We start from the raw sequence: 57,671 nt of genomic DNA on the forward strand, positions 1-57,671 counted from the left end.
GAAGCAGCGGCCGGACGCGATGCCGACCAGCGGCACCAGCCCGGACAGCTTCGCGAACAGGTGGAACGCCATGCAGTCCAACCCGCTGACCCCGCCGTGGTCGGTGTCGCCGGGCCGCCCGCCGCCGCCCTCGGCGAACAGCACCACGGGCAGCCGCCGCTGCTCGGCCAGCTCGAACATCCGGTCCTTCTTGGCGTGGTTGCGCAGGCCCTGCGTGCCCGCCATGACCGTGTAGTCGTAGGAGAGCGCGACGACCTGGCCGCCGTTCACCCGCCCGACGCCCGCGACCAGCCCGTCCGCGGGCGTGCGCTCGACCAGCTCGTCCAACGACCGGCGGCGGCGTTGCGCGGCGATGGCCAGCCCGCCGTACTCGACGAACTCCTCGCACAGGTCGGCGATGTTCTCCCGGACCGTGCGGCGGTTGGCCGCGTGCCGCTTCGCCTCCGCCTCGGGCCGCGTGAAGTCGTGCCGCGCCATCGTCTCGGCGAGGTCGGGCCGCACGTCGTCCAGGTCGACCTCGACGGCCTTCTCCTCGACGGCCAGGTCCACGCCCTCGGCGAGCAACGCGCCTTCCGCGACCGTGTCGCCGACCTCGACCAGCACGCGCGCGTCACCGATCGGCACGACGTGCTGCATCTTCATCGCTTCCACGACGACCGAGCCGGACTCGATCGCGACGACCGTTCCCTGCACGGGAGCGCGCGCTCCGGTGTCCTCACGGGGCAGCGAGTCGACGAGGCCCGTGTGTGCTTTGAGGACGTCCGGGTGGTCCAGGAGCCCGCGCAGGAAACCGATGTTCGTCCGCGCGCCGTCCACGGTGAACTCGTCCAGCGCACGGCGGGCGCGGCGCAGCGCGGTCTCCAGGTCGTCGGCGTGCACCACGACCTTCGCCAGCAGCGGGTCGAAGCCCAGGCCCGCCCGGTAGCCGACGGAGGCGTGCGTGTCGACCCGCACACCCGGTCCCGTTGGCGGGACGAACGCCGACAGCCGTCCCGTGGACGTCAGGCTCACGCGCAGTTGCAGCGCGCTGCCACGTGGCGTGTGCGCCAGGTCCGGCTCGACCTCGGCCGCCAGCAGCAGCTGCGCCCGCACCAGGTCCAGCCCGGTGACCTGCTCGGTGACGGTGTGCTCGACCTGGAGCCTCGGGTTGGCCTCCAGGAACGCGAACCGGCCGTCCGGCGCGACCAGGAACTCCACCGTGCCCAGCCCGGTGTACCGGACGGCGCGCGCGATCGTCGCCGCCGCGTCGTGCAGCGCGGAGCGCAGGTCGGGGGACAGGTCGGGCGCGGGGGCGACCTCGACCAGCTTCTGGTGCCTGACCTGCAACGAGCAGTCCCGGTCGCCGAGCACCGTGGTGCCGACCAGCTGCACCTCGACGTGCCGGGCCGGTTCGAGCAGCTCCTCCACGAACACGGCGCCGTCGCCGAACGCGGCCAGCGCCTCGGCCCGGCACCGCTCGACGGCGGCGGCGAGGTCGGCCAGGCGGCGCACCACCCGCACGCCCTTGCCGCCGCCACCGGCCACGGCCTTCACGACCACCGCGCCGTGCGCGCGGAAGAAGTCCTCGAACCCGTCCTCGGCGCCCGCGAGCACCGGCACGCCCACCTCGGCGGCCAGGGCGCGGGCCCGGCTCTTGTCGCCGAGCAGCTCCAGCACTTCCGGCGGCGGTCCGACGAACGTCAGCCCGGCCTCGGCGCAGCGGCGGGCGAAGCGGGCGTTCTCGGCCAGGAACCCGTAGCCGGGGTGCACCAGGTCGCACCCGTCGGCGGCGGCGAGCACGGCGTCCACGTCCAGGTAGGAGCCTTGCAAGCGGACGGCGCGGTCGGCGAACCGGCCGTGCGCGTCGTCGGAGTCGGTGACCAGGGCGACGGTCCGCCAGCCGAGGTCGGCGGCGGCGCGCAGCACCCGGACGGCGATCTCTCCCCGGTTGGCGACGAGCAGCGTGGGCACTTCAACCTCCTGAGCGACCGCTTAGTATGTGACCGCGGTCGCATAGTGGCACCCGCGCTTAGCGTTCGTCCAGAGGGAACCGATGCATCTCTCAAGGCGTCCTTGGAGCAACGCGAGCTCAAGGGCGTGACCCACAGCAGGCCAGGAGGCACCCACCGTGGTTTTCAAGAGGATGTTGCGCGCGTTCGGAGTCGGCGGTCCCTCGGTGGACACGGTGCTGGCCAACCCGAACGCCCGGCCGGGCGAGCTGCTGACCGGCGAGGTGCGGATCGCGGGCGGTGACCACCCGGCCGACATCGACCAGGTGAAGCTCTCGCTCGTGACCCGGGTCGAGGTGGAGAGCGGCGACAACGAGCACAACCGCGACGTCGAGTTCGCGCGGGTCGTGGTCGGTCAGCGGATCGCCGTCGCGCCCGGGCAGAACCTGGCCCTGCCGTTCCAGTTCCCGGTGCCGCTGGAGACGCCGCTGACCGTCGTGCACGGGCAGCACCTGCACGGCATGACGATGGGCCTGCGCACGGAGCTGGAGGTGCGCGGCGCCCTCGACCCCGGCGACCTCGACCCGGTGGCCATTCACCCGATCCGGTCACAGGAGCACGTGCTGAACGCGTTCGGCGCGCTCGGGTTCCGCTTCCAGCGCGCGGACAACGAGTCGGGGCGCATCCACGGCGTGCCGCAGCAGCTGCCGTTCTACCAGGAGATCGAGTTCCTGCCGCCGGGGCAGTTCCTGGCCAAGATCAGCCAGCTGGAGCTGACCTTCGTGGCCGACCCGCACCGGCTGTTCGTGGTGCTGGAGGCGGACCGCCGCGGTGGTCTGTTCCGGGCCGGCGGTGACTCGTTCGGGCACTTCGCCATGTCCCACGATGAGGTGATCCGCACGGACTGGGCGGCGTTGCTGCACCAGTGGATGGACCAGGTCTCCGGCAGGCGATCTTCCCACGGTTTCGGCCACTAGCGCGGCCCTCGCGGACGCCGTCGCGGCACGTGGGCGCGTTGGTCCGTTCGCCGCTGGCGCTGCGGCCGGCGTGCCCGGTGGGGATGATGGGCGGTGAGGCCCTCGGCGAGGTCGGGGACTTCTTCGAAGGCGACTAACCCGCAGGAGGCATCGTGGGCATCGGCGGTGTGATCAGCGCTCTGATCGTGGGTCTCATCATCGGTTTGCTGGGCAAGCTCGTCGCGCCGGGCAAGCAGGCCATCCCCATCTGGCTGACGATCATCGTCGGCATCGTGGCGGCGTTCCTGGGCACGTTCATCGCCCGGGCGCTGGGCGTGGAGGACACGCCCGGGATCGACTGGATCGAGGTCATCGTGCAGGTGATCCTCGCCGCCATCGGCGTCAGCCTCGTCGCCGGGTTCTACGGCAAGAAATCCGTCCGTTAGACCAAGTACCTCGAACAGGGCCCGCCGGGGTTTCGGCGGGCCCTGTTCGTCATGTCAGGCACGCCCTTAGCCCATTCGAGTGGCGTAGGTAACGGAGTGTGGTCGACCTCCGAAGGTGTCCATACATGTGGTGACACCTGATCGGAGTCGGTCGTGGCAGATGTGGTCGGCGTGCACGGCGTGGGGTGGCAGTTCGAGAGCCGCGACAAGATGATCGACCTCTGGCGAGGCCACATAGCGGCCGGGCTGCACAACGTACGCAGCTCGAAACACGCCACGTTCGTTTTCGAGCCCGCTTTCTACGGTCACCTCTACAACGCGGTCACCCGGCACAAGGGCGCCGAGCCCCGAGCCGACCTCGACGGGTTCGAGGAGTCCTTCCTCCGTGAGCTGGCGGGTGAGCCGCCGACCGGCGGCAAGACCTACTTGCCGGGCGGGGTGCAGTGGGCGTTGCGGGCGTTGGAGTCGACGGACTTCTTCGCCGGTCTCGGCCACTACGCGATCCTCAAGTTCGTCAAGCAAGTCGGTCGGTACTTCGCCGACGTCGAGTTGCGCGCGGGCGTCCAAGCTGAGGTGCTCAGCGCGCTGAAGACGGGCCCGTCGGTGGTGGTGGCGCACTCCCTGGGCAGCGTCGTGGCCTACGAGATCCTGCGGGACGAGCCGGGGTTGCGGGTCGACACCCTGATCACGGTGGGGTCGCCCCTGGGGCTGCGCGTCGTCCGCGAACGGCTCGGCATCGCGGCGGACGCCGCGGAGAACTGGCCACCCGGTGTCCGGCGGTGGGTCAACGTCGCGGCCACGGAGGACGCCGTGGCAGTGGTCAAGGAACTCAAGCCGTTCTACGGAGCGGAGATCGCCGACGAAGAGGTCCGCAACTCGCGGATCAAAGCCCACCTCGCGGTGCGGTACCTCGCCACCGCGCGCACCAGCGAGGCGATCGCGGATGCCATCGCCTGAGCGGATCTTCTTCCTGGCGGGCGTCGGCACTTACCAGGACAGCACCCACGACCTCCCGCTGGTGCCCGAGGAGCTCAGGGACATGCGAGTCTTGCTGTCGTCCCTCGGTTTCCAGGACGGCGCACCGCAGCTGGCGGACCGGGCGGAGATCGATCCGTTCGAGCTCAAAGACGTCCTGCACGACTGGGTCGACGCGCGTGCGGCGGAACAAGAGCAGGCCGGCGGCGAGCGCGTGGAGCCGCCACTGGTGTTCGTCTACGTCTCCGGCCACGGCTACTGGCCCGAGAACTCGAGGAACCAGTGGTACCTCACCGGTCGGGAGTTCGACCCGAAGAGACGCAACGGTCTGCTGGAACCGGTCGAGCTCATCCTGCCGCTCATCCGCCGCCCGGGTGTCGTCGCCGAGGTCATGCTCGTGCTCGACTCGTGCATGTCCGAAGCCGGGTCCACGGGCACCATGGACGCGCTCTTGAACCAGTGGGCGAGTCTCGCGGAAGACCTGAGCCTGTGGATCCTCTCGTCGTCGTACAGAAACCAGATGGCCGAGGAGATGACGTTCGTGCGCGCGTTCCGCGCCGCGTTGTCGGGCGGGCCGCGCGACAGGGAGAACCTCCCGGTCCTGGAGCTGTGCGAGCGCATCAACGGGTTCCTGCCGCCGGCCCAGCGGGCCGCCCCGCTGCGCACGACGAGGGCGAGCGAGGGAAAGGTGTTGCCCAACCCGGCTCACATGACGAAACACCCACCGGACTGGTTACCGGGCGAGTGGCAGGAGTGGAGCGCGGTGGCGCGCGGTGTGCCCGCCGCGGACCGCGCCGGGTGGTACTTCACCGGGCGCGGTGACGTCCTGGTGGACCTCGTCGCGGCGCTCGACCCCGCCGAGGTGCGCCCGGTGCCCCAGCTGGTTGTCGGTGGGATGGGCTCCGGCAAGTCGGCGCTGCTGGGCCGGCTCGTGCTGGCGGGAATGCCGGGTAGCGAGATGCCGCCCATCGCCCGTCGCGGCCACCTGCCCGCGCCCGGCGCCGTGCGCGCCGCGATGCGGATCCGGCAGTCGTGGTCGGTCGACGACATCGCTACCCGCCTTGCCGACCAACTCGGTGTCCGAGCGGGCACGCCTGCGGAGCTCGTGGCGGCGATCGCCGAGCAACGCGGCGTGGTCGGCATCGTGCTGGACGACGTCGACCGGTGCGAGCGGCCCGACGAGTTGGCCGAGACGCTCATCGTGCCGCTGGCCACGACCGGCGTACGCCTCGTCATGAGTGCCCGTACGCCGTTGGACATCGGTGGAGCCCGTGTGGTGGACCTTGACTCGGCGCACCCGGCCGGTGTCCGGGAGCTGACGGACTACCTGGTGCTCAGGGCCACTAGGACGGAGGACGCACCGCTCGCCGGGCGGGAGGACCTGGTCCGGAGCGTGACTCATTGGGTCGCGCCGATGTGCGCCTCGAACTTCGGCATAGCCGCGCTGATCGCGAACGACCTGACCGGCGCGCACACCCACAAGCGGTGGCTGACCGAGACCGGCGCGGACTGGCAGAAGCGCGTCGGCGAGTTGGTCTTCGGGTTGTTCCGCCAAGCGGTGGGTGACGTGGTCCCGGAAACCGCGAACCTGTTCGCACCGCTGCGGCTGGACGGCGGCGCGTGGTTGCCCGAGTCGTTGTGGATCGACCTGGCTGCCGCGTCCGGGGTGCACCGGCACACCGCGGCGGAGATCGGGGCGGTAGCCGACGCCGCCGGGTCGCTGCTCGAGCGGAAGGTCGTCGAAGACGAGCCGTGGTGGCGCCTGCGCGTCCCGCCACCCAGGCTGGACTGGCCGGTCCAGGGGGTGACGGACCTGCTCTTGGCCGTCGTGCCGAAGGAGGCGGGCCGGTACCGGTGGCCGTCCGCGCACCCGGAGCTGCTGCGCCTGCTGGTGCTGTGGTCCTCGCTCAAGGCGGACCTCTTGGAGTCCCTGCTGGCGGACCAGGAACTGCTGGTCAACGTGCGCCCGGTGCCGATCGCAGGTCAGGTAGGCAACCAGGGCAAGGACATCAAAGCGCTGCTGGAGGCGTGGCACTCGGTGCACGCCGCCGGCATGGCGACCGAGGAGAGGCGCCTGCTGCTCGCCCTCCTGGTCGGCTGGCGCGAGCTGGAGATCGACGGGGTGGAGGTGGGCCGGCCGTTCGTTCGCGTGGACTGGGCGATGCCGTCCGACCGGGACCGCGGCGCGATCGTCCACCTCGCCGTGCACCGCCGCACTGCGGTCACCGGTCACGACGACGGCACCGCCACCCTGTGGTCGTTACCGCCGGGCGGCGGCGCTCTGGGAGTCGTGGTCGACGAAGGCGACTACCTGGTCAGCGCTCTGGCGGTGGCACCGGGTGAGCACCCCTCGGCTGTGGTGGCGAGGAGGAACCGGCGGATCACCGTCCTCGCCGCCGGGATGGGGCCTGCCGTGGAACTGCTCGCGGTGGAGGGCCGTCCCGTCGAGTCGATGGCTTTCGTCGACGAGGCCACGCTCGTCTTCACGCACGCGTCGGGCCTGTCCTGCCTCGACACCGGAAGCGGGACGACACGGCGGTTGTGGGCGCCCACCACGCTGAAGTTGGACCGCGTCACCGTCGCCACACCCGAGCGGCCAGTGCTGGTGGTCGGCACCAGGAGCGGAGACGTGCTCGTGCGCGACCACTTTCGCCAGACGGTGACCGGTGTGCTCTACCGCGGTGACGAGGCGGTCACCCACCTGTCCACGTCGCCCGGCGGCGACACCGTCTCGGTGGTGGGCGCGGGCGGCACGCTCACCGTGCACAGGGTCACCACGCACGAGCAGGTGGCGCGGCTAGGGATCACCCACCCGGCTCGGGTCGCGGTCAGCGACCGCTGGCTGGTCGTCGCCGGAGGCGGCAGGCGACCGAGCCTGGCGGTGCACGACATCGAGCACGGGGCAGTGCGAGTGCTGGAACTGGTGCTGCCCACCGAACTCACCGGGGTCGCCTTCCTCGACGACGACACGGTGCTGTTGGCCGCGGCCGACGGCTTGGCCCAGCTGACCCTCGACCGTGATCTTGGAGGAACCGATGAAGGCTGACAAGCGCTGCGCCGAGCGGAACGCACTGGTGCTGGCACTGGCAGCGCTGCGCCGGGCGATCGCGGCGGACGATGACGACCTGGTGGCGGTGGCGACCTCCCGATTGGTGCGGTGGTCGGCCGAGCAGTCCACCGACGGTCTGGTGCCACCGAACTGGCTGGCAGACATGCCGGACGGCGGACGGTTGAGCGAGGCACTCCTTGACGCGGCGACCAGACCGGCCAGCCCGGTCGACGGGGCCTCGCTGTCGGCGGTCGAGGAGCTCGCCGAACGCATCGAGCTGATCTTCGCGGAGTGGCGCGCCGACTCCTCGGTCACCGGGACGTGCCTGCCGGTGGGTGTCACCGAGCGTGGTTCGGGCCACTTGGTGTCGCTGGGCGTCGACTTGGCGGTCACCGACGTGGCGCATGCGGAGACCCAGGGGTTCGGGCCGAGGACGGTCGCCGCGGTCGAGGCAGCGCGCGCCGAGGTGGAGGACCTGCTGGATCTGCTGGGGCGCAGCGGCGCGGTCGGCGTCGAGCTGGCGCTCACGGGAGACCACCTCGACGCGGACCTCGACGACGACGAGCTCGCGCTGCCCGTCGCACTGGGCGCGCTGGCGCACTTCGTGCCGTGGAGTGGGTCCCGTGTCGAGCTGGTCGCTGCGGGCGCGCTGGTCGACGGCGCGTTCGCGCCGCTGCCGGAGGCGGAGGTCAAGCGGCGTCGCGAGGCGGCGTCGGACTTGGGCCTCGGGTTGGTCGTGCCGACGGCGACTGGTTGGCAGCTGTGGCACGTCGGGCAGGAGGAGCCCGTGGTGTTCGAGACCGGCGACCGGAGCCTGGAGGCGGCGGCCGGTGTGCTGTGGGGTCGGAAGTGGGCGGACTGGGCCGCCGGCCGCCGGTCGATGGTGCTCGAACGACTGCGCTTCACCACCGTCGACCTCGAAGAGGACCCGAACCAGGCGGTCCCGGACACGAGGATCGAACAAGTCGGCTACCTGGAGCGGATGTTCGCGGCCAGGCCGACCGCCACCGTCATGATCGGTGGGCCCACCAGCACCGGGAAGTCCACGATCATCCGGATGGTGGCGAAGTCGTTGCGCGAGCAGGGGTGGAAGGTCGTCGCGGTGTCGCCGAACAACGGTCGGCTGCCGGACGAAGACCTCATCGTGCAGGTAGCGCGCACGGCGCTGCTGGGCGGTGACGCCCAGCACCACATGCTCGTGCTGGAGAACATCATCCCGGTGGGCCAAGCACAGGACGCCGACGTGGACACCCTGCTGCGCGACGTGAGCACGCGGCTGGGGATCGGGGTGCTGGCGGCGTTGCAGTACGAGATCCGCGCGGCGAGCTGGCGGACCGACGAGACCTCGGTGACCCACGCGGTCGTGGGGCAGTCTCACACGCTCAGCTTCGCGAAGACGCTGACCGCCGCCAACGAGGAACTTCTCGGCGGTGCCCGACCGCACCTGGCCGACCTGGTCCGGAAGTACCACCGGGACCTGCGGCGGCTCACCAACGCCATGCGGACCGCGGCGCAGGCCGGTCCCGGCCGCCCGGCGGGCGACGACCTTGACGCGACGATCCGCGGGCTCGGCGAGAACGGGCACGACGCCTTGCGGAAGCTCGCCGCCGTATCGCTGCTGAACAACGAGGTTCTGCTAGAAGACCTGTGGCCGCTCGACGAAGACGTGCTGAGCGCTGCGGGCGGGGTGTCGTCGACGCGGCACAACGGGTGGCGGCTGGCCAGCCCGGACCTGTGCCGGGACATCCTCTCCCACGGCAGGAACCGGCACGACGGCGGTGGCCGGCACGCGGGTGCCGATCGGCCCGGCGGCGACCGGCGGGACGACGATGCGATGAGCCACGAGGTCGTCCGCTTGGTGACCCTGGAACTCGCGCACGTCATGAAGCAACAGCCCAGCCGGGTTGTCACGTTCCTGAGGTGTTGCCGACAAGCCGACGAGACGGTGTGCCGCAAGCTGCTCGAGGACAGCAGGTTCAAGGACAACTTCGAACTGTGGCTGGAGCAGGTGGAGGTGCAGGCGATCAGCGAGCTGGTGGTGGTCGGTGACGGGATCCTGCCGTACCACCTGCAGCAGCAGCTGGCGTCGAAGCTGGTCAACCGGTGCCAGGAGCTCGCCTCGGCCAGCGTCGGCGACATGCAGCTGGTGCTGCGCGCGCTGTGGCACGTCCGCTCCGACGTGCAGGCGGACCTGAACGCCTGCCTGGAGAGCCTCGTCCCGGAGCTGACCCGGTTGTTCGCTTCCGTGGAGGAACGGCGCGGCCGCGGCGCGCACCGACTGCTCGACAGCCTGCTGCGCTTCCAGTACCCGGGGTTCAACCGACTGGTCGCCGAGCGCGGGCTGGCTGTGCTGCAGGGCCTCAACCCCGACATCGTCCAGGACTACAGCACGGCGCGCCGGGTCGACCGGTTGGTGAAGCAGGCCGGTCGGCACGCGCAGATCGAGGTCGACCTCACCGTCGAAGAGCCGTCCGTGCGCAAGCTGCTCGACCACCACGTCCCCGCGCGCCGCGGCCTGCCGCTGATCCTGGCGTGGCTGACGCTCAAGCTCGGGTTGGAGCACATCGAGGACTGGGACGCGTGGCTGCGCCGGCACAGCCAGGACATCGCGAGCTCACTGCGGTACACCGACGTGCAGGAACTGCGCTACGCCATCGCTGACCTGCACGCGTGCAACCCGGCGTTCTGCGTCCGGCTCCTGAACTCGGTGCCACACCTCAACGCACGACTGCGCACCCTCATCGGGAAGAACGCCCTGGCGGTGGAGTCGGCCCTGTTGCTGCAGACGCTGACCAGCCGCCACGCCCGGTTGGCGTTCGAGGTGCTCTACCAGGACAGTTCCCCGGCGAACGCCTCCGGTCAGAACACGCCGCGCAAGTCCCTCGCGAAGGATCTGGCGTCTGTGATCATCGACACCGGGGACAACAAGGGCGCGGGAATGCTGCTCGCCGCCGCCTACCAACTGGACGACTGGAAGGGCAATCCCGCTACGGGTTTCGCGCACGAACTGGCGCAGCAGCTCGGCGAGGAGTGGTTCCTCGCCCAGGTCGCGAACGACGTGCGACCGTCGGTGGTGAGCCACCTGATCAAAGGCATGTGGCGGGCGCGCACCACATTCGCCGATCGCGTGCTCGACGCGGCGGTCGAGTCGGTGGCGAACTCCATCCGCTCCACGCTGCGGCCGTGGGGACCGCAGCTGGCACTGATCATTGCGGAAGACCCGGAGGTGGCCCGCGATTTCATCGACCGGTTGCGGCTCGAGGTGCGGCTCGCCCGGATCCTGGAGGGGATGACCAAAGCGGGCTCCACTGACGCCCGGACCTTCTTCCACCGCCTCGGACGGATCCTGCATCCGGAGGCGGCGAGCGCCTACCTCGCTCAGTACCGCCAGGACGGGGTGGTGCTGCGCGGGTCGATCAACGCGTCGCTGAACCACGTGCTGGAGGTCGGGAAGACGCTGCGCCTCGCCGGCGCGGACGAGGCTTCGAGCGCCGTCTTCGAAGCCGCCCGCAAGCTCAAGGGCAAGAGCAGGTTCCTCGCGCAGTTGAACGCCTTCATGTCGCCCAGCGAACTCGCCGAGTCGATCCGGTTGATGACGCGGCTGGACCCGTTGTACACGGCCGGGGAAGTAGACCGGCTCTCGACCACTATCGGGCGCGACGCCGCAGGCCGAGAGCGGAACGTGCTCGCGGACCGTGTGCGGTACGGGATGAACTTCGACCACCTCGGAGCGGCCAACCTGATGGAAGCATCGGAGCGAGTCGCCGAGGGGGTGGGGCAGAGGCTGCTGGCCTCCGCGCTCAAGGACCAGCAGACGTGGAAGTGGTTCGCCAACGAGGTCCAGCACCTCCAGAACCCGACCCAGCAGTGGACCGTTGCCCGGCACCTGCACGCGGTGGGGCTGAGGTACGGCACCCGCCACACCTCCTGGATGGAGAAGGCGTTCGACATCCGGCTCGGCACGATGCCCTCACTGCGCGGACCGCGGTTCGTGACGGAGGTCCTGCGGATGCTGCGCCTCTGGGACGAGGACTGGGCGCGGCGGGCGGCCGAGCGCGTCGACACCGAGCGGATCGCCACCCGGCTGCGGCACATGTTGTCGGCTGACCTCAAGGCACTGCCGGGCTTGCTGACGATGCTGCTGGCCTGCGACGCGGAGCACTTGGTCGACCCGATCGTCGCGGTCATCGAGGACGCGGACCCGGACCACCTCGTGCGCCGGCTCGACCTGGAGGCGGCGCCCCGGCTGCTGCTGTGGTTGCAGCGGCACGGGTACGGGCACGCTGACGTCGCCGAGTGCCTGGCCCGGGCGATCGGAACGGCGGTCGAGAGCTTCCCGGTCCGCGACGAGGTGCAGCACTGGGTGCAGATCGGCTGGGCCGCCGCGGCGGTGCGGCGGGTGGGAGCCACCGCCGAGATTCCCTTGGTCGAGCCGCCGTTGCCGACCAACCGCGTGTTCGCGGCGGAAGTCTCGTGGGGCCTGAGCTGCCTGCCCGTCCAGCCCTGGACGAGGATGCAGTTGAAGCAGTCGCTCGATCGGCTCGTGGGCAAGGTGCCGACGACTCCGAACGAGGCCTTCTACACGTTGGTGGCGGCATCGGCGGCCAACCGCACGCGGGAATTCGTCACCGACGCGGGCGCCTGGTCGTCGCTGGCCCGGATGACGATTGGTCAACTCGACGAGCTGCAGTGGATCGGTGGTCGGGACCCGCAGGTCGCCACTCTGCTCCGCAGGCACGGCACCGCGGCCACCGAGCGGATGCAGACGATGACCACGTCGTTCGACGACCGCGCGGAGGGGGTGGAGGAGTGGTTCGCGGGCCGGGACCTCGACGACCTGGGCTGATTGCCGGGCGTTAAGGGGTGCCGACCATGCGGAGGACCAGGTCGGCGTAGAGGTCGCCGATCTCGGCCGGGGTGCGGCGGCCCGTCGGTTGGTACCAGCGGGCCACGTCGATGCACAGCGAGAGGACCGCCAGGGTCGCGCCCCGCACGTCGGGGACGTCGAACACGCCCGCGTCGACGCCGTCGGAGACCATGTCGCGCACGGCGGTCTCGATCCGCCGCCGCAGCTCCACCACCTCGGCCAGGTGCTCCGGCGTCAACGCGCTCAGCTCGTACTGCACGACCCGCGCCGTCGTGTGGTACTCGGCGTGCCACGACGCGAACGCCCGCACCGCCTCCGCCAGCCGCGCCACCGGGTCCGCCTCCGTCACGCCCGTCAGCAGCGACAACGACGTGGCGTGCCCGATCCGCGAGATCTGGAACAGCAGCTCCTCTTTGGACCGGTAGTGGATGTACACCGCGGCCGGTGACATGCCGGCCTGCGCCGCGATGTCACGGGTCGTCGTCGCGTGGTACCCGCGCACCGAGAACGCGGCGGCGGCGGCGATCAGCATCCGCCTGGCCGCCGGCGGCGTCACCGAGGACCACGTCTCATCCAGGAGCGCGAACTCACCACTGGTCGTCGTCACAGCCGGCCCTCCTTGACACGAACCCGAACGATACCGCAGGCTAAGCAGACGCTTAGACCTAAGCAACCGCTTAGTATGGAGGATGCGAGAGTGCGCCGCACGCTGTTCGAACCCGACCACGAAGCGTTCCGCGAGACGGCGCGCGCGTTCTGCGACCGCACCCTCACCCCGAACTACGAGCGGTTCGTCGAGCAGCGGCACATCGACCGCGACGTCTGGCTGGAAGCGGGCAAGCAGGGCCTGCTCGGCCTGGAGGTCCCCGAGGAGCACGGCGGCAGCGGCGCGAACGACTACCGGTTCAACGCCGTGCTCGGCGAGGAGCTGTCGAAGGTCAGCGCCGGCATGTCGTCCTGCCTGGGCATCCACGGCGACGTCGTCGCGCCCTACCTGGTCGACCTGTGCACCGACGAGCAGAAGCAGCGCTGGCTGCCGCGGTTCTGCTCGGGCGAGCTGACCACCGGCATCGGCATGACCGAGCCCTCCGGCGGCTCCGACCTGGCCGCGCTCAAGAGCACGGCGGTGCGCGCCGGCGGCGACTGGGTCCTCAACGGTTCCAAGACGTTCATCACCAACGGCTTCTCGGCCGACCTGGTCGTGGTCGCCGCGCGCACCAGCCCGGAGAAGAAGGCCAGGGGCATCACCCTGTTCGCGGTCGAGACCGGCATGAAGGGCTTCGAGCGCGGCCGCAAGCTGGACAAGGTCGGCCAGCCCGAGTCCGACACCGCGGAGCTGTTCTTCGAGGACGTGCGCGTGCCGCACGAGAACGTGATCGGCGAGGTCGACCAGGGCTTCATCTACATGATGGAGCGCCTGCCGCAGGAACGCCTCGGCGGCGCGATCTCCAACCTCGCGCACGCCAAGCAGATCCTGCTGGAGACGATCGCCTACACCAAGGAGCGCAAGGCGTTCGGCCAGGCCATCGGCTCGTTCCAGCACAACAAGTTCACCCTCGCCGAGCTCGTCACCAAGATCGACGTGACGCAGGCGTTCCTGGACCAGTGCACCGACGCGCACACCCGCCGCGAGCTGACCGCCGTGGACGCGGCGAAGGCCAAGTGGTGGAGCGCGGACGTGCAGAACGACGTCATCGACGCGTGCGTGCAGCTGCACGGCGGCTACGGCTACATGACCGAGTACCGCGTGGCCCGCGCCTGGATGGACGCCCGGGTGACCCGGATCTGGGCCGGCTCCAACGAGATCATGAAGGAACTCATCGGCCGCGACCTCGGCCTCTAGACACAGGAGCACCGCCATGCCCGAGGCTGTCATCGTCGCCACCTCGCGCTCGCCGATCGGTCGGGCGCGCAAGGGGTCGCTGGTCGACCTGCGCCCGGACGACCTGGCCGCGCAGATCGTCGCCGCCGCGCTGGACCAGGTCCCGCAGCTGGACCGCGCCGAGCTCACCGACCTGCACCTGGGGTGCGCCGAGCCGCAGGACGAGCACGGCCAGAACGTGGCCAGGCGCATCGCCGTGCAGCTCGGCCTGGACTCCCTGCCCGGCACCACGGTCAACCGGTTCTGCGCGTCGTCCGTGCAGACCGCGCGGATGGCCTTCCACGCCATCAAGGCAGGCGAGGGCCACGCGTTCGTCAGCGCCGGCGTGGAGTGCGTCTCCCGCTACCGGCACGGCGACCCGCACGCCAACCCGCTGTTCGACGCCGCCCGTGAACGCACCCGGCTCACCGCCGAGACCAACGAGCCGTGGCACGACCCGCGTGAGGACGGCGAGCTGCCGGACTACTACATCTCGATGGGCCAGACCGCCGAGAACGTCGCCACCTCGCTCGGCATCAGCCGCCGCGACCAGGACGAGTTCGGCGTCCGCTCGCACAACCTGGCGGAGAAGGCCATCGCGGACGGCTTCTTCGCCCGCGAGATCACCCCGGTCACCCTCCCGGACGGCACGGTGGTCTCCACCGACGACGGCCCGCGCACGGGCGTCACCTACGAAGCCGTGGCGGCGCTCAACCCGTCGTTCCGTCCACAGGGGACCGTCACGCCCGGCAACTGCTGCCCGCTCAACGACGGCGCGGCGGCCGTGGTCGTGATGAGCGACGTGCGGGCCAAGGAGCTCGGCTTGACCCCGTTGGCGCGCATCGTGTCCACCGGCGTGTCCGGTCTCTCGCCGGAGGTCATGGGCCTCGGCCCGGTCGACGCCACCAAGCAGGCGCTCGCGCACGCGAACCTCACCATCGACGACATCGACCTGGTCGAGATCAACGAGGCGTTCGCGGTGCAGGTGCTGGCCAGTCAGCGCGCGCTCGGCATCGACATGGACAAGCTGAACGTGCACGGCGGCGCCATCGCGCTGGGCCACCCGTTCGGCTCCACCGGCGCCCGCATCATGACCACCCTGATCAACGGGATGCGCGCCCGCGACGCCCGGTTCGGGCTGGAGACGATGTGCGTCGGCGGCGGTCAGGGCATGGCGATCATCCTGGAGAGGTTGAGCTGAATGGGAATCCTGGACAAGTTCCGGCTGGACGGGCAGGTCGCGATCGTCACCGGCGCGTCCTCCGGCCTGGGCGTGGCGTTCGCCAAGGGCCTGGCCGAGGCGGGCGCGGACGTCGTGCTCGCCGCCCGGCGGGTGGACCGGCTCGAGGACACCGCGAAGCTCGTGGAGGACACCGGGCGGCGCGCGCTGGTCGTGCAGGCGGACGTGGCGCAGCCGGACGACTGCCGCGAGGTCGCCCGTGCCGCGGCGGAGTTCGGCCCGGTGCGCGTGCTGGTGAACAACGCCGGTGTCGCGTCGGCGGTGCCCGCGTCCCGGGAGACGCCCGAGCAGTTCCTCGGCGTCATGGACGTCAACCTCAACGGCGCGTACTGGATGGCGCAGGCGGCGGCGGCCGTGATGGCGGACGGCGGTTCGATCGTCAACGTCTCCAGCGTGCTGGGCCTGGTCTCCGGCGGGCTGCCGCAGGCCGCGTACTCGGCGTCCAAGGCGGGGCTGCTCGGCCTGACCCGCGACCTGGCGCAGCAGTGGACCGGCCGCAAGGGCATCCGGGTCAACGCGCTCGCGCCCGGCTACTTCGCCTCCGAGATGACCGACCAGTACCCCGAGGGCTACCTCGAAGGGCACATCTCGCGCCTGCCGCTGGGCCGGGTCGGCGACCCGGAGGAACTGGCCGCGGCCGTCGTGTTCCTAGCGTCGGCGGCCGGCGGCTACACCACGGGCGCGACGTTCGTGGTGGACGGCGGCGTCACGCTCGGCGGCTGAATTCCCGACTTGTGACCCACCGCGGCGGCACGGCGATCTAGCCTGCGTAGGCAGGGAAGATCGCCGTTCGCACGGGGGAGTTCCGGTGGTCGTGAGCCGCTCGACCGAAGAGCCCGCATTAGTCGTCCTCGACCCGCCCAGGTCGGTCTTCCGCCGCAAGCGCTTCCTGCTGCCGTTCGGCGTATCGGCGGCCATCGCGCTCGTCGGCGCCTTCGTGCTGTTCGCCAACGGCGTCGCGGCGCTGCCGTTCCAGGGCGTCACGGTCGTCCGCGCCATGATGGCCTCCAAGTCCGAGTTCTTCGCCGACCCGGAGGTCCGCCGCGTCCTGATGGCCAACGGCGTGCAGGTGCACGTGACCGACTCCGGCGGCTCGACGGAGATCGCCAAGGAGCGGGCGAACCCCACGTCGTTCGACTTCGTCATGCCGTCCGGCCAGCTCACCGCGCGGCAGATCCACGACCGGGTGGGCGGCAAGCCGTTCTACCCGTTCACCACGCCGCTGGTCGTCGCCGCCTTCAGCGACTACGCGAAAGCGCTGGCCAAGCGGGGGGTGGCCACACCGCAGGAGGACACCGACGGGCTGTACTACACCCTGGACATGACGAAGTTCGTCATGCTCACGTTGGACGGCGAGACCTGGAACAGCATCCCGGACGGCGGCCTGACGAACGCGAACCAGATCATCGCCCAGTCGCCGGACCCGTGCCGGGCCTACTCCGGCGCCGCCTACCTGGCCGTGGTCGCGTTCGCCGCGAACGACAAGCACGCGCCGACCGCGGCGGAGGCCAAGGCGGTCGCCACGAAGATCAAACCGCTGTTCGAGGTCGAGGGCCAGTTCGGCGCGGGCATCGGCCGCACGTTCTTCTCGCCGGACGGCCGCACGTTCGCCCCGGTCGGCGTCATGTACGAGCACCAGTACCTGGCCTACCAGATCCGCACCAAGGAGCAGACGGGCTCGGTCGACCACGACCGCGTGCTGCTCTACCCCGACGCGCACCACCACGCCGAGCCGTGGCTGATCGCGTTCAGCGAGCAGGGGGAGAAGGTGGGACGCCTGCTGCAGGAGGACTCCCGGCTGCAGCGGCGCGCGTTGGAGCTCGGCTTCCGCCTCGGCCGGGCGGGCAGCGCGTCGGTCGGGACCGTGCTGGACGAACGCGGCATCCCCAAGGGCAACCCCGGCCAGGGCGACACGGAGACGTTCGTGGCCAAGCCCGACGCCCTCGCGACGATGATCGAGGAACTCGGCTCCTGCCCGAGCGGGGTGCCGCTGTGAGGGCTGCCCTGGCCGCGTCGCTCGTGGTCGTGGCGGCGCTGGCCGGCTGCACCACCGCCGCCCCCGAGCCGGTCACGCTGACCGTGCTGGCCAGTTCGGAGCTGGCGGACCTCGCGCCGGTGCTGGCCGACCTGCGCCGTGACACCGGCGTCGAGCTGAAGCTCGACCGGCGCGGCACCGTGCGGGCGAGCGACGACCTGGCGGCGGGCGTCGACCACGACCTCGCCTGGCTGGCCACGAACCGGTACCTGCGGCTGAAGGCGGCGGACCTGCCGCTGTCCACCAGCACGATGATCTCCCCGCTGGTCCTGGGCGTGAAGGCGGGCAAGGCGGACGTGGTGCGCGACGCGTCGTGGGCCGACGTGGCGAGCCGCGCGGCGGCCGGTGAGCTGCGGTTCGGGATGGCCGACCCGAGGGTGTCCGGCAGCGGGATGGCGGCGTTGATCGGGGTGGCCACGGCCGCCGCCGGCACCGGCGCCGCCCTGCGCGCCGAGGACGTCACCTGCGACAAGCTCCAGGGCTTCCTCACCGGACGGGTGTTCGGCGCGGCCGGCGCGGCGGAGGTCGGCGACGAGTACGTGCAGCGGCAGGACGAGGTGGACGCCGTGGTCGCGTACGAGTCGACGGTGCTGTCGCTCAACGCGTCCGGGCAGCTCCGCGAACCGCTGGAGGTCGTGTACCCGAGGGACGGCATCGTGCTGTCCGACTACCCGTTGATGCTGCTGAAACCGGACAAGCGGGCCGCCTACGACCGGGTCGTGGACTGGCTGCGCTCGCCGTCGGCCCAGCGGGCGATCATGGAGCGGACCTTCCGCCGCCCGTCCGACCCGCAGGTGCCGCGCGTGGAGGCGCTGCGCGAGCCGATCGGCACCGCGCTGTACTTCCCGGGCACGCAGGCGGTCGTGGACACCCTGCTCGCCGCCTACGACCGCGCCGGCCAGTCCGGTCGGGTGGTGTTCGTGCTGGACCACTCGACGTCCATGGCGGGCGCGCGGATCGCCGGGCTGCGCGAGGCGTTCGCCACGTTGAGCCGGGCGGGCGGCTTCGACCGGTTCCGGCTGGGCGAGACGGTCGTGCTGGTGCGGTTCGCGGGGACCGTGAAGGAGGAGCGCAGCGTCGTCGTCCGTGGCGCCGCCGACCTGGAGGCGCTGGCCGTCGCCCTGACCTCGGCGGAACTGGCCGACGACGGCACCGCGATCTGGTCGGCCCTCGACCACGCCTACCGGGTCGTCGGCGACGGCACGGTGGTGCTGATGACCGACGGCGAGAACAACGCGGGGATGAGCGCGGACGAGTTCCTGGCCGCGTGGCCGCACCCGCCGGCGCGCACGTACGCGATCCGGTTCGGCGAGGCCGACCCGGTGGAACTGGACCGGGTGGCGCGGGCGACCGGCGGGCGCGTGGTCGACGCGGGCTCGGGGTCGCTGCTGGAAGCGGTGAAGGAGATCCGTGGCTGTCGATAGAGCGCTGTGGTGGTCGGTGTGGTGGCCGTGGGTGGTGCTGTGGGTCGTGACGGCGCTGGCGCTCGCCGCGGCCCTCGGCGTCGGCCTGTGGACGTGGCGGTCGCGGCGCCGGTTCACGCCGTCGCGCGAGGTGCCCGGGTTGACCATCTACCTGCACGAGAAGTCCGTGATGGACCTCTACCAGGTCGGGCGGTACGGCGACGCGATGACCAAGGAGGTCGTGGACCGGGTCGGCGTCACCAAGGACGGCAAGATCGCGTTGAAGGGCCTCGACCTGGGCGTGGAGGGCGCGCGGACGTCCGGGCGCGAGGTCGTGAAGACCTACATCGAGCAGTACGAGCCGATCGCGGTGGTCGGCGTGCTGCTCGACGCGCTGGAGGCGGCGTCCGGGGTCGTGCACGTCGACCTGCGCGACCTGTCCGTGCGCCGGAACACCGCCTTGGAGCAGCACCTCGAACAGCACCAGAAGCACGCCGGCGTGGTGCGGCTGCGGCGGATCGACTCCTACGTGTCGGTGAAGGGCGTGTTCCGGGTGACGTCCGACGGTGACGGCACGACCGTGTTCCTGGCGGCGTTCGGCGACCCGGACGACCCCGAGTCGGGCCCGCAGGTGCGGGTCGAGTGCTACAACGCCGGGCTGCGCGACGACGCCGTGCCCGAGGGCGGGTTCCAGGCGCGGTGCCTGGGCAAGGTGCAGGCGTGGAAGGCGGACGACCAGCACCTCGTCATCCGACCGATCGCGATGTTCCAGTGACCTGGCGTGCGATGCTTGGCCCATGGCATCGGTACCGGAGCGGCTGATCGACGCCGCGACGCGGTTGTTCGCCGACAAGGGCTTCGACCGGGTCGCGGTGCAGGACATCGTGGACCTGGCGGGCGTCACCAAGGGCGCCATGTACCACTACTTCGGGTCCAAGGACGACCTGCTGCACGAGATCTACGGCAGCCTGCTGCGGATGCAGACCGAGCGGCTGGACCACTTCGCGTCCGGGTCCGCGCCGGTGGCCGAGCGGCTGCACGCGGCGGCGGTCGACGTCGTGGTCACGTCGGTGGACAACTTCGACCAGGCGCGCGTGTACTTCCGCTCGGCCGACCACCTGGCCGAGGACAAGCGGCTCGAGATGCGGGCGGAACGGCGGCGCTACCACGAGCGGTTCCGGTCGCTGGTGGAGGAGGGGCAGGCCGCCGGCGTGTTCCGCGCGGACGTGCCCGCGGACCTGACCGTGCACTACTTCTTCGGCACCGTGCACCACCTCGGCCAGTGGTACAGCGCCGACGGCCCGTTGTCGGCCAAGCAGGTGGGACGCCACTTCGCGGACCTGCTGCTGGCGTCCCTGCGTCCCGTTCCGGGGGGTTCTTCGTGAAGTCCGACCTGCACCGCTACCTGCGCACGGCGCGCGAGGCGATGCTGTGGAAGCTGGAGGGCGCGTCGACCTACGACGTGCGCCGTCCGTTGACGCCGACCGGCACGAACCTGCTGGGCCTGGTCAAGCACCTGGCCGCGATGGAGGTCGGCTACTTCGGCGACACGTTCGACCGGCCGTTCGGCGAGCGGTTCGAGTGGATGGGCGAGGACGCCGAGCCCAACGCGGACATGTGGGCCACCGCCGACGAGTCGCGTGAGGACGTCGTCGGGCTCTACCGGCGGGCGTGCGGGCACGCGGACGCAACGATCGACGCGCTGGACCTGGAGTCGGCCGGCGAGGTGCCGTGGTGGTCGCGGGAGCGCCGGGCGGTCACCCTGCACCTCGTGCTGGTCCACATGATCGCGGAGACCAACCGCCACGCGGGGCACGCCGACATCGTGCGCGAGCTGGTCGACGGCGCGGCGGGCCTGCGCCCGGACAACGACAACATGCCGTCGGTGGAGTGGGAGACCTACCGCGCGAAGCTGGAGAAGGTCGCCCGCGACGCCGACCGCTAGCCCGAGACGCCGACCGCTAGACCGCGTCGCCGAAGCCTGGTCGTTCTGCCGGCTCCGCGCCGACGCGCGGCCGGAGCGGGCGCCTCCTCGGCGGGGCCCCCGCTCCAGCCGTCGGGTTCAGGCGGCCGGAACCAGCAGGACCACGGTGTCCGCGACGCACCCCGGTTTCGGGTTGCCCTCGATCTCGACGGTCACCTTCACCACGGCCTGCTTGCCCTGCGCCACGTCGGTGATCTCCACCAGCTCGGCGCCGGCCCGCACCCGCGACCCGACGACGACCGGGCTCGGGAAGCGCACCTTGTTCAACCCGTAGTTCACGCCCATCGCCAGCCCCTGCACCGTGTAGATGTCCCGCACCAGCAACGGGATCAGCGACAGCGTCAGGTAGCCGTGCGCGACGGGAGCGCCGAACGGCCCCGCGGCGGCCTTCTCCAGGTCGACGTGGATCCACTGGTGGTCGCCGGTGGCGTCGGCGAACAGGCCGATCTCCGCCTGCGTGATCTCGTGCCACTCGCCGTGGCCGAGGTGCTCGCCCTCGGCGGCGGCCAGTTCCTCCAGGTCAGCGAATACCCGCATGTCAGTCCTTCGGTCCGCCGGCGACGTAGACGACCTGACCGGACACGAACCCGGCCCCTTCACTGACCAGGAACGACGCCGTGTGCGCGATGTCCTCGGGCGTGCCGACGCGCTGCACGGGGATCGCCGCGGCCGCGCCCTTCTTGAAGTCCTCGAAGTCGATGCCGACCCGGGCGGCCGTCGCGGCGGTCATGTCGGTCGCGATGAACCCGGGCGCGATCGCGTTCACCGTCACGTTGAACTTGCCCAGCTCGATCGCCAACGTCTTGGTGAACCCCTGCAGGCCCGCCTTGGCGGCCGAGTAGTTCGCCTGGCCCCGGTTGCCCAGCGCCGACGTGCTGGACAGGTTGACGATCCGGCCCCACTTCGCCTCGGTCTGGAACTTCTGCACCGCCCGGCTCATCAGGAACGTGCCGCGCAGGTGGACGTTGATCACCGCGTCCCAGTCGTCGTCGGTCATCTTGAACAGCAGGTTGTCCCGCAGGATGCCCGCGTTGTTGACCAGGACGGTCGGCGCGCCGAGCTCGTCGGCCACCCGCTGCACGGCCGCGTCCACCGCCGCGCTGTCGCTGACGTCGACGCCCACCGCGATGGCGGTCCCGCCGGAGGCCTTGATCTTCTCCACGGCCTCGGCGCAGCTGCCCTCGTCGAGGTCGAGCAGCGCGACGGCCAGGCCGTCCTGCGCGAGCCGCGTGGCTACGGCGGCGCCGATGCCGCGTGCGGCACCGGTGACGATGGCCACCCGTGCGTCCGTCTCGGCCACGGTCAGTCCTCCTTGATCTGCGGGCCTAAGCAACCGCTTAGTAACCTACCGGCGACGTCGCCTTGACGCCAGAGCGTGTCAGGAGAACCATACCGACTGGTCGGAATGTCAGCCAGAGGAGGCGCGGTGGAGTTCTCGGGCAAGGTCGCACTGGTCATCGGAGCCGCGAACGGCATCGGCGCGGGAGTGGCCCGCCGCCTCGCCGCCGCCGGCGCGTCCGTCGTCGTCGCCGACGTGGACGACGCGCGGGGCGAAGCCGTGGCCGACGAGGTGGGCGGCGTGTACGCGCACTGCGACGTGCGCGACCCCCGGCAGAACGAGGCGGCGGTCGCGACGGCCGTGGCGCGGTTCGGCGGGCTCGACATCGCCGTGCTCAACGCGGGCATCGCCACCGGCTTCGGCCTGGGCGACGACTTCGACGCCGAGCGGTACCGCACGGTCATGGGCATCAACCTCGACGGTGTCGTGTTCGGCGCGCACGCGGCGTTGCCCGAGCTGAAGAAGCGGGGCGGACGCATCGTCGCCACCGCCAGCATGGCCGGTCTGATGGCCATGCCCATGGACCCCCTCTACGGCGCGAACAAGGCCGCCGTCGTCGGACTGGTCCGCGGCCTGGGCCCGGTCGCCGCCGCCGACGGCGTCACCGTCAACGCGGTGTGCCCGTCCTTCGCCGACACCGCCATCATCACCGGCTTCAAGTCCACCCTGGAGTCCGCGGGGATGCCGGTCATGAGCGTGGACGACGTGGTCGACGCGTTCGTCTCCGTGTTGCGCGAAGGCAAACCAGGTGAATGCTGGTTCGTGCAGGCCGGACGCCCCAGCGCGCCGTTCACCTTCCCCAACCCGCCCGGCCCGCGCACCGCCACCGGCGAACGCGTGCGGCTCGAGCACGACCCGATCGCCAAGGAGAACTGACCACCGTGCGCGCCATCCAGATCACCGAGTTCGGCGGACCCGAGGTCCTCAACGAGGTCGAGCTGCCCGACCCCGTCGCCGGGGAGGGCGAACTGCTCGTCGACGTCAGCCGCGCGGGCCTCAACTACGCCGACACCCACCAGGCCGAGAACTCCTACCTGTCGAAGATGGAGCTGCCGATGGTGCCCGGCGGCGAGGTCGTCGGCACGGCGGGCGAGCGGCGCGTGGTCGGCCTGACCAACTTCGGCGGCTACGCGCAGAAGGCCGTGGTGCCCGAGGCGACCGCGTTCGACGTGCCGGACGGCGTGGACGACCTGACCGCGTTGAGCCTCGTCGTGCAGGGCGCGACGGCCTGGCTGCTGCTGCGTCGCAGCGCGCACCTGGAGCCGGGGGAGAGCGTCGTCGTGCACGCGGCGGCCGGCGGTGTCGGGTCGCTGGCCGTGCAGCTGGCGAAGAAGTGGGGCGCGGGCCGCGTCATCGCCACCGCCAGCACCGAGGACAAGCGCGCGCTGGCGCTGGACCTCGGCGCGGACGTCGCCGTCGACTCCACCGCGGAGAACATGACCGACGTGCTGCGCGAGGCCAACGGCGGCCGGCGGGTCGACGTCGTGCTCGACATGACGGGCGGCACGGTGACCGACCAGAGCCTCGCCGCGCTGGCGCCGTTCGGCCGGCTCGCGTTCTACGGGATGGCCAGCCGGGAACAGCCGACGCCCGTCGCGCCGGGCAAGCTGCTGGTCAAGTCGGCCGCCATCGCGGGCATGTGGCTGCCGCACGCGTTCAAGCTGCCCGGCCGCGTCGTGCACCGGGCCATGGGCGAGCTGTTCGACCTGGTCTTGGCGGGCGACCTGCGCGCCGTGCCGGGCGGCGAGTACGGGATGTCCGAGGTGCGCCGCGCGCATGAGGACCTGCGCGCCCGCCGCACCACCGGCAAACTCGTCCTCGACCCGTCACGCTGACCAGGCCGGCCGGGACTGCCGGCGCCGGTGGTCGTCCGGGACCGGGTCATGCGCGCCGACGGCGAAATGGTGCGACTCGCCGTGTCGTACCTGCCGGTCGGGATCGCCGGCGGCACCCGGCTCGAAGACGCCGACACCGGCCCGGCGGGGCCTACGCGCGAGTAGCGAGCGCTACCAGCTCGTCCACCGGATTGACGCCGACTGACGCGGAGCACGGGCCTGGGACACGCAGAACGGGTGCCGTTGCTCACGGCACGGCACCCGTTCGGCAGTGGGATCAGTCGCTCAGTTCGGCCAGAGCGGCCTTGACCTTCGCGAGCTCGGCTTCCAGCTCTTCCATCCGCGTGCGGTGCTGGGCGCGGGCCGTCTCGATGACCTCGTCGATGCCGCCCGCGATGTCGTCGTGCAGCTCCTTGGCCGCCCGCGACACCGCCGCGGCCGAGATGGCCAGGCCCTGGACGACCCGCTTGGTGCCGTGCACCAGGTCGGCCTGCCACTCGCCGTCGGCGGTCCCGGTGACGGTCAGCGTCAGCTCGACCGTGCGGGTCTTCTTGGCCGTCGACTTGGGCCGCTTCACCGGCTTGGCCTCGGCCTCCGCGGGCTGTTCGGCCTGCTCTGCCTGTGCCACGGGTGCGACCTCCTGCTGCACGGGTGCGGCGGGCGCCTCGGCGTCCACCGTCTCTTCCTGCTCCACGAGCGTGTCCGCCTGCACGTTCTCGTTGTCCTCTCTGCGCATCCGGCTCGACCCGGCGTGATCATAGAACACGTGTTCGATGGTGGGTCGATTGCCCCGCACAGCGTAGGGTGTCGGCCTTGTGAGTGGTTGGAGGGACTTCCCCGCTCGCCGGTTCTTGGACCGGTTGAGCGACGAACTCGGTATCGCGGCGGTGCTGGCGCCTGGCGTCCTGGCGCCCGGGGTGCTGGCGGCGATCGACCAGCACGGCGCGGCGGTGCGCGACATCCTCGCGTTCGGCGTGCCCGCGGCGGCGGTGGCCGGCGCGGTGCTGCTGGCCGGGTACGCCAAGGGTGTGCTCGACGAGGCGCAGGCGCACGGCTGGACACCGCCGGCGATCGTGGACTGGGCGAACGCGGACTGGCTGACGCTGAGACTGGCCTCCGTCTGCCACCTCGCCCGGCGTGACGAGCCGGCACTCGAAGCCTGAACCCCGGCTCCTCACGCCGCCGAGCCTGACCGGCGCTCACTCCGAGCGGTCCGATTCGAGCCGGTCATATCGACCGATTCATTTCCGCATTTCCCCATGCGCGGGATCAGCCGGCCGTTTTTGTCGGTGGTCGCCGGCAAAATAAAAGCAGGGGTCCCCTGGGCGAGGACCCCTGCGTAGCGTTCGGGTGAGGCGTTCAGCCGGTGGCGGGTGCGCCGCCGGTGGTGGTGGAGGTCAGCGCTGCTCGCCGGGCGGGAACTGGCCCGGGTGCGGCTGGACCGGCCGGGTCGGCTGGACGGTGGACGGTCCCGGCTGCATCGGGGTGCCGACCGGCGGCGTCGGCATGCTCGCCGCGTGCGCCGGCGTCTCGCTCATCCGGGTGGTCTGCTCGGCCGGCGACACGCCCTGAGCCGTCCGCTGGACGTCCTCACGGCCGCGCTGGTAGGCCTCCGCCTGGGCCTTGGCCTGCGGCGCCTCGTTCTCGGCCTTCGTCAGCCAGCCCTCCCACCGCTGCTGCATCGGCTTGATCAGGCCGCCGCCCACACCGATGACCGCGATACCGCCGACCGTGGCCAGGATGGTGATCAGGATCGGGGTGGTGACGGTGGTGGCGACGCCGATCTGGTTCAGCGCCGCGATCACGCCGAGCGCGATGATGAACCACGAGGCGGCCTTGCCGAGCGTCGGCCCGTAGGACAGCCCGCCGAGCGCGCGCGTGGCGATGTCCTGCACGGCCCGCGCGACGGCGAAGGCCACCACGATGATCACGATCGCCACGATCGCCCGCGGCAACCAGGCGACGATCTCGGTCAACAGGGTGCTCACCGGGTTCGAGCCGAAGACCCCGAACGCGATCTGCAACGCGATCAGCAGCACGGCGTAGTACACGATCTGCGCGACCAGTCCCGAGGCGTCGAACTTGGACCGCGCCATCGCGTCGCCGAGCCCGCCGCGCTGCACGGCGCGGTCGAAGTGCAGGCGGTCCAGCAGCTTGTGCACCGCCGCGCGCAGCACCCGGGCGACGATCCACCCGATGAGCAGCACGACGATGAACCCGACGAGTTTCGGCAGGAAGGTCACCACGTTGCGCAGGGCGTCACCGGTGGCGTCACCGATGCCTTGAGCCTGCGCCGTCTGCACGGCGAGCAGGGTTTCCATCGTCTACGACCTCCTCGGACGACCGGTTCGTCTCCAGCAACCGGCTACCCGAGGTGGCCACACCAAACCTGTTGTCCCCCGACCGGGTGACGCCGATCCGGTGCACTGTGAAACGCGCTGGTCAGGCCAGACCGGAGGGGGCGGGCGTCACGACCCGTCCGGCGGCAGGCGGACCGTCCGGTCCACCTCCACGTGCGCGACACCGGGCACGGCACCGAGCAGGTCGCCCACACCCGGCGCGACCGACCCGGTGACCACGCCCAACCCCTCCAGCACCTGCTCGACCACCATCCCGGCGTCGCGCAACGCCGAGACGACGGCCGGCAGGTCCGCCGCGCTGCCGTCGGCGACCGAGACCACGACCTTGTCCACGGGCGCCTCCGTCAGGGGCTCAGGGAGCTTGCACCAATCCTGCACCCACGTCCGTGGAAGGCAAGCCCAGTCGACGACCGGTCTGCGCCAACCGCGCCCACAGCTCCCACCCGCGCGCGTTGTGCTTCTCCGCGATGAGCGCCGCGACGCCCGCGACGTGCGGTGTGGCCATGCTCGTGCCCTGGATGCGCTTGTGCGGGCCCAGGCCGCCGTCGTCCTTGTTCCAGCTGGAGTAGATGTCCACACCGGGGCCGACGATGTCGACCTGGCCCACGCTGTCGACCGTCCCGCAGGAGAAGAACGCGATGGCCCGCTGCACGTCCACCGCGCCGACGGACAGGATCGACGGGCAGTTGGCCGGGTGCCCGACCGGCGCGACCTTGCCCGGCCGGTTGCTCTCGTTGCCCGCCGCCGCGATGATCAACGTGCCCTTGGCCATGGCGCGCGTGGCGGCCTGCTCGAAGACCTGCGAGTACGGCGTGCCCGGCCGCACGCTCGCGCCCAGCGACATCGAGACGACCGCGCAGCCGTTGGCGATGGCCCACTCGATGCCCGCCAGGATGCCGCTGTCGGAGCCGCTGCCCTGGTTCGACAGCACCTTGCCCGCATAGATCTCGGCCTCGTGCGCCACGCCGTACCCGGGCCCGCCACTGGCGGCTTTGCGCGGGCCCGCGGCGGAGCCGATGCAGTGCGTGCCGTGGCCGTGGGCGTCGTCCACCGTCTCACCGGCGATGAACGACTGCGTCATCACGGCGCGGCCCGCGAAGTCGGGGTGCGCGACGGTGAAACCGGTGTCGAGCACGGCGATGCGCACGCCCTTGCCGGTGGCGGAGCTGATGCTCGCGCCGACGGCCTGCAAGCCCCACGTGAACACGGACTCGTCCACGGCGGGCGCCGCGGCCTGGTCGACGCCCGTGTCCGGCGGCGCGGTGTAGGCGTGCACGACCCGTTCGGCCTCGACCACGGAGATCGGGCCCGGCGCGTCGGCGGCCCGGGTCAGCTGCTGGACCTGGTCCGGCGTCGCGTTGACCACGGCGATGCCGAGGTCCTGGAAGATGACGCCGTCGGCGGCGGCCAGCTCGGCCCTCGTGGCCGAGTCCGCGGTGCTCGCCGCGCTGATCCCGGCGACCCGGTTCATCTCCCGCGCGCCCGCCGCGACCGACTTGTCGTCGAGGAGCACGAGGTAGCGGCCGGTGGTTTCGGCGTCCGTTGGTTGTGACATGACGACCCCCTTCGGGGTTGGACGGCAGTCAGGTGTAACCCCGGAGCACGCCCGGGCTCAATCGGCCGGAAGAGTTGGCCGCGAGCCCGAGCGTGTTCGTATGCCGTAGTGGAGCCGTCAGCACCCGAAGAGATACAGGTCAGGCGGTCGCCGGAGCCGTACCACGCTTTCGGGTGAACTTCTTGGCCAGTGGTTCGACGACCCGCGCCGCGACCGGGCCCAGCACCGCCATGAGCAGCACGTAAGCCGTCGCCAACGCCGCCAGCTGCTGGTCCACCGCGCCGGACGCCACCGTCAACGACGCGATCACGATCGAGAACTCGCCGCGCGCCACCAGCGCCGCCCCGGCCCGCGCCCGACCCATCCGCCCGATGCCCTGCCGCCGTGCCGCCCACCACCCGGTGGCGACCTTCGTCAGCGTCGTCACCACGGCCAGCGCCACCGCGAGCGCCAGCACCGGCGGGATCGACGCCGGATCGGTGTTCAGGCCGAACACCACGAAGAACATCGCCGCGAACAGGTCCCGCAGCGGTTCCAGCATCCGGGTGGCGTTCTCCGCCGTCGACCCCGAGATGGCGATGCCGAGCAGGAACGCGCCCACCGCCGCCGACACCTGCAGCTCCGAGGCCACCCCGGCGACCAGCAGCGCCGCGCCGAGCACCTTGAGCAGGAACACCTCCGGGTCGGGGCTGTCGACCAGCGCCGACACGTACCGGCCGAACTTCAGCGCGATCACCAGCACGACCGTGATCGCGGCCAGCGAGATGCCCACCGCGGTCAACCCGCCGGCGAAGCTCACGCCCGCCAGCACGGCCGTCAGGATCGGCAGGTACACCGCCATCGCCAGGTCCTCGAACACCAGCACCGACAGCACCACCGGGGTCTCCCGGTTGCCCAGCCGGCCCAGGTCCCCGAGGACCTTCGCGATGATCCCGGACGACGAGATGTAGGTGACGCCGCCCATCGCCAGCGCCCCGAGCGGACCCCAGCCCAGGATCAGCGCCGCGATCACGCCCGGCGTCGCGTTCAGCACGATGTCCATGAGCCCGGCCGTCCACGACCGCTTGAGGCCCGTCACCAGCTCGGCGGCCGAGTACTCCAGGCCGAGCAGGAGCAGCAGGAGGATCACGCCGATCTCGCTGGAGATGTGCGTGAACGCTTCGATGCCGTGCAACGGCACCAGGCCGCCCTGCCCGAAGGCCAGGCCGCCGATCAGGTAGAGCGGGATCGGGGAGATGCCGATCCGCCACGCCATCTTGCCGAGCAGGCCCAGCCCGAAGAAGACCGCGCCGAGTTGGATCAGTGCGAGTGCGGTGCTGTGCAAGGTGTTCAGCCACCGCCCAGGAGCTCGGCCGCGGCGCCGAGGCCGTCCGCCGTGCCGACCACGACCACGAGGTCGCCGCCGCCGAAGACGAAGTCCGGGCGCGGCGACGGGTGCACCGAACCCGCGCGCACGACGGCCACGATGGACGCGCCGGTGCGGGTGCGCAGCTCGGTCTCGGCCAGCGGGCTGCCGTCGAACCGGGAGCCGGGCACGATCGGGAACTGCTTGGTGGAGATGCCCGCGACCTCGCGGTGCTGCTCCTGCAGGTGCGCGACGAGCTGCGGCGAGCCGAGCAGCCCGGCGAGGGTGCTCGCCTCGGCGGGGGTCAGCGGTATCGACGCCGTGCAGTCGTCGGGATCGTCCAACGACGAGACGATCAGCTCGAACTTGCCGTCACGGTGGGTGATCACCCCGATCCGACGGCCCGCGCGGATCATGAAGTCCTGACGGGTGCCGATCCCCGGAAGCGGCGTCACCTCGACGTTCACAGCATGTGATCCTAGACGAATGCGTACACGTGTTCGGGCGATAAGTCGCGGTTGGGTGGTTCGCGACCAGGTTCCCGGCCCGGACGTGGACGAATTCGCCGAGCCCGAACGCGTCGTCGCCGCCCTGGCCCGCGCCCGCCCCGGCACGCTGCTCGCCGTGCAGCACCCGCACCGCACCCCCGCCGCGCTGGCCGCCGGGTCCTCGCTGCTCGACGCCCTGCCGCACGCCGTCGCCGAACTCGCCCACCTGCGGCGCACCGCCTACCGGGAGGTGCGGGACGTGGTCGCGCCGTACCGGGTGGACGGCCCGGACGGCACCGCCCACGGGCTGCTGTGCCTGGTCGACCCGGCCGCGGTCGGGCACACCGAGGACGTGTACCCGGACGTCGTCGCCGAACGCGCCCGCGTGCTGTCCGGCCTCGGCTGTGTGACGAGCGCCGCGATGCTGGTGCCGGTGGCCCGCGAGGTCCGGCTGACGCGGCTCGTGGCGGAGGTGGACGACGAGCCCGCCGTGTCCGTCGTCGACCCCGGTGGCCGGCGCCACTGGCTGTGGCTGGTGGGCCCCGGGGAGCGGCAGGACGCCCTGCTGCGAGCCGCGGGCGAGCACCCGTTGATGGTCGCCGACGGCAACCACCGGGTCGCGGCGTCAGCCGGGCTGTCAGGCCTGTTGGCGCTGGTCACCGCCGGTCCGGACCTGCGGATCGGGCCGATCCACCGGGCCCTGGCGGGCACCGGGCTGTCGCTGGCGGACATGGCGGTCGCGTGGCGCGCGCACGGGCTGGCGGTGACACCGGTCGACGCCGCGACCCGCCCGTCACCCGGAGTGGTGGTCGCGGTGGCCGGGTCGTCCGCGGTGCGCGTCGAACTGCCGTCCGCCGGCGTGGACCACGCGCTCGTCGAGACCGTGCTGCTGGGCGAGGCGCTCGGCCTGGACCCGGAGAGCCCGCACGTGCGCCCGGTGACCGGCGAGGCGCCCACCGAGGGCGTGGACGCCGTGCTGCTGATCGCCCCCGTGCCGCTGGCGGACGTGCTGGCCGTGCACGAGGCGGGCGGCCGGATGCCGCGCAAGAGCACCTACTTCACGCCCAAGCCGCGCAGCGGTCTGCTGCTCGCCGACCTGGCGTGAGCAGCCCTCCCGGACCTGTGGCGAGTGGACCTTTCGGCATGCCAGCTCATTTCGCGCCCGACGACGACTCCGTCCGTCCACGACGAGGGAACCGGGGTGCTGCCCGACCGCCCGCCGACGCCACGACCCGCCCGCCGGCACGTCGCCCGGTCACGTCGGACGAGGTCGCCGCGACCGCGCTCTTCCCGCCCCTACCGGCACATCCGGCGCGACCGGGCGGGAGTCGCCCGTCGACCGAGGCGAGGACTGGCCACCTGATGCGGGTGTGACGGGCCACACCAGGCACAATTGGAGGCCGACGACCGTCGTCGCGTTGAGGAGGAAACCCCGTGGAACACGGTGAGCTGCGTGGCGTGGTGGCCCTCGACGGGCCGTCCGGCACCGGCAAGTCCTCCGCGGCGCGCCGCCTCGCGGCCACGCTGGGCGCGCGCTACCTCGACACCGGCGCGATGTACCGCGCGGTCACGCTGGCCGTGCTGCGCGCCGGCGTCGACCTCGCCGACACCGGCGTGGTCGCCGACGTCGCCTCCGCCGCGCTCGTCGTGCAGGGCACCGACCCGGACCGCTCGACCACCCACCTCGACGGCGCCGACGTCGGCGCGGAGATCCGCGGCCCCGAGGTGACACTGGCCGTGTCACCGGTGTCGGCCGTGCCCGCGGTGCGCGAGCTGCTCGTCGCCGAACAACGCCGGATCATCGCCGAAGCGCTGGACGAGGCGGGCGGCATCGTCGTGGAAGGCCGGGACATCGGCACCGCCGTCGTCCCCGACGCGCCCCTCAAGGTCTACCTCACCGCGGACGCCGAAGCCCGCGCCCAACGCCGCGCCAAGCAGGACAGCGCGTCCGGCCGCGAGTCCACGCTGGACGCCACCCTCGCCGACGTGCAGCGGCGTGACGCCTACGACTCGTCACGCGCGGTGTCGCCCCTGCGCGCCGCCGAGGACGCGGTCGTGCTCGACACCACGTCGCTCGACCTCCCGGGCACGCTGGCCGCGTTGCTCGACCTGGTCGACGCCCGCGGGCTGCTGGCCCAGCCGAGCGGACGGGTGCGCGGGTGACCGGACAGCTTCCCGAGGGGGCGTCGCCCTGGCTGCACGAAGTCGGCCGGTGGATCGGGCGCGTGCCACTGCGGTCGGGGTTCCGCGTCCGGGCGCGCGGCATCTCCCGGATCCCGCTCGAAGGCCCCGTGGTCTTCGTGGCCAACCACAGCTCGATGGTCGACGGACCGATCCTCTTCGGCCTGCTGCCGAGACGTGTGGTCTTCTTGATCAAGCAGGAGATGTTCAAGGGCGTGGCGGGCACGCTGCTGCGCAAGATCGGCCAGCTGGCCGTGCGGCGCGGCGCGCCCGACCGGGCGCCGCTGCTCGCCGCGCAGAAAGTGCTGCGAGCCGGTGGCGTGGTCGGTGTGTTCCCCGAGGGCACCCGCGGCACGGGCGACGTGGCCGAGGCGCAGGCGGGCGCCGCGTGGCTCGCCCGCTCGACCGGCGCGGTCGTCGTGCCCGTCGCGTGCCGGGGCACCCTGCGCCCGGCCGGAACCCGACGGCGGTTCCGGCCCGTGGTGGACGTGCTCGTGGGTGAGCCGTTCGAGCTGCCGAGCGACAAAGGTCGCCAGGCGCTCGTGAAGGCCACCGAGCAGGTCCGCGACCGCTTGGCCACGCTGGTGGCCGAGCTCGACAGCCAGCGAGGAGAAGTCACATGACGGACTTGGACGGCACCTGGGCGGACGAGTCCGACTGGACCGCGTTCGACGAGACGGTGGAAGGCGAGGAGGGCGGCACGCCGCCCATGCCCGTGCTGGCCGTGGTCGGCCGGCCGAACGTCGGTAAGTCGACCCTGGTCAACCGCATCATCGGCCGACGTGAAGCGGTCGTGCAGGACGTGCCCGGCGTGACCCGCGACCGGGTCGCCTACGACGCGCTGTGGAACGGCCGCAAGTTCACCGTCGTCGACACCGGCGGCTGGGAACCCGACGCGGTCGGCATGATGGCCGCCGTCGCCGCCCAGGCGGAACTGGCCATGGCCACCGCCGACGCGATCCTGTTCGTCGTCGACGCCGCCGTCGGCGCGACCACCAACGACGAGGCCGCCGTCAAACTGCTGCGCCGGTCCAAGCGGCCCGTGCTGCTGGTCGCGAACAAGGTCGACGACGAACGGCTGATGTCCGAGGTCGCGTCGCTGTGGTCACTCGGCCTCGGCGAGCCGATCCCCGTCTCCGGCCTGCACGGCCGCGGTTCCGGCGACATGCTCGACGCGATCCTCAAAGCCCTGCCCGAGACGCCCCGCGAAACCTTCGAGGCCGTCCGCGGCGGCCCCCGCCGGGTCGCGCTCGTCGGCCGGCCGAACGTCGGCAAGTCGTCCCTGCTCAACCGCCTCACCGGGGAGAACCGGTCGGTAGTGCACGACGTCGCGGGCACCACCGTCGACCCGGTCGACTCGCTGGTCGAGCTGGACGACGAGATGTGGCGGTTCGTCGACACCGCCGGCCTGCGCAAGCGGGTCAACTTCGCCTCCGGCGCCGAGTACTACGCCTCGCTGCGCACGAAGGCCGCGATCGAGTCCGCCGAGGTGGCGATCGTGCTGCTGGACGCGTCCGAGCCGATCAGCGAGCAGGACCTGCGGGTGCTGACCATGGTCGTGGACTCCGGGCGGGCGTGCGTGCTGGCGTTCAACAAGTGGGACCTCGTGGACGAGGACCGGCGCCACGCCATGGTGCGCGAGCTGGAACGCGGCCTCGTCCGGGTCCCGTGGGCGGAGAAGGTGAACATCTCGGCCCTGACGGGACGCGCGGTGCGCAAGCTCGCCCCCGCCCTGCGGACCGCGTTGAAGTCCTGGGACACCCGCGTGCCGACCGGGCAGCTGAACTCGTGGCTGACCGACCTGATCGCCGCCACCCCGCCCCCGGTGCGCAGCGGCAAGCAGCCGAAGGTCCTGTTCGCCACCCAGGCCAGCACCCGCCCGCCGACGTTCGTGCTGTTCACCACCGGTTTCCTGGAGGCCGGGTACCGGCGGTTCATCGAACGCAGGCTGCGCGAGGAGTTCGACTTCCAGGGCAGCCCGGTGCGCATCTCGGTGCGCGTGCGGGAGAAGCGCACGAAGAAGTGATCCGCCGGACGGGGGCCGTTCGTCGCGGCAGGTTGCTCCGGCAGGCGGAATGCTGTTGCCTGGCGTCGTGCCGGTGCGATTGGTCCTCGCCGATGACGAAGCGCTGCTCCGCCGAGGGCTGAAGGTCCTGCTGGAAGCGGACGGCCGGGTCGAGGTCGTGGCGGAAGCCGCGGACGGCGCCGGCCTGCTGGACGCCGTCCGCCGGCACCGGCCGGACGTCGCCCTCGTCGACGTGCAGATGCCGGGCATGGACGGGCTGGCCGCGCTGCGGGCGCTGCTCGCCTGGCCCGACCCGCCCGCGCTGGCCGTGCTGACGACGTTCGACCTGGACGACTACGTCGCCACGGCGCTCGAACTCGGCGCCCAGGGCTTCCTGCTCAAGGACGCCGAGCCGGACGCCCTGGTGCGCGCCGTGCTCGACCTGGCCGCCGGGGGAGCCGTGCTCGACCCCCGGATCACCGCCCGGCTGCTGCCCAGGATGCGCGCCGCCCGACTGCGGCGCAGCCCGCAGCTCGACGGCCTCAGCGCGCGCGAGCGGCAAGTGCTCGGACTCCTCGCGAGCGGCCAGCCGAACAGCGCCATCGCCGCGTCCCTCGGCCTGAGCGAGGCGACGGTGAAGAGCTACGTGTCCACCGTCCTCACGAAGCTCGGCGTCGAGAACCGCGTCCAAGCCGCCCTCGTCGCCCACCAGGTGGGCACGTGGTGATCGTCCTGGAAGTCCTGGCCGTCCTGGTGCCCGCCGCGATGGTCCTGCTCGCCGACCACGTCCCGTACGCGTGGTCGATCCCGACGGCGCTGGCGGCGTGCGCGCTGCTGCCGGTGCGCCGTCGATGGCCGTGGGTCGCGGCCCTCGCGTGCCTGCCGGGCCTGGTGGGCGGCCTGGGCCTGCCACCCACCGTCGTCGCCCTCTACCGCATCGGCCGCAAGTCCACCGTGCCGGTGATGATCACGTGGGTGGCGCTGGCGACCGCGCTGCCGTCCACGCTGGTCGTCGTCAGCCAAGGCCTGCCCCCCGGCGCCGCGCTCCTGACCTTCGCGTTCAGCCTCTTCATGGCCGGCGCGCCGACCGCCCTCGGCGCCCTGATCACCACCAGGCGCGAACTGACCGCCAGCCTCGCCGAGGCGTCACGGGCGCGGACCGCCGAGGTGGAGGCCCGCGAGGCCGGCGCCCGTGCGTCGGAACGCGCCCGGATCGCCCGCGAGATCCACGACGCCGTGGGCCACCACGCCACGCTCATCGCCGTGGAGGCAGCCGCCCTGGCCGCCACCACCGAGGACGCCAAGACCCGCGACACCGCGCTGCGCCTGCGTGCGTCGGCGAAAGAAGCCCTGGCCGAGATGCGTGCCGCCCTGGGCCTGCTCAACACCGAGCCGAGCCCCGGCTACGACGGCATCGAACCCCTCATCGACCGCGCGCGGTCAGCCGGCCTGACCGTCCGCTTCGAGGACCGGAGCGGCCACCCACCGGCACCGGCCACCGGCCGCGCCGCCTACCGCGTAGTGCAAGAAGCCCTGACCAACGTCACCAAACACGCCCCCACCGCCCCCGTCCACGTGCGACTGTCGCAAGAGGATGGACGACTGCGCGTGACGGTGACCAACACCCGCCCCACAACCCCACCACCGCCGTCGGACCAAGGCGGCCACGGACTGCACGGCCTGAAGGAACGCGTCACCCAAGCCGGAGGAACCCTCACCACCACCGCGCACGCGGACGGCGGCTTCACCGTCGACGCGGCCCTACCGACGGGTCCGTCGAAAGTTGACGCAGATGACTCGACTTTCGGCGGTAGTGCACGAAACCCGGCGAACGCATAGTGGTCCCGAGGCGTCGAACCGGGGGGACAGGCGACACCGAGGGGACCAGGGGCCCGCCACCGGCGGGCCCCTGCCATATCCCCAGGTAGACCGCTTGATCGGCGGACCTGGGGGGCCGTGTCGGGGGCCTGTCGGGAGTGCGCTAAGCTATCCGCGCACCCCACAAACGGGATGCGGCCGGGACGTGGCGCAGCTTGGTAGCGCACTTGACTGGGGGTCAAGGGGTCGCAGGTTCAAATCCTGTCGTCCCGACGGCCGAAAGAGCCCGCTGATTCAGGTAAAACGCCTGGTCAGCGGGCTCTTTTGCGTTTGGCCGTGGATCTTGATTTGATCTTGGTGTCGTCTCACGGCGGTGAGTGACTAACTGGGTGACTATGGCCTCGCTGCTGACTGCTCACTATCGCCGTTCACGCGTTCAAGCTTGCTTCACTCCATCAAGGCGGGCCTTGGCGAGGCCGCTCCGGTAGTTGTCAATTCAGATGAGACAGGTTGTGTTTACGGGGTCGGTTGCGGTTGCTCGACAGGCTGGTTGATCCAGGCTGTCTCGGGCAGTCGGGGTGGTCGGGGTCGGTGTGCGAAGCGTTGTGGGTGTCGGGTGTGGGCGCGGTCGAGAGTGGCCTGGCGTTGGTCGCGGATCTGTTCTGCGGTTCCGAAGTGGACGGACGCGGGGGTGTGCATGCCGATGCCGGAGTGACGGTGTTCGTGGTTGTAGGCGAGGAAGAACTCCTCGCAGAACGCGCGGGCGTCGGCCAGGGAGCCGAACCGTTCGGGGAAGTCGGGCACGTACTTCATCGTCTTGAACTGGGCTTCGGAATAGGGGTTGTCGTTCGAGACGCGGGGACGGGAATGCGAGCGGAGCACGCCGAGGTCGACCAGGAGCGCGGAGACCGGTTTGGAGACCATGGCGCCGCCGCGGTCGGCGTGGACCGTGTGTGGCGCGGTGCCGTTGCGGGCGACGGCGTCGGCGAGGAAGTCCCTGGCCACGACCGCGTCCTCCGCGGCGGCGACCAGCCACCCGGTGACGTACCGGGAGAAGATGTCCAGCACGACGTAACAGCGGTACCAGATGCCTTTCACCGGCCCTTTCAACGCGGTGATGTCCCACGACCACACCTGGCTCGGACCACGGGCGAGCAGTTCCGGGCGTGTCCGGGGCGGGTGGGTGGCGGTGCGGCGGCGTTCGCGGACCTGCCCGGCGGCGCGGGCGATCCGGTACATCGTGGAGATCGAGCACCGGTAACGGCCCTCGTCCAACTCGCGTGCCCACACCTGCGGGATCGCCAGGTCCCGGTAGACAGGGCTGGTCAACACCTCCAACACCTCGGTGCGTTCGGCTGCGTCCAGGGCGTGCGGCGGCGGACGACGTCGCGGCCGGGGGCCGGACGGCGGGCCCGTCATCCCGGCGTGGCGGTAGTGCGTGGCCCGGGACCTGCCGGTCAGCGCGCACGACGTGGTTACCGGGACGTCGGCGGCGCGCAGCTCGGCGAACGCGGCCGCCGTCACGTCCTGGGCGGCCTGCCCTCGTCCGTGCTCACGGAGAGTTCCCGCAAGAGCGCGTGAGCTTTTCCCATGATGTCCAGCGCCATCCGGGTCCTGACCAGGTCGGAGGCCAACTTCTCGTTCTGCCGGCGCAGCTTCTCCAGCTCGACCTGCTCGGCCGACCTGCGCGCCGGTGTCGCCGAGGCCGTCGATTCCGCCGCCGCACCGCCCAACCGGCCCGCGTCTCGAGCCCGGGTCCACTCGATGACGTGCGAGGAGTACAGGCCCTCGCGGCGCAGGATCGCGCCCTTCTCCCCGTTCGGGGCATTCTCGTACTCCGCGACCAAAGCGAGCTTGTACTCGGTGGTGAACGTCCGCCGGGACGGACGCGCGGCCGGATCGGTGGGTGTCGCGCCGGAGGAACGCCGGGACTGCTTGTCGGATGGGGTGGACACGAGCACAAGAATCTCCGATCCCGCCCTTGATCACGAACCTCGATCACACGAGGTGTCTCGCACCAGTCTGACCAAGAGGGGCAGGCGCTTGAGCACACGGCGAACCGTTGACGCGGATACCCGGTGGCCGAGCTTGAGCAGCTCGCCCTGGATCCGGCGGTAGCCCCACCCGGTGTTCTCCTGTGCCATCCGTTCGATCATCACCACGATGGTGTCGTCGATCGGAGGTCGGCCGGTACGGTTCGGGTAGGTCCACTTCCTCGCGACCAGACGCCGGTGCCACCGCAGGACGGTGCCCGGTGTCACCAGCCGGTGGTGTCGTAACCAGTCGGGTAGGCGTCCGACCAACGCGGCGAGCACCGCGCGATCGGCCCAGTCCAACTGCGGGCGGGGACTGACCCGACGCAGCACGGCGACTTCGTGCCGCAGCACAAGCAGCTCCAAGTCCTTGGCCGCCGATGACCGACCCTGCAGAACCAACCAGCCGACGACCCGGACGAAGATCAGGTAAAGCAGTCGTAGCGCCACGCCTCACGATCATGCTCCTGCAGCACGTCGTGCGCGATCGCCGCAGCTCAGCGCCTCAGCGCAGAGTTCTGGCACCCCACAGGTGTTCTCCCCCGCCATCCGCTCGATCAACGCCACCACGGCATCGTCGATCCGTGGTCAGCCGGTGTGGTTCGGGTAGGTCCACTTCTTCGCGACCAGTCGCCGGTGCCACCGCAGGACGGTGCCCGGCGTCACCAGCCGGTGGTGTCGTAACCAGTCGGGTAGGCGTCGCACCAACGCGGCGAGCATCGCACGATCGGCCCAATCCAGTCGCTGGCGAGGGTTGGTCCGGCGCAGCACGGCGACTTCATGCCGCAGTACCAGCAGTTCGACGTCCTTGGCCGCTGAGGACCGGCCGAGCAAGACCAGCCAGTCACCGAGTCGGACGAAGATCAGGTAAAGCAGTCGTAGCGCCACGCCTCACGATCATGCTCCTACAACACGTGGTGCGCGATCATCGCAGCTCAAGTGCCTCAGTGCAGAGTGTTGACACCCCACAGGCTTTCCGGTGGTGAGGTCGCCCGAAGTCAGTTGATGACGAGCCAGACGGCGTACTCCTCGGTGGTGACGCCGAGGATCACGGTCCCGTCGGCGGAGGCCGTGACGAATTCGGGCTCGTTGGGGTTGGTGGTGAGGTGGCGGGCGAGGTGGGTGTGGTCGGTGAGTCGGACAGCGGTCCACGGTGCGGTGAACGCGCCGGGTCCCGGAGGGCTGATCAGGAAGGTGCCGTCGTCGGCCAGCACGCCGTGTCGCAGGGCCAGTTCCCGCCATTCGGCGTCGACTCGGTCGTCCGCGTCGGCGGTGTCGTCGGGGATCTCGACCGTGGGGCGGGCGGTGCCGGAGATGACCCGGCGCCACGCTTCCGTCGGCGCCAGGTCCCCCGCGAGGTCGCGGGTGCCGAGGACCTCCAGGCCTGCTGCGGTGAGCATCGCCGTGCGGTCGACCATCTCTAGGTGCCCTCCGGGTAGTAGTAGTGGTGCTTGCCGTCGACCTGACCGTACCTCTCGAACTCCGAGCTGCCGCCCCAACCGAAGTCGACGCCGTCGCGAGCCGGGTCTCCCTTGGGCTGCCCGGCGTGGAAGTGCGGTTGCGGCGCCCTCGGGTCGTTGGTGTGCTCGGCGATGACGCGGGAGCCGTCCGGTGTCTCGAATTGTGAGTAGTTGCCGTGCGCTCCTGGGTCCTCCGAGTACCGGTAGCCCGGCTCGCCCCGGCGTGTCGGGTCGCCGCCGACCTCCCAACGGGCGTCCGGCTCGGAGCCGCGGGGAATGCCCGCCCGGTCGTACGCGGCGTCCAGTGCCTCTTGGCGGCTGTTGAACGACCGGTTGTCGATGCACTTCTCCAACCCGAGCGGGTCGGTCCACCCCATCGGGTTGAACACGTAGGCGTACGGGTTGGGCGACGGGGTCAACCCGAGCGGGTCGACGCTGGTGTACCGGGCCGTGGACGGGTCGTAGTAGCGGTGGTGGTTGTAGTGCAGGCCGGTTTCCGGGTCGTGGTACTGGCCGGGGAACCGCAGCGGACAGGTGACCGGGCCGGTGCGGACGATGCCGGCGCCCCAGATGCCCGGGCGCGCGTGCCAGGCCACCGCACCGCTGCTGTCGACCAGTTCGGTCGGCGTGCCGACGACATCGGTGACGATGGCGTAGAAGCGGGCGTCCACTTCGTCCTGGTCGAGCTGGCTGACCGCGCGGAAGGTGCCCGGCTGCCACTCCCACACCGTGCTGGAACCGGAGCTGTGCCGCTGCTCGGCGAGCACGGGGCCGTCCCAGGCGAACCGCACGGAATCGGCTACCGACCCGTTCGGTGCCAGCCGGTCCTTGGCGACCCGGCGGCCCAGCGGGTCGTAGCGGTAGCGCCAGCGGGCGCCGTCCGGGGTGACGGCCTCGATCAGCCGGTCCTCACTGGACCACGTGAAGCTCCACTGCCGGACCTTGCCGGAGAGCGTGCGGCTGCGCCGGGCCACCACCCTGCCTTGCGCGTCGTGCTCGAAGGTCGCGGCACCCGCGCGCCGGACCTGCCCACCGGCGAACTCCCGGGCACCCACCAGTGACGCGTCGTGCTCGTCGGCCGGCCAGTGGCCCGCGGTGATGTTGCCGGCGGGGTCGTAGGCGTAGCGCTCACTCCACTGCGGACCGTCGACCGAGGTGACGCGCCCCACCGGGTCGAGGGAGTACTCCCGGACTCCGCTGAGCTGGTCGATGATCCTGTTCACGTACCCGTCGCCGCGGTAGTTGTAGGACCGTCGCTGGATCAGCCCGGTGGTGCCCGGCCCGGTGACGGCCTGTGCCCTCAACCAGTGGTTGGTGTCCCAGGTCTGCGTGAGGACCGCGGCGTCGGCGAGCGTTCGTTCGACCTCACGGCCCGCCGCGTCGTACCGGAACCGCAAGGAGTGCCCCGCGGTGTGCATTTCGACCGGCGCGCCTGCCTGGTCGTAGACCCATCGGCTCTCCGCGCCGGACGGGGTGCGGCGGGAGAGCCTGCGCCCGACGCGGTCGTAGGTGGAGATGACAGACTCGTCGTTGACAGTCTCCCGGAGGACCCGGCCGAGAGGGTCGCGTTCGATGACCAGGTGGGTGTCGTCGTTGCGGGCCTCCAGCACGCGGCCCGCGCTGTCCCGGCGGAACACCGCGGTCGAATCCGGGCCGCTCTGCTCGACGACGTGCCCCATCGCGTCGCGGACGATTCGCACGGTCTGCCCGGCACCGTTGGTCCGGGAGACGACCCGGCCCGCGGCGTCGTGGGTGTATCGGGTCTCGCGACCCGCGAAGTCGGTCTCGCGCAGGAGCCTTCCCGCCGGGTCGTGGTGGTAGCGCCAGGTCTCGCCGTTGGCGTTGGTGACCGCGACCAACCGCAGAGTGGTGTCGTAGGCGAAGGCGACCCGGGCACCGTCCGGTCCGGTCTCGCTGACGATCATGTCGAAGGGGCCGTACTCCATGCGGCTCGACTGGCCCAGTGCGTCGACGTGCTCGACCAGGTTGCCCTCGCCGTCGTAGGCGAAGCGCTCGACGGTGCCGTCCGGGAAGGTGCGGCGGGCCAGCTTGCCCTCGATGGTCCACGAAGCCCGCGTCGTCCCGCCGACCGGGTCCCGGACGGCGATGACCCGACCGAAGCTGTCGCGTTCGTAGCGAGTGGTCGCGCCCGTGGCCACGGTGACCTCGACCGGGAGACCGGCGGCATCGCACCGGACGCGGCGGGTCCCGCCCTCGGCGTCGGTCACCTCCGAGAGCCCGCCGTGCTCGTCGTAGGCGTAACGCGTGGTCGCACCCGTCGGGTCAGTGGCGGCCAGCAACCGGCCGGCGCCGTCATAGGACCAGGTCCACTCGTGGCCGTCCGCGTCCGCGATGCGGGTCGGCTGACCGTCGGCGTCGAACTCGGCCGTCGACCGGTACCCGTCGGGACGGATCACCTCGATGAGGTTGCCGTCGCTGTCGTAGCGATACGCGTGGATTCCGCCGAGGGCGTCGATCCGGCGCAACGGGCGGTCGAACGCGTCCCACTCGGTGCGGACAGTGTTGCCCAGCGGATCGACCTCGGCGACGATCTGCCTGCGGTCGTTGAGGTGGAACGTCGTGGAGTGGCCGAGTGAGTCGGTGAAGACCGTCCGGTCGGGCCGGTAGTCGAACGTGCCGTCGAGGAAGCCGTTGCTGCCGACATTGCGCACGCAACGGCCCTGCTCGTCGTACACGTAGCGGTACCAACTGCCGCTGCGGTCCTGCCAGCCGGTGATCCGCCCCGCGTCGTCGTAGTCGTACAGGAGAGCGGCACCCGACGAATTCCGGATCGCGACCAGGTGACGAGCGTCGTCGTACTCGTACGCCGCCACCGCAGTCGTGCCGTCGGCGCCGACGACCCCGAGCGCGCCCGCGAGGCCGTCGGTGACCAGTACCGCGACGTGGTAGCCACCGGAGTGGCGCAGGTCGATCCGGTCGGCCGAGCGGTGCACCTCGATGCGCTGTCCGGAACGGTGGCTCAGCGCCGTCAACGGGATGTCGGACCCGCCGCCGTCGAAGTGGCGGGTCACCCCAGTGCCCGGTTCGGTCACGGTGTAGCCGGACGGCGTGCGGCGCAGCGGCCAACGCGGTCCCGCCACCGGCAGGACTGGGCCGTCGGCGGGCCTTGGGTAGACCAGGCGCATCCCGTCCTCGGCGACGTAGACGACACCGAGTGGGTCAACCTCCACCCGTTGGTCGAGCGTCGACGCCCAACTCGGGCCGAACAGCCTGCCCGCGCGGTAGCCGGACACGTGAACCCTGCGCAGCACGACCTGGAGCACCCCAGGGAGCGCCAAGTCGGTCTTGGCGATCACCATCTCGCCCGTGGCCACGTCGATCGGGTCGTTGACGCAGCGGCGCTGGTCCTCTGGTGTCCGGCTGGTGTCCGGGTCGGTCGGCCTGCTGGGCGCCGGCTGGTCGGGGGAGGTCGAGGTCCCCGGCTTGCCGGAGCCGGGCTGTGGGCTTCCCGACGGTGTGGTGCCCCCATTGGGCGAACTGTCCGGGCTGGTGCCGCTCGGTGCTGTGCCGGACGGTGAGGTGGTTCCCGATGGCGAGGTCGTGCCCGAGGGCGACGTGGTGCCGGAGGGCGACGTGGTGCCGGAGGGGGAAGTCGTGCCGGACGGCGATGTGGTGCCGTCCGCACCCTTGACGGTGGGTGCGTCAGGCGTGCTCGGTGCGCCTGATGGGCTGGTGGTTCCGGGGCTGCTGGGGGTGTCGGCGCGGCGGCCGAGTTTGCCCAGCTTCTCCATGATCTCGCCGAGCTTGTCGAGGACTTTGCGGATGCGGGGGGTGACGTTGCCGATGGTCTTGACGAGTTTGCGGACCAGGTCGGCGATGCGGTTGCAGACACGGGCGATGGTGGAGGTGGCCTGGGCGACGATCAACGGGGTGGCCAGGCCGAGGGTGGCGACGGCTTCCAGTGCCCAGGTGATGAGTTTGCCGACGACTTCGGCGACGAGGTCGCGGATGATCTCGCGGACGGCGGCGACGACTTCGCCCATGATCATGACGCCGGCGCCGACGCCTTCGGCCAGCGTGCCCGCGCCGGCGATGGCGTCGGCGGTCTGGGCGGCGTGCCCGCGGTAGGTGTCGGCCGCCGCGCCCTGCCAGCCCGGCGCGTCCTGCGTGCCCAGCTCCTCGGCGATGCGGGCGACCTCGGCGGCGACGTTGGACCAGGTCTCGCTGAACGAGCGGATCACCGGCGGGTCGCCGGCGAACCAGTCCAGGGCTTCCTTGAGCGGCTGCACGTGCTCGATCAGCCACGACACCCCGTAGGAGGCGACGGTGCCGATGGGGTCGATGACCATCGACAGGACTTCCAGGCCGACGCCGATGCCGCCGAGGCCGGCGGCGACCCAGCTGCCGTCGGAGATGCCCTGCGCCAGGTCGTTCGCGGACTCGGCGATGCCGATGCCGGTGACCGCCGTCGTGTCGCTCTTCGCCGTCGCGACCAGGGGGTTGTTCACGTGTTCATCCCGTCGAACCGCGCCGACTCGCCGGATTCCTGGGCGTCGTAGTCACGGGAGGTCTCGCGCAGCTTCGCGGCGTTGTCCGACACCGTCTCCGCCGCCTTGGACAGGGCCGCCACGCCCATCTCCTCGAACGGCTGCAACAGCATCGCGAACGGTTGGCAGACCACGCCGTAGGCGGAGTCGTTCATCGCCACCGTCCGCGCCGCGTCCGCCGCCGTGCGCAACCGGTCCGCCAGACCTTCCACCCGACCGGCCAACGCCCCGATCTCACCGGTCACCGCCTCATAGCCGGTCATCGCGTCACCTCAGGTAGCTCTCGTCGGTGAAGTCACCGTCATCACCGGGCCGACGCGGCGGCGTCGACGGTCGCGCGTCCGGCTCGGGCTGGGGGAAGTTCCGCTCGGCGACGGCGACGATGTGCTGCCCGGAGGGGGTCTGGCCCACCGTTTCCCCGACGATGCGCGCCAGCTCGGCCGGATAGCCGGCCTGGGCCTTGCCCATCGCCTCCATCACGGCCGCGGCGATCTGCTCCGGCCGCAACCGCGACACCCCCTCGGTCATGGTCACCGCACTGGGGATGCCGTTCGGGCCGACGGTCACACTCACCGCGCCGCCGGCCGCCGACGCGGTGATCGAGATCCGCTCGACCTCCTGCCGCATCGACTCGTACCGGGCAGCCTTCTCCTCCGCGTTGCGCTCCCAGTCGTCCACCAAGCGCTGCACGTTGGCCAACGGGTCGGTCATCGGCTCCCCTCCGGTGACGTAGCGGTCCGGCAAAGCTACTGCGCCTGGGACGACGCCCCGTACCGATTCGTCCCCAAGATGACCGGATCGGCCCAACCGCTTGCCCCGACCGGTGGTCTCGCCCCTCAACCTGCCGTTCGGGTGGGCAGACGTCGACGCAAGTTCGCAAACCCGGTCACTTGATTTGCGCTCAAGCGGCACAGGATGTCGGATTGCTCAGCCAGGTTTCCAGCAGTCCATGATTTCTTGCGGTCCCCATATGAGGTCGACGTCGTCGGTGGTGATGTCGGCTCCGGACGAGGACACGACGGCCAGGCCGGAGCGGCCTGGTTCGTAGCCGGGGATGTGGTTGGCGGAGTGGCGGAGCGTTTCGAGGTCGTGGCGGTCGACGGCGCTGCCGGTCCACTTGATCGACCCGGCGAAGTCGATGCGGTTGGCGACGGGGGAGCGGTCGGCTCCGACGAGGTCGATCTCGGGGTTGTGCTGTCGGTTCCACCAGCCGCCCACCGCGGCGCTGTCGGGCCAGGGCAGTTCGCCGGCCTGACCGGCGAGTTCCAGTGCTTCACGGATGAGTGGTTCGACGGCGCGTCCGCGCCAGCTGGTCCATTGGCGTTGCAGGATGCGTGCGCCGATGTGGGGGCGGCCTCGGCGGGCTTGTTCCTGGACGGCGCGTCCGATGGGCAGGTAGAAGCGCAGGTTGCTGTCGGCGATCCGGTAGAGCGCCGGTTTGCCGGGTTTGGTGGAGAGCGGGTGGTCCACCGCCAGGACCCGTTTCTCCTCGGTCAGTCGGCGCAGCAGCGGCGACAACGTGCCGGAGGGGATCTGTGCTTGGCCGTTGCCGGCGGTGGCGGCGATGTTGGCGTGGGTGCGGTTGTCGCCGCCGATCGATTCCACGACGCGGTGGGCCTGGTCGGGTGAGGGGAACTCGGCCAGCAGGGAGGACTCAGGCACGCCGAACAGCGGGGCGGCTGGGTCGTCGCATTCCCGGCGCAGGAAGTCGGCGGCCGGCATGGCGTGAGGCCAGGTGCGGATGATGCCGGGCAGTCCGCCGGTGACGAGGTGGGCGTCGATGGCGTCCGCCGCGGCCAGGCCGAGGGCGTGGCCGGTCTCGGCGGGGTTGAGCGGTCCGAGCACGAGGTTGTCGGCGCGGCCGTAGAAGGGGCGGTCGTAGGCGGTGAGGCGTTCCATCATGTGCAGGTCGCTGCCCAGCAGCACCAGCAACACCGGGTGCCGCGACCACATGCGGTCCCAGGCGGTCTGCAACGCGCCGTCGAAGACGTCGTCCTGTTCCGCCAGCCACGGCAACTCGTCGAGCACCACGACCGCCGGGGCGTCCGGCAGCGTCGCGCCCAGGACGCGGAACGCGTCGGGCCATCCGCCGGTGACCCCGGTGGGCGGACCGACCTGGCCGGCGGCCAGGGACGAGTCGGCGAGTTCGGCGAGGAAGGCGGTGGTCGATTCGATCGAGGACGCGCCCTTGGTGGCGGCGAAGTAGAAGTAGGGGACGTCGGCCCGGTCGCAGAACTCCTGGACCAGCCGGGACTTGCCCACCTGCCGTCGCCCGCGGATGGCGATCGCGGCCCCCTCCCGTGAGGTGACCACCCGCTCGAGGCGCTTGCGCAAGAGGCGCAGCTCGGCCTGTCTGCCTACGAAACCCGACATGGACATTACTGTAGATGGGATCTACATAGATTGCATCTACACAGATAACGAGGGCGATGGGACCTGATGCTCCGTCCCCTCGCTTCTCGTGGAGCGCCGACTGCCTGCGGGGATCAGGAGTCAGCGCTGCGGTCCGGCCCTGTGCGGATGACAGTTTCGGTAAGCACAAGGTCCACTCCTCGAGATCAGGTGTCGAGGCCACCGCAGGATGGTTCCCGGTGTCACCAACCGGTGCTCGTGCAGCCGTCACGACCGTGGCCTGGAGGTCCGGCGTGCGCGATCGTCGCAGCTTGGCATCCCGGCGCAGAGTTCTGGCACCCCACAGGCACTCGCTGACAGCAGGGACGTCGTCGGGGCCCACCGAACTGGTAGGTGAAGTTGACACTGTCATATTGACAGTGTCAGTTACAGTCGTGTCGTGAGCGATGAGGAGCTGTGGACGATCGGGCAGCTGCCGGACCGGGTCGCCGCGCTGCTCGCCGACGATTACGGGGGCCAGCGGAGCGGCCGGGTGCGGGAGTTGCCGAACGGGCGCGCCATCCGGTGGTACACGACCATCGGGTTGGTGGATCGGCCGGTGGCGTACCGGGGACGAGCCGCGCTGTACGGGCGGCGGCACCTGCTGCAGGTGGTCGCGGTCAAGAGGTTGCAGGCGGCGGGGCACACGCTGGCGGAGATCCAGGCGGTGGTGGTGGGCGCGGACGACGGCAGGCTCGCCGAGCTGGCCGGGGTGACCCGGCAGGTCGAGCCGGTTGGACGAGCCGAACCTGCGGGACGGTCGGACGACGGTGCCGCGGCGTCCCGCAGCGGGGCCTTCTGGCGGGACCGGCCCGCGTCGTCGCCGCCCGCGCCACCCGCCGTGACGCCGCCGGCCGCTCCCGCACCGGTGACCTCCGCGGCCCCGGCCGCCGGCGTCACCCGGGTCGTGCCCGGTCTGCGCCTGGGACCCGGCGTCACCCTCGTGCTCCACGCCGCCGACCGCGTCCCCGACGCGGCCGAACTCGCCGCCATCGAAACCGCCGCGGCGCCCCTGCTCGACCTGCTCGCCCGCACGGGTCTGGCCCCGACCACTGGAGAGGACAACGGATGAGCACCCGCATCGCAGTCGTGGGAGACGTCGGGGCCACCCGGCCCACCGAGGACGACGGCCTGGGCTGCCTGCGCACCGAGCGCGGCAACCTCCCGCTGGAAGCCGTCGACGTCCACGCGACCATCACCGGGCTGGCCTCGCGCACCACCATCACGCAGACCTTCCACAACCCGCACCCCGACCCCCTCGAAGCGACCTACGTCTTCCCGCTGCCCGCCCGTGCCGCGGTGACCGCGCTGCGCGTGGAGGCCGACGGCCGCGTGGTGGAGGGCATGCTCAAGGAACGCGCGGCCGCGCGGGCCGACTACGACCAGGCCGTCTCCGACGGCAAGCGCGCCGCCATCGCCGAGGAGGAGCGGCCGGGCGTGTTCACCACGCGCGTCGGCAACATCGTGCCCGGCGAGCGGATCACCGTGCGCCTCACGATCGTGGGCGTGCTCGCCTACGAGGACGACACCGCCGAGTACCGCCTGCCGCTGGTCGTCGCACCCCGCTACGTCCCCGGCGCCCCGCTGCCCGGCGACCAGGTCGGCGACGGCGTGGCCCGCGACACCGACGCGGTGCCCGACGCCTCCCGCATCAGCCCTCCGGTGCTGCTGCCCGGTTTCCCGAACCCGGTCCGCCTGTCCCTGGTGGTGGACGTCGACCTGGCCGGCCTGCCACCCGCCGAACCCTCGGCCAGCCTGCACGCCACCGTCACCGAGGAGACCGCCGGCGGGTTCCGCGTGCGGGTCGAGCCGGGCGCGCGCGTGGACCGCGACTTCCTGCTGCGCCTGCGCTTCGCCGACTCCGACGTGGTCCGCACGTCGCTGGCCGTGCGCCCGGACGAGGACGGCGAGGGCGGCACGTTCGCGCTGACCGTGCTGCCCCCGGCGGCCGGCGGCCGGCTGCCGAGCCGGGACGTGGTGCTGGTGCTGGACCGGTCGGGATCGATGCACGGCTGGAAGGTGGTCGCGGCGCGCCGGGCCGCGAGCCGCGTGGTCGACTCGCTGCGCGCGGACGACCGGTTCGCCGTGCTGGCGTTCGACGACCGGCTGGACAGCCCGGACGAGCTGCCCGCCGGCCTGGTCGCGGCCACCGACCGCAACCGCTACCGCGCGGTGGAGTTCCTGGCCGGCCTGGAGGCCCGGGGCGGCACCGAGATGCTGAACCCCCTCCAGCGCGCGGCCGGTCTGCTCGGCGCGGAGGGCGATCGGGAACGCGTGCTGGTGCTGGTGACCGACGGCCAGGTGGGCGACGAGGACCGGTTGCTGCGCGAGGTCGCCACGAGCCTGGCGGGCGTGCGGGTGCACACCGTCGGCATCGACCGCGCGGTCAACGCGGCGTTCCTGCAACGACTCGCGGGCTCGACCGGCCGCTGCGAGCTGGTCGAGTCGGAGGACCGGCTGGACGAGGCCATGCGTGCCATCCACCACCGCATCGGCGCGCCCGTGCTGACCGGCCTGGCGGTGCGGGCCGACGGCCTGGCCGTGGAGGAGGGGTCGCTGGCCCCCGCGCCGCTGCCCGACTTGTTCCCCGGCGTCCCGGTCGTGGTCACCGGCAGGTACGCGGGCGAGCCGTCGGGCGCGGTGGAGGTCACCGGCTCGGGTGGGTGGCGGCAGCGGGTGGTGGCGGTGGCGAGCGACAACGCCGGGCTGGCCGCGCTGTGGGCCAGGGCTCGGGTGCGCGACCTGGAGGACCGCTACGTCGTGGGCGCGGGCGACCTCGACGCCCTGGAGCGGCAGGTCGTGAGAACATCGCTGGAGCACGGCGTGCTGTCCCGGTTCACCGCGTTCGTCGCGGTGGACGAACGGGTCGTCAACGAGGGCGGTCGGGTGCGGCGGGTGACGCAGCCGGTCGAACTGCCCGACGGCTGGTCATCCGTCCCCGCGTTCGCCGGCGGAGGCGGCTACGGCGCGGCTCCGGCCGGGATGCCGGTGGCGAGGGCGCCGATGGCGGCCATGCCGTTCGTCCCCGCCCCGGCCCCGGCGGCACCCCGCGCGCGGAAGGCGCGGGCCCGTGCCGGTCTCGAAGCGGCCGTGGCGAGCAGCGCGGACCTGGCCGCACCCGGGCCCGTCGCACCCGCGCCGCCCGTCCCCGCGCCGCCCGTCCCCGCGCCGCCCGTCCCCGCGCCGGCGGAGTTCGCCGCGGACGCGTTGACCGGGCTGCGCGAAGCGCGAGAGCCGGCTGCGGCCCTGCTCGAACGCCTGCACCAGGCCATCGGCCGCCACCTCCCGTCGTGGCGGGCTGCGGGCGCGCCCGCCGAGGCGCTGCGGACGCTGTCGGACCTGGCCGCGGAACTCGCCGTGCCCACCACCGACCCCACCGAGGTCGACCGCCGCCTGCGGCACGCGATCGCGACGCTGGAGACCCTGGCCGAAGCCCCGTCAGGCCGATCCCGGCCGGCCGAGCCCCGCCGGCGCAAGCCGTTCTGGAAGCGGTGACCTCCCGTTCCCGGGGCGGAGCCCGCCTCCCGCCCCGGGAACGGTCCGCCGCAGACGACGACGCTGCGTGTTGTCGCGGCGCGGTACCGACCCGTCATCGCGGTCAGGCGCCCGCGGGCATCGGCCGCGAAAGTCGCGCCGCAGGTCGGGGACACCAGCCGATCACCCGAACCGGCGAGCGCCCCTCGTCCAAGTGCGGCAGTACAGCTACCGGGCCTTCACCGACGCCTGCCAGAACGCCAAGGTGGCCGTGCCCGTGGGCGCGGTCGGAGCTGCTCCCGGTCGGCGCGCTCCTTCGCCACGCCCTATGGACTGCGGCCATGGCGGCACTGAGAATGGGGCGCATGCCACCGCCGACGCCCGACCTCGTGGTGCACGACGAAGCGTCGTGGCACCACCTCGCCGTCCACTCGGGTGATCACGCCCTCCCGTCCTCCCGGGCCGGATCGGTCACGCGCCTCGCCGCCTTCCGCGACCGGGTGGGGTGAGAACCGTGACCGTCGTGGCGGACCCGGGGCAGCACCGCCGGCAGCGGGTGCGGCTGACACCGCAGCGCACGATCCAGGTACCCGTCACCGGCTCGCGGGAGGCCGAGGGACCGCTCACCCTCGGTCAAATCAACATCGCGCAGTGGCTGAGCCAGGTCCCCGGCCACTTCTACTCGGTGCTCTGCGTCGAGCTCCCGGTGCCGGCCGTCGCCTCGGTGGACGACGTGGTCGAGACCATCGCCGTGCTGGGCGCGCGGCACGAGGCGCTGCGCACCTCCTACGACCTCGGCGAGGTGAAGCGGCAGCTGGTCGCGGCGTCCGGCACGCTCCCGCTCGAGGTCTGCGTGCTCGGTCAGGGCCGGTGGGGTCCGCGCGACCGCACGTCGGTGGCCGGGACGCTCCTCCGCCTGCTGCGCGACAACCCCGACCCGGATCGGCCGGCGATGCGGGTCGTGGTCGCGGTCTCTCCCGACGAGGACGGCAGGGTCATCGCGTGCGCGGGCGCGTTCTCGCACATGGCGGTCGACCACGGCGCGATCGAGGTCCTGCGGCGCGAGTTCGCCGAACTGGTCGGCGACCCCTCCCGCCGGCACGTCGGCACACCCCGCCACCAGCCACTGGACCAGGCGCGACTGGAGGCGACCCCCGCCGAGCGGCACCGGGCGCGGGCGGCGCAGGTCTACCTCCAGCGCCAGACCTCGAAGATCCCCCGCCTGCTCTACCACATGCCCGACACCAGCCCCGGCGGCGATCCGCTGGCCGTGGAGCTGTCCTCACCGGCCGCCGCCGCGGCGGTGCGTCGGGTGGCGGCCCGCACCCGCGCCAGCCGGCCGAGCGTCGTGCTGGCCGCGATCTGCGCTGTGCTGGCCCACCGCACCGGCGACGAGGAGATCGTGCTGCCCCTGATGTCGGGCAACCGCTTCGACCGCCACCTGCTCGACTACGTCGGCTCGCTGGCCCAGGGCACGATCGCCTCCGTCGGCGTCGCCGGGCGCGACTTCGACGCGCTGGTCACGCACACGTGGACCACGGTCCTGGAGGCCAGCAGGCACGCCCGGTACGACGCGGCCGAACGAGCCCGGCTGGACGAGCGGATAGCCCACGAACGCGGCCTGCTGTTCCGCTACGAACCGCTGTTCAACAACCTCGCCCCCGAGCCCGGTCCCGGTACCTCGCCCGGCGCTTTGCCCGGCACCGACGAACTCCGGGCCGCACTCGCCCACACCGAGCTGCGCTGGCGTCCGGTGCAGCGCAACGCGAAACCGGTCCGCTTCAACCTCAACCAACTCGACGAGCGGCTGGTGCTCGACCTGTGGGTCGAGGACGACGGCGTGGTCCCGCGTCAGGAAGCGGAGTCACTGCTGCTGGCGTTCGAACGCGTCCTGGTGGCCGCGGCGCACGAAGACCTGACCACCGCGCGGATGCACGACCTCATCGGGTTGCCGACGGCCGAGCGCTCGGCGAACTGGCTGCTGCTCGACTCGTGCCGGGTCGACCTGCGCCAGGTCCAGTCCCTCTTGGACGACGCCCTGGCCCCGGCCGTCACCCGGGTCTTCGCCGAAGCCGACGGTCACCCCTTGGTGGCCTACGTGACCATCACGGACGACGTCAGCACTCCTGAACAGGCCCACGCCCGCTGCATGGCCGCACTTCCCGACCACCCGGCGGTCCTCACCCCACGCCACTACGTCCTGTGCCCCACCGCCCCGACCGACCCGGCGGACCTCGCCTCCTGGCCCGCCCCCCGCCACACCGGCACGGGACGCACACCCGCGCCGATTGTCGAGCTCTGAACGCCGGGCTCGGGTGGCCGCAGGCGATCGCGGAGGTCAACTGCCCGGGTCCGCCGATCCCGCTCGTTGTCACCTGCGGGTCGGCCGAGTGCCGGGAGCTGGAGGCGGCTGCGATCGGGCTGACGCGCGGCGGAGAAGGCCAGCAGAGCCGGTGTGATCCCCTCGTCCGGCCGGACGTTCGTAGCCACTCCTCAAGGGACCGTGTACGACGTCCCCAAGAACTGGGTGGGAGCCCCGGCGACGAACGGCAAGGGCATCATCGACCAACGCCCGGGAGCGACAGCGAACGCTGACATGCGCTCAGCCGGTCGACGTCAACGGCAAACCGGGGTCGAAGGCCGACACGCACATCCCGTCGAGTACCAAGGATGACTGGCCGTCATGGCCCCAGTAATCGCAGGTTTGGTTCGGGCAGGCGATGCTTGGCGCCTGCCCTTGGCGGGGCTGCCCGTCGCGCAGTGCCGCGTCGACTACGCGGTGACCTTCAGCTTCGACGCCCCGGACGGGATCTACGACCTGCGGATCTCGGAGGACTTCGCCTTCGTGCCGGCCGAGGGCGTCGAGGTCGTGTTGAGCCCGGAGACCGACCCGACGGGGTTGGGTCCGGTGCTCGCCTGCACGCGCACGTCGGTCGTGGAGGCACTCGCTTTCGATGACGGGCACCTGACGATGTCCTTCGCCGACGGCAGCAGGCTCATGGTCGACAGCTCGCAGGAGTACGAGCCGTGGATGCTGTCAGGCCCGGCCAAACTGCTGGTCGTGTCCACTCCGGGCGGTGCCCTGGCGTTGTGGTCCGAGGAGACGACCTGAGGTTCGTTGACGTCGAGCAGGCACGTCACGACAGGTGTGGGTGTCAATAGTCGGCCACGTGGTGTTGGGGCTGCTGCGGGGTCGTGCTCGTTGATCAAGTCACTGAGGACCGTTCGACGGCCCATCGAGGGGTGCTGCGGTGGTGTCAGGAGTTGGCCCGCCAACGAAGTGCGGCAGCTTAACCAGGTAAGTCGGGGTGCACGTCCGCGTACGCGGCCGTCAGCAGTGGGTGGGGGCGAACAGCCAGGCAGGCCACTCGTCGGGCTATGCCCAGGCCCGCCGCGAATCCGGTTCCGGATCTGGTCGCCGTATGAATCGGTTGTCGCGGACCTCATCGGGAGGCTTCGGCGCGCAGTTCGTCGTCGATGGTGCGGAGCACTTTCCGGTCGGTGCAACCGCGCTCGTCGGTGATCTGTGCAGCGCTGCGTTGAGAGTTCCGCTTCTGTGGTAACCGAGGGGGCCTGTGCCGACGGGCTACCCGAGCGCGACGGAGGCGACGTGGGAGCGACCGGTTCGGGGCCCGTCACTCTGGGGACGGGACTTGGCGGCGTGACGTGGTGCGATGAGGTCCCAGTGCCATCACAACACCGTCTTCGGACGTACCGGTGGCCGGAGCCGATGAAGCGTGGCAGCCGGAAGCCGGTGTAGCAGGGTCGCGGCGAACTCTCGGTCGTCGTGCATGGGCCGCAGCGCCAGGATCTCCGTGCCAAGGGTCCCGGTTGGTCGCGGGGCAGCGGGCGCAGTAGCGCGAACGCGTTGGTCGCCCTCAGATAAGCCGGCCGGAGCAGCACGACCGACCACGGCCGGGCGCAAGGACCCGCACGGCGGTGAGCCCCGATCACGGGATGGGGAACCCGACCCGTGAACACGTGAGCCATAGATGATCACGAGACCCTCAAGCCCATCACGGCCTGCGCCACCGCGCCACCGGAAAGTGGTCCAGAGCCGATCTTGAGAGTTGTCGAGCGGCACGCGGTTTGTCGATGCCGGTCTTTCCAACCGCCTTGTCTTGAGGTTGTCCTGCGTCAGGCCGGATATCGCCGACGGACATTGGCGGAAGTCCTGCGTGATCTGATCTTGTAATCAGGATCATGACATCGAACGCGCGCCCTGGTGATCGTCCTTGGGTGTGGTGGGACAACGGGAGGGGCTGCGGTCGGGCCGCACTTTAGCGGACGGACATGATGTCCCGGGTTCTACGATCGAAGGTCCGGGTAGGCATGTTGTCCGCTCGATTGGGTGATCATTCGTGGATGTCACCCGGTCTTCCGCGTTCAGACTCCACTATCGGGTGTATCGGTCTTCGCTCAAGTTCACGTCGGTCGTTGTCGTCCCTGCTAGAGTCGATTGCTCGTCGGATGGGTGGATCCTCATGACGTCTACGCGCAACATGTCGGTGTCGGTCGAGTTGTGGAGGAGTCGGTGATCCGCATCCGCTTCCCACGCGGGGTTCCGGCGGGACTCTCCGAACTCCTCTCGGCCCGGGGAGTCCAGGTCACGACGAATCCTCGGTTCATCGCTGTCGAGCGCGAGAAGAATGGACCTGAGCAGTTCGCCCTGGTCGAGGAGCGGATAAGGCCTGTTTTCGAGGACCGGTGGCGCCCGGGTTCCCATGCGCCATTCCAGTTGGTGTCGATCGAGACCAGTTCCGGTTGTAACCACACCTGTTCCTTCTGCCCGGTGGCCAAGAACGTCGACTCGCGTCCACCTGGAATGATGGGCATTGATCTCTTGCGCAAGATCGCAGAGGACCTCGCGTCGTCAGGCTTATCGGGCCGGATAGCGTTATTCGGGAATAACGAACCGTTCCTGGACCCGCGGCTCCCGCAGATCGTCCGCTTGTTCCGTCAGGCCTGTCCCCGGAGTGACCTCAGAATACTGTCCAACGGTACGCTCGGCACTGTTTCGCGGGTGCTCGAACTGTTCGAAGCGGGCCTCGACACGCTCACGATAAACAACTACACCGACGGTCGCCACCTCACGGCGACCACCCGTCGGTTGCTTCGATCCGCCGACGCCCTGCTGCCTCACGACCTCCGTGTCAGCGTGCGCGATCGAACGGAAGTGCTCACCATGCGAGCCGGCCTGGCACCCAACAAGCCTGCGCCGTCCTCCACTCCCCGAGGGTTCTGTGCGCTGCCCTTCACGGATCTGTTCGTCAGTTACACCGGAGTGGTCAACCTGTGCTCCTTCGACGCTTACGGATCCGTGGCGATAGGCGACGTGACCCATCAGTCAATCCGCGAGATCTGGCAGTCGCCGAATTTTGAACAATACCGGGACAGTCTCCTCCGGGGTGAACGACGCGGTCTGAAGCCGTGTCAGAACTGTGACTACGACGGGTTCCGTTCGCCCGACCTCCTCGATCCGTCGCCACTCACCCGCAGTAATCCCGACACCGAAAGCAGAACATGACTGACGCTCTGATTGTCAACGAGACGGCCGAATTCGTGCGCAACGAGCTGTTCGCCGAATCATCGGGCCATGATTGGTGGCACGCACACCGGGTGCGGGAGCTCGCCCTTGCCCTTGGCCGGAAGGAAGGGGCCGATCTCCACATCACCGAGCTGGCCGCCCTGTTGCACGACATCTCCGACTACAAGCTCAACGGAGGCGACCACGAGAAGGGGCCGCAGATCGCTTTCGAGTGGTTGGTCAGCATCGGGGAAGACCAGGTCCGAGCCGCCGCGGTGTCGGAGATCATCGCCACTATCTCGTTCAAGGGGGCGGGCACGCCCACCCCGATGAGCACGATCGAGGGAAAAGTCGTCCAGGACGCCGATCGCCTCGACGCACTGGGCGCCATCGGCATCGGGCGGACGTTCGCGTATGGCGGATACGTGGGTCAGATGATGCACGACCCCGACCTGCAACCCCGGTTCCACGCGACCCACGAAGACTACCTGAACCGCAAGGGGACGGTGATCAACCACTTCTCCGAGAAGCTTCTCCTGCTCAAGGAGAGGATGAACACCAAGACCGCCCGTGTCGTCGCCGACCGCCGGCACCTGGTGCTGGAGCGGTTCCTGCACGAGTTCTTCCTCGAGTGGGACGCGGGTGATGTCGGAGAGGTGTGACGCAGGACGGCGCTCGGCGAGGGGCGGGCCGCCGCAGGGCAGGGGAAGGGTCGTGATCGATGTCGATTGTGCCGTCCGACTCCACGGACAACGTCGAGTCCCGAAACATAGCCACCTCGGCCGGTCAGTTGATCCAGGTCGGCGTCATCCACGGCGGCGTGAGCATCCACGGCTCGGCGGACCTGCCCGCTGCGGCGGTCCGCACCCTGCCCGGCGACATCGCCTCCTTCACCGGGCGCCACGCGGAATTCGAACGAGTTCTCTCGGACGCCTTCGGAAGTGCGGTCCCGGGCAAGGTCGTCAAAATCATCGTGATCGATGGTATGGCAGGTGTGGGCAAGACGGCTTTCGCCGTGCACGTCGCCCACCAGTTGGCCCCTCGTTTCCCGGACGGACAGATCTTCCTTCGCCTGTACGGTCACACCCCCGGGCATCAACCGGCGGATCCGTCGGACGCGCTCTACACCCTGCTGATCACGATGGGTGTGGCCCCGCACAAGATCCCACCCGGCCTCGACGCCCGCGCAGCGCTGTGGCGGGATCGGTCCGCGCACACAAGGCTGTTGTTGCTGTTCGACGACGCCACGGGGAGCGCCCAGATCAGGCCGCTCCTCCCGGGTGGGGCGGGCAACCTGGTGCTGTTGACCAGTCGCCGTCGACTCAGCCTCCTGTACGACGCAATGCCCATCACTCTCGGGCTGCTGGACTCCGACGAAGCCGAAACGCTCTTCCTGCAACTCGCCGGTCTCGACGCCCGGGACGACAGCGTCGCCGGCATAGTGCGGTCGTGCGGGTACCTGCCCTTGGCGATCAGCCTGATGGCCGGATACCTGAAACACCATCAGGCGTGGACGCCGAGGCACCTGCTGGACGAGTTGGACGCCGTCACCGGAGGGCTGGAGGCGATGTACGCCGAAGATGATTCGGTCGCCACCGCCTTCGACCTGTCCTACCGGGAACTGGCCACCGACCAGCGACGGATGTTCCGACGGCTCGGCCTGCACCCGGGCGGCGACTTCGACGTCCACGCCGCCGCTGCCCTCGGTGATCTCGACACAGCGGCGACCCGGCGGATCCTGGACTCGCTGTTCTCCTGTCACCTGGTCGAGGAGGTCACCCGTGGAAGGTACTCGTTCCACGACCTCATCCGGGCGCACGCACGGAGCCTGGTCCAAGCCGAGGAGCCCGAGGGCCGCAAGGACGCCATCTGCAGGCTCCTGCGCTACTACCTGGCCACCGCGGACGCCGCCGACCGCCACCTGGCACGACGTTCGCGCAACCGGGACCGTGACACCGGTCGGCTGCCGACACCGTTACGACGGTTCACCAGCCGAAGCGAAGCGGTCGACTGGATGACTGCCGAGCGGTTGAACCTGCAGGTCATGGCAGACCACGTCGCCGGTCACGGGCTGCCCGGTGACACCGTCAGCCTCGTGGCCACGATGCACGGATTCCTGCGGGTGCACGGATACTGGGACCAGGACATCGTGCTGCAGAATCTGGCCATCACCGAAGCACGCAAGATCGGCGACCGCGCCGGCGAGGCCAACGCCCTGCACCGCTTGGGCGAGGTGCAACGACTGATGGGGCAGTTCCAGGCTTCGGTGGCCAGCCTCCACGGAGCGCTGGACCTGTTCCACGGTCTCGCCGACACGCTCGGCGAAGCCGACGTGCTCACCGACTTGGGCTTCGTGCAGCGTCGCACGGGTGAGTACCCGGCTTCGGCGGTGAGCCTGAAGCGAGCCCTGGAGCTGTACCGCGAACTGGGGGACGAGCACGGCGAAGCCAGTGCGCTGAACTACCTGGGCGACGTGCAACGACTGACCGGTGACTACCGCGCGGCCATGGCAGGCCAAGCACAGGCCTTGGCCTTGTTCCGCGCTCTGGGCGACCGGATCGGCGAGGCCAACGTCCTCACCTCACAAGGCGAAGCTCTGCGCGTACTG

Annotated in this window: 47 protein-coding genes, 1 tRNA gene and 1 pseudogene (2 of these 49 running past the window's edge); 31 read left to right on the forward strand and 18 right to left on the reverse strand. The window is 71.0% G+C overall.

Translation table 11 applies throughout. The annotated features are described in order from the left end of the window. Nucleotides 1-1,950: the 5' portion of an acetyl-CoA carboxylase family protein gene (locus IOD16_RS06465; RefSeq protein ID WP_201439283.1), read on the reverse strand. It extends 1,032 nt beyond the left edge of the window; only the first 1,950 of its 2,982 coding nucleotides appear in the window; its start codon is at nucleotides 1,948-1,950; its stop codon lies off the left edge, out of view. Nucleotides 1,951-2,107: 157 nt separating this feature from the next. On the opposite strand from IOD16_RS06465, the gene IOD16_RS06470 reads away from it, so the two are divergent. From IOD16_RS06470 to IOD16_RS06490, 5 genes are all read left to right on the forward strand, one after another. Then, on the forward strand, nucleotides 2,108-2,905 hold the full coding sequence (locus IOD16_RS06470; RefSeq protein ID WP_201439284.1) for a sporulation protein: 798 nt from the start codon (nucleotides 2,108-2,110) through the stop codon (nucleotides 2,903-2,905). 152 nt (nucleotides 2,906-3,057) lie between these two features. Further along, nucleotides 3,058-3,330, forward strand: a complete 273-nt coding sequence (locus IOD16_RS06475) for a GlsB/YeaQ/YmgE family stress response membrane protein (protein ID WP_123743180.1) — start codon at nucleotides 3,058-3,060, stop codon at nucleotides 3,328-3,330. A gap of 153 nt (nucleotides 3,331-3,483) precedes the next feature. Next, the gene (locus IOD16_RS06480; RefSeq protein ID WP_201439285.1) at nucleotides 3,484-4,287 is read left to right on the forward strand and encodes an alpha/beta fold hydrolase; all 804 of its coding nucleotides are present in this window, start codon (nucleotides 3,484-3,486) and stop codon (nucleotides 4,285-4,287) included. Then, on the forward strand, nucleotides 4,274-7,351 hold the full coding sequence (locus IOD16_RS06485) for a hypothetical protein (RefSeq protein WP_201439286.1): 3,078 nt from the start codon (nucleotides 4,274-4,276) through the stop codon (nucleotides 7,349-7,351). The genes IOD16_RS06480 and IOD16_RS06485 overlap by 14 nt, the downstream gene beginning before the upstream one ends. Then, on the forward strand, nucleotides 7,341-12,200 hold the full coding sequence (locus IOD16_RS06490; RefSeq protein WP_201439287.1) for an ATP-binding protein: 4,860 nt from the start codon (nucleotides 7,341-7,343) through the stop codon (nucleotides 12,198-12,200). The genes IOD16_RS06485 and IOD16_RS06490 overlap by 11 nt, the downstream gene beginning before the upstream one ends. 10 nt (nucleotides 12,201-12,210) lie before the next feature. On the opposite strand, the gene IOD16_RS06495 is transcribed toward IOD16_RS06490, so the two are convergent. Next, nucleotides 12,211-12,753 (reverse strand): TetR/AcrR family transcriptional regulator, encoded by a 543-nt coding sequence (locus tag IOD16_RS06495; RefSeq protein WP_201441230.1) that lies wholly within the window; start codon nucleotides 12,751-12,753, stop codon nucleotides 12,211-12,213. A 165-nt stretch (nucleotides 12,754-12,918) separates the two neighbouring features. On the opposite strand from IOD16_RS06495, the gene IOD16_RS06500 reads away from it, so the two are divergent. The 8 genes from IOD16_RS06500 (at nucleotide 12,919) to IOD16_RS06535 (ending at nucleotide 20,705) form a co-directional block, all read left to right on the forward strand. Continuing rightward, nucleotides 12,919-14,064: an acyl-CoA dehydrogenase family protein gene (locus IOD16_RS06500; protein WP_123743179.1), complete on the forward strand. Its 1,146-nt coding sequence runs from the start codon at nucleotides 12,919-12,921 to the stop codon at nucleotides 14,062-14,064. A 16-nt stretch (nucleotides 14,065-14,080) separates the two neighbouring features. After that, on the forward strand, nucleotides 14,081-15,283 hold the full coding sequence (locus tag IOD16_RS06505) for an acetyl-CoA C-acetyltransferase (RefSeq protein ID WP_201439288.1): 1,203 nt from the start codon (nucleotides 14,081-14,083) through the stop codon (nucleotides 15,281-15,283). Continuing rightward, a complete protein-coding gene (locus tag IOD16_RS06510) occupies nucleotides 15,284-16,045 on the forward strand; it encodes an SDR family NAD(P)-dependent oxidoreductase (RefSeq protein ID WP_201439289.1) in 762 nt (253 codons plus the stop codon). Between the two features lie 91 nt (nucleotides 16,046-16,136). After that, nucleotides 16,137-17,318: a hypothetical protein gene (locus IOD16_RS06515; protein ID WP_201439290.1), complete on the forward strand. Its 1,182-nt coding sequence runs from the start codon at nucleotides 16,137-16,139 to the stop codon at nucleotides 17,316-17,318. Next, nucleotides 17,315-18,781, forward strand: a complete 1,467-nt coding sequence (locus IOD16_RS06520) for a vWA domain-containing protein (RefSeq protein ID WP_201439291.1) — start codon at nucleotides 17,315-17,317, stop codon at nucleotides 18,779-18,781. The genes IOD16_RS06515 and IOD16_RS06520 overlap by 4 nt, the downstream gene beginning before the upstream one ends. Then, nucleotides 18,768-19,535 carry a hypothetical protein gene (locus IOD16_RS06525; RefSeq protein ID WP_123743174.1) on the forward strand — a complete coding sequence of 256 codons (768 nt, stop codon included), beginning with the start codon at nucleotides 18,768-18,770 and terminating at the stop codon, nucleotides 19,533-19,535. The genes IOD16_RS06520 and IOD16_RS06525 overlap by 14 nt, the downstream gene beginning before the upstream one ends. 22 nt (nucleotides 19,536-19,557) lie before the next feature. Further along, the gene (locus tag IOD16_RS06530; protein ID WP_201439292.1) at nucleotides 19,558-20,145 is read left to right on the forward strand and encodes a TetR/AcrR family transcriptional regulator; all 588 of its coding nucleotides are present in this window, start codon (nucleotides 19,558-19,560) and stop codon (nucleotides 20,143-20,145) included. Continuing rightward, the gene (locus tag IOD16_RS06535) at nucleotides 20,142-20,705 is read left to right on the forward strand and encodes a DinB family protein (protein ID WP_268957685.1); all 564 of its coding nucleotides are present in this window, start codon (nucleotides 20,142-20,144) and stop codon (nucleotides 20,703-20,705) included. The genes IOD16_RS06530 and IOD16_RS06535 overlap by 4 nt, the downstream gene beginning before the upstream one ends. A 117-nt stretch (nucleotides 20,706-20,822) precedes the next feature. Here the strand turns inward: IOD16_RS06535 and IOD16_RS06540 are convergent, their stop codons facing one another. Together IOD16_RS06540 and fabG are read right to left on the reverse strand one after the other, a co-directional pair. Further along, nucleotides 20,823-21,281: a MaoC family dehydratase gene (locus IOD16_RS06540; RefSeq protein ID WP_123743172.1), complete on the reverse strand. Its 459-nt coding sequence runs from the start codon at nucleotides 21,279-21,281 to the stop codon at nucleotides 20,823-20,825. Between the two features lies 1 nt (nucleotide 21,282). Further along, nucleotides 21,283-22,044: a 3-oxoacyl-ACP reductase FabG gene (gene fabG, locus IOD16_RS06545; RefSeq protein WP_201439293.1), complete on the reverse strand. Its 762-nt coding sequence runs from the start codon at nucleotides 22,042-22,044 to the stop codon at nucleotides 21,283-21,285. Between the two features lie 105 nt (nucleotides 22,045-22,149). On the opposite strand from fabG, the gene IOD16_RS06550 reads away from it, so the two are divergent. After that, nucleotides 22,150-22,959 carry an SDR family NAD(P)-dependent oxidoreductase gene (locus IOD16_RS06550; protein WP_201439294.1) on the forward strand — a complete coding sequence of 270 codons (810 nt, stop codon included), beginning with the start codon at nucleotides 22,150-22,152 and terminating at the stop codon, nucleotides 22,957-22,959. Nucleotides 22,960-22,964: 5 nt separating this feature from the next. Beyond that, the gene (locus tag IOD16_RS06555; protein WP_123743169.1) at nucleotides 22,965-23,918 is read left to right on the forward strand and encodes a quinone oxidoreductase family protein; all 954 of its coding nucleotides are present in this window, start codon (nucleotides 22,965-22,967) and stop codon (nucleotides 23,916-23,918) included. Between the two features lie 277 nt (nucleotides 23,919-24,195). On the opposite strand, the gene IOD16_RS06560 is transcribed toward IOD16_RS06555, so the two are convergent. Then, complete coding sequence (locus tag IOD16_RS06560; RefSeq protein WP_442978112.1) at nucleotides 24,196-24,654, reverse strand: DUF6319 family protein; 459 nt, start codon at nucleotides 24,652-24,654, stop codon at nucleotides 24,196-24,198. A gap of 124 nt (nucleotides 24,655-24,778) precedes the next feature. Between IOD16_RS06560 and IOD16_RS06565 the strand changes: the two genes are divergently transcribed. Beyond that, complete coding sequence (locus tag IOD16_RS06565; RefSeq protein WP_236594786.1) at nucleotides 24,779-25,081, forward strand: DUF6401 family natural product biosynthesis protein; 303 nt, start codon at nucleotides 24,779-24,781, stop codon at nucleotides 25,079-25,081. 234 nt (nucleotides 25,082-25,315) lie between these two features. Here the strand turns inward: IOD16_RS06565 and IOD16_RS06570 are convergent, their stop codons facing one another. The 5 genes from IOD16_RS06570 to IOD16_RS06590 form a co-directional block, all read right to left on the reverse strand. Continuing rightward, the gene (locus IOD16_RS06570) at nucleotides 25,316-26,239 is read right to left on the reverse strand and encodes a mechanosensitive ion channel family protein (protein WP_201439297.1); all 924 of its coding nucleotides are present in this window, start codon (nucleotides 26,237-26,239) and stop codon (nucleotides 25,316-25,318) included. Nucleotides 26,240-26,386: 147 nt separating this feature from the next. Next, complete coding sequence (locus tag IOD16_RS06575) at nucleotides 26,387-26,611, reverse strand: hypothetical protein (RefSeq protein ID WP_201439298.1); 225 nt, start codon at nucleotides 26,609-26,611, stop codon at nucleotides 26,387-26,389. Nucleotides 26,612-26,630: 19 nt separating this feature from the next. Next, nucleotides 26,631-27,833, reverse strand: coding sequence for a S8 family serine peptidase (locus IOD16_RS06580; RefSeq protein ID WP_201439299.1), 1,203 nt, complete (start codon nucleotides 27,831-27,833; stop codon nucleotides 26,631-26,633). A 139-nt stretch (nucleotides 27,834-27,972) separates the two neighbouring features. Beyond that, nucleotides 27,973-29,157 carry a cation:proton antiporter gene (locus IOD16_RS06585; RefSeq protein WP_201439300.1) on the reverse strand — a complete coding sequence of 395 codons (1,185 nt, stop codon included), beginning with the start codon at nucleotides 29,155-29,157 and terminating at the stop codon, nucleotides 27,973-27,975. Nucleotides 29,158-29,162: 5 nt separating this feature from the next. Further along, nucleotides 29,163-29,645 (reverse strand): cation:proton antiporter regulatory subunit, encoded by a 483-nt coding sequence (locus IOD16_RS06590; protein WP_170185059.1) that lies wholly within the window; start codon nucleotides 29,643-29,645, stop codon nucleotides 29,163-29,165. Nucleotides 29,646-29,664: 19 nt separating this feature from the next. Here IOD16_RS06590 and IOD16_RS06595 point away from each other — a divergent pair, with 19 nt between their 5' ends. The 7 genes from IOD16_RS06595 to IOD16_RS06625 all read left to right on the forward strand — a co-directional run bounded on the left by IOD16_RS06595 (nucleotide 29,665) and on the right by IOD16_RS06625 (nucleotide 35,943). After that, nucleotides 29,665-30,771 carry a DUF1015 family protein gene (locus IOD16_RS06595; RefSeq protein WP_201439301.1) on the forward strand — a complete coding sequence of 369 codons (1,107 nt, stop codon included), beginning with the start codon at nucleotides 29,665-29,667 and terminating at the stop codon, nucleotides 30,769-30,771. Between the two features lie 329 nt (nucleotides 30,772-31,100). Continuing rightward, the gene (gene cmk / locus IOD16_RS06600; protein WP_201439302.1) at nucleotides 31,101-31,829 is read left to right on the forward strand and encodes a (d)CMP kinase; all 729 of its coding nucleotides are present in this window, start codon (nucleotides 31,101-31,103) and stop codon (nucleotides 31,827-31,829) included. Beyond that, the gene (locus IOD16_RS06605) at nucleotides 31,826-32,470 is read left to right on the forward strand and encodes a lysophospholipid acyltransferase family protein (protein ID WP_123743160.1); all 645 of its coding nucleotides are present in this window, start codon (nucleotides 31,826-31,828) and stop codon (nucleotides 32,468-32,470) included. The genes cmk and IOD16_RS06605 overlap by 4 nt, the downstream gene beginning before the upstream one ends. After that, on the forward strand, nucleotides 32,467-33,873 hold the full coding sequence (der, locus tag IOD16_RS06610) for a ribosome biogenesis GTPase Der (protein WP_201439303.1): 1,407 nt from the start codon (nucleotides 32,467-32,469) through the stop codon (nucleotides 33,871-33,873). Before IOD16_RS06605 ends, der begins: the two co-directional genes overlap by 4 nt. A gap of 49 nt (nucleotides 33,874-33,922) precedes the next feature. Beyond that, on the forward strand, nucleotides 33,923-34,579 hold the full coding sequence (locus tag IOD16_RS06615; protein ID WP_201439304.1) for a response regulator: 657 nt from the start codon (nucleotides 33,923-33,925) through the stop codon (nucleotides 34,577-34,579). Next, a complete protein-coding gene (locus tag IOD16_RS06620) occupies nucleotides 34,573-35,691 on the forward strand; it encodes a sensor histidine kinase (RefSeq protein WP_236594787.1) in 1,119 nt (372 codons plus the stop codon). Before IOD16_RS06615 ends, IOD16_RS06620 begins: the two co-directional genes overlap by 7 nt. Before the next feature lie 178 nt (nucleotides 35,692-35,869). Further along, nucleotides 35,870-35,943 (forward strand) — tRNA-Pro (locus IOD16_RS06625). A gap of 243 nt (nucleotides 35,944-36,186) precedes the next feature. Here IOD16_RS06625 and IOD16_RS06630 read toward each other — a convergent pair. The 8 genes and pseudogenes from IOD16_RS06630 to IOD16_RS06670 all read right to left on the reverse strand — a co-directional run bounded on the left by IOD16_RS06630 (nucleotide 36,187) and on the right by IOD16_RS06670 (nucleotide 46,044). After that, nucleotides 36,187-37,625, reverse strand: a pseudogene (locus IOD16_RS06630) (IS3 family transposase). A 30-nt stretch (nucleotides 37,626-37,655) separates the two neighbouring features. Continuing rightward, nucleotides 37,656-38,153 carry a helix-turn-helix domain-containing protein gene (locus IOD16_RS06640; protein ID WP_201439305.1) on the reverse strand — a complete coding sequence of 166 codons (498 nt, stop codon included), beginning with the start codon at nucleotides 38,151-38,153 and terminating at the stop codon, nucleotides 37,656-37,658. Between the two features lie 138 nt (nucleotides 38,154-38,291). After that, the gene (locus IOD16_RS06645) at nucleotides 38,292-38,591 is read right to left on the reverse strand and encodes an integrase (protein ID WP_236594788.1); all 300 of its coding nucleotides are present in this window, start codon (nucleotides 38,589-38,591) and stop codon (nucleotides 38,292-38,294) included. 110 nt (nucleotides 38,592-38,701) lie between these two features. Next, nucleotides 38,702-39,121, reverse strand: a complete 420-nt coding sequence (locus IOD16_RS06650) for a hypothetical protein (RefSeq protein ID WP_201439306.1) — start codon at nucleotides 39,119-39,121, stop codon at nucleotides 38,702-38,704. 2 nt (nucleotides 39,122-39,123) lie between these two features. Next, nucleotides 39,124-43,632 (reverse strand): RHS repeat-associated core domain-containing protein, encoded by a 4,509-nt coding sequence (locus tag IOD16_RS06655; RefSeq protein WP_201439307.1) that lies wholly within the window; start codon nucleotides 43,630-43,632, stop codon nucleotides 39,124-39,126. Further along, complete coding sequence (locus tag IOD16_RS06660; RefSeq protein WP_201439308.1) at nucleotides 43,629-43,934, reverse strand: type VII secretion target; 306 nt, start codon at nucleotides 43,932-43,934, stop codon at nucleotides 43,629-43,631. Before IOD16_RS06660 ends, IOD16_RS06655 begins: the two co-directional genes overlap by 4 nt. A gap of 4 nt (nucleotides 43,935-43,938) precedes the next feature. Beyond that, nucleotides 43,939-44,382, reverse strand: a complete 444-nt coding sequence (locus IOD16_RS06665) for a YbaB/EbfC family nucleoid-associated protein (RefSeq protein ID WP_201439309.1) — start codon at nucleotides 44,380-44,382, stop codon at nucleotides 43,939-43,941. A 216-nt stretch (nucleotides 44,383-44,598) separates the two neighbouring features. Further along, on the reverse strand, nucleotides 44,599-46,044 hold the full coding sequence (locus tag IOD16_RS06670; protein ID WP_201439310.1) for an ATP-binding protein: 1,446 nt from the start codon (nucleotides 46,042-46,044) through the stop codon (nucleotides 44,599-44,601). Nucleotides 46,045-46,462: 418 nt separating this feature from the next. Here IOD16_RS06670 and IOD16_RS06675 point away from each other — a divergent pair, with 418 nt between their 5' ends. From IOD16_RS06675 to IOD16_RS06710, 8 genes are all read left to right on the forward strand, one after another. Continuing rightward, complete coding sequence (locus IOD16_RS06675; protein WP_236594789.1) at nucleotides 46,463-47,134, forward strand: helix-turn-helix domain-containing protein; 672 nt, start codon at nucleotides 46,463-46,465, stop codon at nucleotides 47,132-47,134. After that, the gene (locus IOD16_RS06680; protein WP_201439311.1) at nucleotides 47,131-49,557 is read left to right on the forward strand and encodes a VIT domain-containing protein; all 2,427 of its coding nucleotides are present in this window, start codon (nucleotides 47,131-47,133) and stop codon (nucleotides 49,555-49,557) included. Before IOD16_RS06675 ends, IOD16_RS06680 begins: the two co-directional genes overlap by 4 nt. Nucleotides 49,558-49,901: 344 nt before the next feature. Continuing rightward, nucleotides 49,902-50,045 (forward strand): hypothetical protein, encoded by a 144-nt coding sequence (locus IOD16_RS06685; RefSeq protein ID WP_201439312.1) that lies wholly within the window; start codon nucleotides 49,902-49,904, stop codon nucleotides 50,043-50,045. Between the two features lie 5 nt (nucleotides 50,046-50,050). Next, the gene (locus IOD16_RS06690) at nucleotides 50,051-51,838 is read left to right on the forward strand and encodes a hypothetical protein (RefSeq protein ID WP_201439313.1); all 1,788 of its coding nucleotides are present in this window, start codon (nucleotides 50,051-50,053) and stop codon (nucleotides 51,836-51,838) included. A 435-nt stretch (nucleotides 51,839-52,273) separates the two neighbouring features. Next, a complete protein-coding gene (locus IOD16_RS06695) occupies nucleotides 52,274-52,648 on the forward strand; it encodes a DUF6188 family protein (RefSeq protein ID WP_201439314.1) in 375 nt (124 codons plus the stop codon). Between the two features lie 1,422 nt (nucleotides 52,649-54,070). After that, on the forward strand, nucleotides 54,071-55,063 hold the full coding sequence (locus IOD16_RS06700) for a radical SAM/SPASM domain-containing protein (protein WP_201439315.1): 993 nt from the start codon (nucleotides 54,071-54,073) through the stop codon (nucleotides 55,061-55,063). Next, entirely contained in the window at nucleotides 55,060-55,725 is a 666-nt protein-coding gene (locus IOD16_RS06705; RefSeq protein ID WP_201439316.1) for an HD domain-containing protein, read from the forward strand. The genes IOD16_RS06700 and IOD16_RS06705 overlap by 4 nt, the downstream gene beginning before the upstream one ends. Nucleotides 55,726-55,784: 59 nt before the next feature. Beyond that, nucleotides 55,785-57,671 carry the 5' portion of an ATP-binding protein gene (locus tag IOD16_RS06710; RefSeq protein WP_201439317.1) on the forward strand. Its footprint extends 579 nt past the window's final position, so only the first 1,887 of its 2,466 coding nucleotides appear in the window; it begins with the start codon at nucleotides 55,785-55,787; the stop codon falls past the right edge of the window.

The organism is Saccharothrix sp. 6-C, assembly GCF_016695385.1.
GTDB classification, from domain to species: Bacteria; Actinomycetota; Actinomycetes; order Mycobacteriales; family Pseudonocardiaceae; genus Actinosynnema; species Actinosynnema texasense.

Bases quoted from the DNA above. Each gene is read 5' to 3' on its own strand.
- IOD16_RS06595 (WP_201439301.1), top strand. From the start codon at position 29,665: ATGCGTACACGTGTTCGGGCGATAAGTCGCGGTTGGGTGGTTCGCGAC.
- IOD16_RS06560 (WP_442978112.1), bottom strand. From the start codon at position 24,654: ATGCGCAGAGAGGACAACGAGAACGTGCAGGCGGACACGCTCGTGGAG.
- IOD16_RS06550 (WP_201439294.1), top strand. From the start codon at position 22,150: ATGTCAGCCAGAGGAGGCGCGGTGGAGTTCTCGGGCAAGGTCGCACTG.
- IOD16_RS06580 (WP_201439299.1), bottom strand. From the start codon at position 27,833: ATGTCACAACCAACGGACGCCGAAACCACCGGCCGCTACCTCGTGCTC.
- IOD16_RS06705 (WP_201439316.1), top strand. From the start codon at position 55,060: ATGACTGACGCTCTGATTGTCAACGAGACGGCCGAATTCGTGCGCAAC.
- IOD16_RS06615 (WP_201439304.1), top strand. From the start codon at position 33,923: ATGCTGTTGCCTGGCGTCGTGCCGGTGCGATTGGTCCTCGCCGATGAC.
- IOD16_RS06570 (WP_201439297.1), bottom strand. From the start codon at position 26,239: ATGGAAACCCTGCTCGCCGTGCAGACGGCGCAGGCTCAAGGCATCGGT.
- IOD16_RS06665 (WP_201439309.1), bottom strand. From the start codon at position 44,382: ATGACCGACCCGTTGGCCAACGTGCAGCGCTTGGTGGACGACTGGGAG.
- IOD16_RS06540 (WP_123743172.1), bottom strand. From the start codon at position 21,281: ATGCGGGTATTCGCTGACCTGGAGGAACTGGCCGCCGCCGAGGGCGAG.
- der (WP_201439303.1), top strand. From the start codon at position 32,467: ATGACGGACTTGGACGGCACCTGGGCGGACGAGTCCGACTGGACCGCG.
- IOD16_RS06490 (WP_201439287.1), top strand. From the start codon at position 7,341: ATGAAGGCTGACAAGCGCTGCGCCGAGCGGAACGCACTGGTGCTGGCA.
- IOD16_RS06680 (WP_201439311.1), top strand. From the start codon at position 47,131: ATGAGCACCCGCATCGCAGTCGTGGGAGACGTCGGGGCCACCCGGCCC.
- IOD16_RS06485 (WP_201439286.1), top strand. From the start codon at position 4,274: ATGCCATCGCCTGAGCGGATCTTCTTCCTGGCGGGCGTCGGCACTTAC.
- IOD16_RS06685 (WP_201439312.1), top strand. From the start codon at position 49,902: ATGCCACCGCCGACGCCCGACCTCGTGGTGCACGACGAAGCGTCGTGG.
- IOD16_RS06650 (WP_201439306.1), bottom strand. From the start codon at position 39,121: ATGGTCGACCGCACGGCGATGCTCACCGCAGCAGGCCTGGAGGTCCTC.
- IOD16_RS06530 (WP_201439292.1), top strand. From the start codon at position 19,558: ATGGCATCGGTACCGGAGCGGCTGATCGACGCCGCGACGCGGTTGTTC.
- IOD16_RS06670 (WP_201439310.1), bottom strand. From the start codon at position 46,044: ATGTCGGGTTTCGTAGGCAGACAGGCCGAGCTGCGCCTCTTGCGCAAG.
- IOD16_RS06510 (WP_201439289.1), top strand. From the start codon at position 15,284: ATGGGAATCCTGGACAAGTTCCGGCTGGACGGGCAGGTCGCGATCGTC.
- IOD16_RS06495 (WP_201441230.1), bottom strand. From the start codon at position 12,753: ATGCTGATCGCCGCCGCCGCCGCGTTCTCGGTGCGCGGGTACCACGCG.
- IOD16_RS06660 (WP_201439308.1), bottom strand. From the start codon at position 43,934: ATGACCGGCTATGAGGCGGTGACCGGTGAGATCGGGGCGTTGGCCGGT.
- IOD16_RS06505 (WP_201439288.1), top strand. From the start codon at position 14,081: ATGCCCGAGGCTGTCATCGTCGCCACCTCGCGCTCGCCGATCGGTCGG.